The sequence below is a fragment of the Pseudomonas laurylsulfatiphila genome (assembly GCF_002934665.1).
GTDB classification, from domain to species: Bacteria; Pseudomonadota; Gammaproteobacteria; order Pseudomonadales; family Pseudomonadaceae; genus Aquipseudomonas; species Aquipseudomonas laurylsulfatiphila.
This window is the reverse complement of record NZ_NIRS01000005.1, coordinates 1-56,772: the sequence shown is the minus strand read 5'-3', so window position 1 is coordinate 56,772 and position 56,772 is coordinate 1. Positions and strand designations below refer to the sequence as shown.

The 56,772-nt window shown below is 59.7% G+C and carries 52 protein-coding genes (1 of these 52 only partly in view); 25 read left to right on the top strand and 27 right to left on the bottom strand.

Going from position 1 to position 56,772, the window contains the following annotated elements:
* The 3 genes from rpoD to rpsU form a co-directional block, all read right to left on the bottom strand.
* Positions 1–669 carry the start of an RNA polymerase sigma factor RpoD gene (rpoD, locus tag CD175_RS18715; RefSeq protein WP_104450007.1) on the bottom strand. It extends 1,179 nt beyond the left edge of the window, so the window shows 669 of its 1,848 coding nt (coding positions 1–669); its start codon is at positions 667–669; the stop codon falls past the left edge of the window.
* A 67-nt stretch (positions 670–736) separates the two neighbouring features.
* A complete protein-coding gene (dnaG, locus tag CD175_RS18710) occupies positions 737–2,704 on the bottom strand; it encodes a DNA primase (RefSeq protein WP_007980233.1) in 1,968 nt (655 codons plus the stop codon).
* 480 nt (positions 2,705–3,184) lie between these two features.
* A complete protein-coding gene (gene rpsU, locus CD175_RS18705) occupies positions 3,185–3,400 on the bottom strand; it encodes a 30S ribosomal protein S21 (RefSeq protein WP_002551877.1) in 216 nt (71 codons plus the stop codon).
* A gap of 199 nt (positions 3,401–3,599) precedes the next feature.
* Here rpsU and tsaD point away from each other — a divergent pair, with 199 nt between their 5' ends.
* The gene (gene tsaD / locus CD175_RS18700; protein WP_104450006.1) at positions 3,600–4,625 is read left to right on the top strand and encodes a tRNA (adenosine(37)-N6)-threonylcarbamoyltransferase complex transferase subunit TsaD; all 1,026 of its coding nucleotides are present in this window, start codon (positions 3,600–3,602) and stop codon (positions 4,623–4,625) included.
* A gap of 23 nt (positions 4,626–4,648) precedes the next feature.
* Here the strand turns inward: tsaD and plsY are convergent, their stop codons facing one another.
* The gene (plsY, locus tag CD175_RS18695) at positions 4,649–5,218 is read right to left on the bottom strand and encodes a glycerol-3-phosphate 1-O-acyltransferase PlsY (protein WP_007993197.1); all 570 of its coding nucleotides are present in this window, start codon (positions 5,216–5,218) and stop codon (positions 4,649–4,651) included.
* Positions 5,219–5,292: 74 nt separating this feature from the next.
* On the opposite strand from plsY, the gene folB reads away from it, so the two are divergent.
* A complete protein-coding gene (folB, locus tag CD175_RS18690; protein WP_007980224.1) occupies positions 5,293–5,649 on the top strand; it encodes a dihydroneopterin aldolase in 357 nt (118 codons plus the stop codon).
* The gene (gene folK / locus CD175_RS18685; RefSeq protein ID WP_104450005.1) at positions 5,640–6,158 is read left to right on the top strand and encodes a 2-amino-4-hydroxy-6-hydroxymethyldihydropteridine diphosphokinase; all 519 of its coding nucleotides are present in this window, start codon (positions 5,640–5,642) and stop codon (positions 6,156–6,158) included. Before folB ends, folK begins: the two co-directional genes overlap by 10 nt.
* Positions 6,159–6,244: 86 nt before the next feature.
* On the opposite strand, the gene CD175_RS18680 is transcribed toward folK, so the two are convergent.
* The 11 genes from CD175_RS18680 to CD175_RS18630 form a co-directional block, all read right to left on the bottom strand.
* The gene (locus CD175_RS18680; RefSeq protein ID WP_104450004.1) at positions 6,245–7,468 is read right to left on the bottom strand and encodes a multifunctional CCA addition/repair protein; all 1,224 of its coding nucleotides are present in this window, start codon (positions 7,466–7,468) and stop codon (positions 6,245–6,247) included.
* Between the two features lie 63 nt (positions 7,469–7,531).
* Positions 7,532–9,094 carry a SpoVR family protein gene (locus CD175_RS18675; protein ID WP_104450003.1) on the bottom strand — a complete coding sequence of 521 codons (1,563 nt, stop codon included), beginning with the start codon at positions 9,092–9,094 and terminating at the stop codon, positions 7,532–7,534.
* Positions 9,091–10,362, bottom strand: a complete 1,272-nt coding sequence (locus tag CD175_RS18670) for a YeaH/YhbH family protein (RefSeq protein WP_007980218.1) — start codon at positions 10,360–10,362, stop codon at positions 9,091–9,093. Before CD175_RS18670 ends, CD175_RS18675 begins: the two co-directional genes overlap by 4 nt.
* A 205-nt stretch (positions 10,363–10,567) precedes the next feature.
* Positions 10,568–12,490 carry a PrkA family serine protein kinase gene (locus tag CD175_RS18665; RefSeq protein WP_007980217.1) on the bottom strand — a complete coding sequence of 641 codons (1,923 nt, stop codon included), beginning with the start codon at positions 12,488–12,490 and terminating at the stop codon, positions 10,568–10,570.
* Between the two features lie 297 nt (positions 12,491–12,787).
* The gene (glpE, locus tag CD175_RS18660; RefSeq protein ID WP_104450002.1) at positions 12,788–13,117 is read right to left on the bottom strand and encodes a thiosulfate sulfurtransferase GlpE; all 330 of its coding nucleotides are present in this window, start codon (positions 13,115–13,117) and stop codon (positions 12,788–12,790) included.
* Between the two features lie 33 nt (positions 13,118–13,150).
* Positions 13,151–14,032 carry a symmetrical bis(5'-nucleosyl)-tetraphosphatase gene (locus CD175_RS18655; protein ID WP_015097067.1) on the bottom strand — a complete coding sequence of 294 codons (882 nt, stop codon included), beginning with the start codon at positions 14,030–14,032 and terminating at the stop codon, positions 13,151–13,153.
* Positions 14,032–14,412 carry a Co2+/Mg2+ efflux facilitator ApaG/CorD gene (apaG, locus tag CD175_RS18650; protein WP_095944860.1) on the bottom strand — a complete coding sequence of 127 codons (381 nt, stop codon included), beginning with the start codon at positions 14,410–14,412 and terminating at the stop codon, positions 14,032–14,034. The genes CD175_RS18655 and apaG overlap by 1 nt, the downstream gene beginning before the upstream one ends.
* Before the next feature lie 115 nt (positions 14,413–14,527).
* Positions 14,528–15,346 carry a 16S rRNA (adenine(1518)-N(6)/adenine(1519)-N(6))-dimethyltransferase RsmA gene (gene rsmA, locus CD175_RS18645; RefSeq protein WP_095964085.1) on the bottom strand — a complete coding sequence of 273 codons (819 nt, stop codon included), beginning with the start codon at positions 15,344–15,346 and terminating at the stop codon, positions 14,528–14,530.
* Entirely contained in the window at positions 15,343–16,332 is a 990-nt protein-coding gene (gene pdxA, locus CD175_RS18640) for a 4-hydroxythreonine-4-phosphate dehydrogenase PdxA (RefSeq protein ID WP_104450001.1), read from the bottom strand. Before pdxA ends, rsmA begins: the two co-directional genes overlap by 4 nt.
* A complete protein-coding gene (surA, locus tag CD175_RS18635) occupies positions 16,329–17,651 on the bottom strand; it encodes a peptidylprolyl isomerase SurA (RefSeq protein ID WP_205886346.1) in 1,323 nt (440 codons plus the stop codon). Before surA ends, pdxA begins: the two co-directional genes overlap by 4 nt.
* Positions 17,626–20,436 carry an LPS-assembly protein LptD gene (locus CD175_RS18630; RefSeq protein WP_104450000.1) on the bottom strand — a complete coding sequence of 937 codons (2,811 nt, stop codon included), beginning with the start codon at positions 20,434–20,436 and terminating at the stop codon, positions 17,626–17,628. The genes surA and CD175_RS18630 overlap by 26 nt, the downstream gene beginning before the upstream one ends.
* Positions 20,437–20,566: 130 nt before the next feature.
* On the opposite strand from CD175_RS18630, the gene CD175_RS18625 reads away from it, so the two are divergent.
* The 3 genes from CD175_RS18625 to CD175_RS18615 are packed head-to-tail and all read left to right on the top strand — an operon-like array spanning position 20,567 to position 23,023.
* Positions 20,567–21,586, top strand: coding sequence for an aminoglycoside phosphotransferase family protein (locus CD175_RS18625; protein WP_104449999.1), 1,020 nt, complete (start codon positions 20,567–20,569; stop codon positions 21,584–21,586).
* Entirely contained in the window at positions 21,583–22,254 is a 672-nt protein-coding gene (murU, locus tag CD175_RS18620; RefSeq protein WP_104449998.1) for an N-acetylmuramate alpha-1-phosphate uridylyltransferase MurU, read from the top strand. Before CD175_RS18625 ends, murU begins: the two co-directional genes overlap by 4 nt.
* 1 nt (position 22,255) lies before the next feature.
* Positions 22,256–23,023, top strand: coding sequence for a TerB family tellurite resistance protein (locus tag CD175_RS18615; protein WP_104449997.1), 768 nt, complete (start codon positions 22,256–22,258; stop codon positions 23,021–23,023).
* Between the two features lie 136 nt (positions 23,024–23,159).
* On the opposite strand, the gene CD175_RS18610 is transcribed toward CD175_RS18615, so the two are convergent.
* Positions 23,160–24,149 carry an alpha/beta hydrolase family protein gene (locus tag CD175_RS18610; RefSeq protein ID WP_104449996.1) on the bottom strand — a complete coding sequence of 330 codons (990 nt, stop codon included), beginning with the start codon at positions 24,147–24,149 and terminating at the stop codon, positions 23,160–23,162.
* 73 nt (positions 24,150–24,222) lie between these two features.
* Between CD175_RS18610 and CD175_RS18605 the strand changes: the two genes are divergently transcribed.
* The 10 genes from CD175_RS18605 (at position 24,223) to trpE (ending at position 36,705) form a co-directional block, all read left to right on the top strand.
* Positions 24,223–26,619 (top strand): PAS domain-containing sensor histidine kinase, encoded by a 2,397-nt coding sequence (locus tag CD175_RS18605; RefSeq protein WP_104449995.1) that lies wholly within the window; start codon positions 24,223–24,225, stop codon positions 26,617–26,619.
* Between the two features lie 92 nt (positions 26,620–26,711).
* Complete coding sequence (locus CD175_RS18600) at positions 26,712–27,365, top strand: response regulator (protein WP_205886345.1); 654 nt, start codon at positions 26,712–26,714, stop codon at positions 27,363–27,365.
* A 321-nt stretch (positions 27,366–27,686) separates the two neighbouring features.
* The gene (locus tag CD175_RS18595) at positions 27,687–28,811 is read left to right on the top strand and encodes an ABC transporter ATP-binding protein (protein ID WP_095964077.1); all 1,125 of its coding nucleotides are present in this window, start codon (positions 27,687–27,689) and stop codon (positions 28,809–28,811) included.
* Positions 28,812–28,859: 48 nt separating this feature from the next.
* Positions 28,860–29,903 carry an ABC transporter substrate-binding protein gene (locus tag CD175_RS18590; protein ID WP_056726652.1) on the top strand — a complete coding sequence of 348 codons (1,044 nt, stop codon included), beginning with the start codon at positions 28,860–28,862 and terminating at the stop codon, positions 29,901–29,903.
* A gap of 188 nt (positions 29,904–30,091) precedes the next feature.
* A complete protein-coding gene (locus CD175_RS18585; protein WP_007980201.1) occupies positions 30,092–31,339 on the top strand; it encodes an ABC transporter permease in 1,248 nt (415 codons plus the stop codon).
* A gap of 12 nt (positions 31,340–31,351) precedes the next feature.
* On the top strand, positions 31,352–32,176 hold the full coding sequence (locus CD175_RS18580) for an ABC transporter permease (protein ID WP_007980200.1): 825 nt from the start codon (positions 31,352–31,354) through the stop codon (positions 32,174–32,176).
* A 224-nt stretch (positions 32,177–32,400) separates the two neighbouring features.
* Entirely contained in the window at positions 32,401–33,549 is a 1,149-nt protein-coding gene (locus tag CD175_RS18570; protein WP_104449993.1) for an iron-containing alcohol dehydrogenase, read from the top strand.
* Between the two features lie 115 nt (positions 33,550–33,664).
* The gene (gene rpe / locus CD175_RS18565) at positions 33,665–34,339 is read left to right on the top strand and encodes a ribulose-phosphate 3-epimerase (RefSeq protein WP_007980198.1); all 675 of its coding nucleotides are present in this window, start codon (positions 33,665–33,667) and stop codon (positions 34,337–34,339) included.
* The gene (locus tag CD175_RS18560; protein ID WP_104449992.1) at positions 34,336–35,154 is read left to right on the top strand and encodes a phosphoglycolate phosphatase; all 819 of its coding nucleotides are present in this window, start codon (positions 34,336–34,338) and stop codon (positions 35,152–35,154) included. Before rpe ends, CD175_RS18560 begins: the two co-directional genes overlap by 4 nt.
* A gap of 69 nt (positions 35,155–35,223) precedes the next feature.
* Positions 35,224–36,705 carry an anthranilate synthase component I gene (gene trpE, locus CD175_RS18555; protein ID WP_104449991.1) on the top strand — a complete coding sequence of 494 codons (1,482 nt, stop codon included), beginning with the start codon at positions 35,224–35,226 and terminating at the stop codon, positions 36,703–36,705.
* 170 nt (positions 36,706–36,875) lie between these two features.
* Here trpE and estP read toward each other — a convergent pair whose 3' ends face one another.
* Positions 36,876–38,786 (bottom strand): esterase EstP, encoded by a 1,911-nt coding sequence (estP, locus tag CD175_RS18550; protein ID WP_104449990.1) that lies wholly within the window; start codon positions 38,784–38,786, stop codon positions 36,876–36,878.
* A 408-nt stretch (positions 38,787–39,194) separates the two neighbouring features.
* On the opposite strand from estP, the gene CD175_RS18545 reads away from it, so the two are divergent.
* The 4 genes from CD175_RS18545 to CD175_RS18530 all read left to right on the top strand — a co-directional run bounded on the left by CD175_RS18545 (position 39,195) and on the right by CD175_RS18530 (position 42,527).
* A complete protein-coding gene (locus CD175_RS18545) occupies positions 39,195–39,788 on the top strand; it encodes an aminodeoxychorismate/anthranilate synthase component II (RefSeq protein ID WP_007980194.1) in 594 nt (197 codons plus the stop codon).
* A 9-nt stretch (positions 39,789–39,797) separates the two neighbouring features.
* Positions 39,798–40,847, top strand: a complete 1,050-nt coding sequence (gene trpD / locus CD175_RS18540) for an anthranilate phosphoribosyltransferase (protein ID WP_104449989.1) — start codon at positions 39,798–39,800, stop codon at positions 40,845–40,847.
* On the top strand, positions 40,844–41,680 hold the full coding sequence (gene trpC / locus CD175_RS18535; RefSeq protein WP_104449988.1) for an indole-3-glycerol phosphate synthase TrpC: 837 nt from the start codon (positions 40,844–40,846) through the stop codon (positions 41,678–41,680). The genes trpD and trpC overlap by 4 nt, the downstream gene beginning before the upstream one ends.
* 145 nt (positions 41,681–41,825) lie before the next feature.
* Positions 41,826–42,527 (top strand): lipoate--protein ligase family protein, encoded by a 702-nt coding sequence (locus tag CD175_RS18530; RefSeq protein ID WP_104449987.1) that lies wholly within the window; start codon positions 41,826–41,828, stop codon positions 42,525–42,527.
* 10 nt (positions 42,528–42,537) lie between these two features.
* On the opposite strand, the gene crp is transcribed toward CD175_RS18530, so the two are convergent.
* Positions 42,538–43,182 carry a cAMP-activated global transcriptional regulator CRP gene (gene crp / locus CD175_RS18525; RefSeq protein WP_104449986.1) on the bottom strand — a complete coding sequence of 215 codons (645 nt, stop codon included), beginning with the start codon at positions 43,180–43,182 and terminating at the stop codon, positions 42,538–42,540.
* 224 nt (positions 43,183–43,406) lie between these two features.
* Here crp and CD175_RS18520 point away from each other — a divergent pair, with 224 nt between their 5' ends.
* Positions 43,407–43,829: an OsmC family protein gene (locus CD175_RS18520; protein ID WP_104449985.1), complete on the top strand. Its 423-nt coding sequence runs from the start codon at positions 43,407–43,409 to the stop codon at positions 43,827–43,829.
* Positions 43,830–44,068: 239 nt separating this feature from the next.
* Entirely contained in the window at positions 44,069–44,860 is a 792-nt protein-coding gene (gene speD, locus CD175_RS18515) for an adenosylmethionine decarboxylase (RefSeq protein WP_007980189.1), read from the top strand.
* 102 nt (positions 44,861–44,962) lie between these two features.
* Here the strand turns inward: speD and CD175_RS18510 are convergent, their stop codons facing one another.
* From CD175_RS18510 to hemJ, 7 genes are all read right to left on the bottom strand, one after another.
* The gene (locus CD175_RS18510; RefSeq protein ID WP_104449984.1) at positions 44,963–45,880 is read right to left on the bottom strand and encodes an IS110 family transposase; all 918 of its coding nucleotides are present in this window, start codon (positions 45,878–45,880) and stop codon (positions 44,963–44,965) included.
* Positions 45,881–46,131: 251 nt separating this feature from the next.
* Complete coding sequence (gene coq7, locus CD175_RS18505; protein ID WP_007980187.1) at positions 46,132–46,779, bottom strand: 2-polyprenyl-3-methyl-6-methoxy-1,4-benzoquinone monooxygenase; 648 nt, start codon at positions 46,777–46,779, stop codon at positions 46,132–46,134.
* Between the two features lie 206 nt (positions 46,780–46,985).
* Entirely contained in the window at positions 46,986–47,324 is a 339-nt protein-coding gene (locus CD175_RS18495) for a histidine triad nucleotide-binding protein (RefSeq protein ID WP_007980184.1), read from the bottom strand.
* 81 nt (positions 47,325–47,405) lie between these two features.
* The gene (locus CD175_RS18490) at positions 47,406–48,194 is read right to left on the bottom strand and encodes an SDR family NAD(P)-dependent oxidoreductase (RefSeq protein ID WP_104449982.1); all 789 of its coding nucleotides are present in this window, start codon (positions 48,192–48,194) and stop codon (positions 47,406–47,408) included.
* Between the two features lie 61 nt (positions 48,195–48,255).
* Entirely contained in the window at positions 48,256–49,221 is a 966-nt protein-coding gene (locus CD175_RS18485; RefSeq protein WP_104449981.1) for a DUF805 domain-containing protein, read from the bottom strand.
* Positions 49,222–49,314: 93 nt separating this feature from the next.
* A complete protein-coding gene (locus CD175_RS18480; protein ID WP_104449980.1) occupies positions 49,315–50,283 on the bottom strand; it encodes an NAD(P)H-dependent flavin oxidoreductase in 969 nt (322 codons plus the stop codon).
* 33 nt (positions 50,284–50,316) lie between these two features.
* Positions 50,317–50,745 carry a protoporphyrinogen oxidase HemJ gene (gene hemJ / locus CD175_RS18475; protein ID WP_007980176.1) on the bottom strand — a complete coding sequence of 143 codons (429 nt, stop codon included), beginning with the start codon at positions 50,743–50,745 and terminating at the stop codon, positions 50,317–50,319.
* A gap of 135 nt (positions 50,746–50,880) precedes the next feature.
* Between hemJ and argC the strand changes: the two genes are divergently transcribed.
* Both argC and erpA read left to right on the top strand, forming a co-directional pair.
* A complete protein-coding gene (gene argC / locus CD175_RS18470) occupies positions 50,881–51,915 on the top strand; it encodes an N-acetyl-gamma-glutamyl-phosphate reductase (RefSeq protein ID WP_007980174.1) in 1,035 nt (344 codons plus the stop codon).
* 166 nt (positions 51,916–52,081) lie between these two features.
* Complete coding sequence (erpA, locus tag CD175_RS18465) at positions 52,082–52,432, top strand: iron-sulfur cluster insertion protein ErpA (RefSeq protein ID WP_007906865.1); 351 nt, start codon at positions 52,082–52,084, stop codon at positions 52,430–52,432.
* A gap of 68 nt (positions 52,433–52,500) precedes the next feature.
* Here erpA and CD175_RS18460 read toward each other — a convergent pair whose 3' ends face one another.
* Both CD175_RS18460 and CD175_RS18455 read right to left on the bottom strand, forming a co-directional pair.
* Positions 52,501–53,592 (bottom strand): anhydro-N-acetylmuramic acid kinase, encoded by a 1,092-nt coding sequence (locus CD175_RS18460; protein WP_104449979.1) that lies wholly within the window; start codon positions 53,590–53,592, stop codon positions 52,501–52,503.
* Positions 53,593–53,595: 3 nt separating this feature from the next.
* Positions 53,596–55,020: a peptidoglycan DD-metalloendopeptidase family protein gene (locus CD175_RS18455; protein WP_104450440.1), complete on the bottom strand. Its 1,425-nt coding sequence runs from the start codon at positions 55,018–55,020 to the stop codon at positions 53,596–53,598.
* Between the two features lie 211 nt (positions 55,021–55,231).
* Between CD175_RS18455 and tyrS the strand changes: the two genes are divergently transcribed.
* Entirely contained in the window at positions 55,232–56,431 is a 1,200-nt protein-coding gene (tyrS, locus tag CD175_RS18450; RefSeq protein ID WP_104449978.1) for a tyrosine--tRNA ligase, read from the top strand.
* Positions 56,432–56,772: the final 341 nt, after the last annotated feature.

Below are 56,772 nucleotides of genomic sequence, written 5' to 3'. Positions count from 1 at the left end.
AAAACGCTGGGCGGCGATGATCGGATCCGGACCGCTTTCGGCTTCTTCCTCGTCATCCGAGGCTTCACCGTCTTCGTCGTCGGCGTCGTCATCCGCCTTGACGGCTTTCGCGTCAATCGGTGGCGGCACTTCTGCCGCAGGCGGCGCGATGCCGTCGTCCGGGTCGATATAACCGCTCAGGACGTCGGACAGGCGGCCACCTTCGGTGGTGACGCGGGTGTACTCGGAGAGAATATGATCAACCGTGCCAGGGAAGTGCGCGATGGCGCTCATCACCTCACGGATGCCCTCTTCAATACGCTTGGCGATTTCAATTTCGCCTTCACGTGTGAGGAGCTCCACCGTACCCATTTCGCGCATGTACATGCGCACCGGGTCGGTAGTGCGACCAATATCGGTCTCGACCGCAGCCAACGCGGCAGCGGCCTCTTCGGCTGCGGCTTCGTCGGTATCGGCGTCGGCCAGCATAAGGGAATCCTTATCTGGCGCAACCTCGAATACGTTGATCCCCATGTCATTGATCATGCGGATGATGTCTTCCACCTGTTCCGGATCTGAAATATCCTCCGGCAGGTGGTCGTTGACCTCCGCGTAAGTCAGGTAGCCCTGCTCACGACCAAGTGTGATCAACTCTTTGATACGAGACTGCTGTTGCGCTTTTCCGGACATAACACCCTATCCACTGAAGGTCTTGGCGGGCAAAAAACAAGCCGAGGATTATACCTGAGCTATGACCTCACGCGCCAGTTGAGGTCGGGTTTGATGCGGAAACATTGCGACTTAAAAGGTCGCGCAGTTGGTTTTTCTCTTCGGTGCTCAATTCACTTTGACGTGCTTTTCGAAGAAGTTGTTCCAGGTTTCGCTCGCGTTGACGGGCTGACAAGCTAGTAATGGTGTCGAAAAACTGTTGTTCAAGGTTGTCTCCATCAATCAGCCATTCCTTTTCCGCCAGGGCCTTGAGCAAGCGGCCCTGCTCTGTGCCGTGCCAGCGGGCAATCAGCTGAATTGAGTTTAGCTTGGGATTCTTCTGCACGGCCTCGAGCAGCGCCACCAGCAATTGTGTGTTGGTGTGATCCTCGGCGGCGAAGTGCCCGGCATCCTCGACTTTCTCGGCCAGTTGCGGGTGATGCAGCAGCGTGCGCAAGGCGGCGAGGGTCGGCGGTTCTACGGCGGCGGGCACTCGTGGCGCACGGGGTTGATCGCGATCACCGCCCCGTTTGCCATTCTTGTCCCACGGCTTCTTGTCCCATTTCTTGCCTCCTGCACCGGGCTTCTTTGGCGTCCATTCCTGCTGCGGCACATACATGTCCTGTGCCTGCGGCTGATGATAGTCGCTGTAATCGGGCATCGCGTCGTAATCGATGCCGGGGTCATAGGCCGGCGGTGCTTCCTGCGGGGCGCTTTGTGCCAGCTGGCTCACCGCTTCGCCGCTCAGGCCGGTGATTTCGCTCAGGCGCTGACGCATCAGGGTGCGCAGGTTGGCGCCCGGAACTTTGTCGATCAGCGGTGCGGCGAGGGTGGCCATGTGGGCCTTGCCCTCGAGCGAGCGCGGGTCGGCTTCCTCCGTCAATTGCTGGAAGAAGTAATCGGCCAGGGGCTGTGCATGTTGGTTGATCCGTGCGCGGAAGGCGTCCGTGCCTTCGGAGCGGACCAGGGTGTCCGGATCCTCACCCTCGGGCAGGAACAGAAAACGTGCACGACGACCGTCCTGCAGGCTCGAAAGTGTTGCCTCCAGTGCCCGCCAGGCCGCGTTGCGACCGGCCTGATCGCCGTCGAAGCAGAACAGCACGCTGGGCACGACGCGAAACAGTCGCTTGAGGTGCTCTTCGCTGGTGGCGGTACCCAGGGTCGCGACGGCATTGCGCAGGCCTTGCTGAGCCAGGGCAATGACGTCCATGTAACCTTCGACGACGATGATCTCGTCGAGGTTGCGGTTGGTCTTGCGCGCTTCGTACAGGCCGTAGAGTTCCTGGCCCTTGTGGAATACCGGGGTTTCCGGGGAGTTCAGGTACTTCGGCTTGTCGTCGCCCAATACCCGGCCGCCAAAGGCGATGACACGCCCGCGGCTGTCGCGGATTGGGAACATCACTCGGTCGCGGAAGCGGTCGTAACGTTTGCCGCTTTCGGCGTTTTCGATCAGCAGGCCGGCATCGATCATGGCTTTTTGTTGCAGGGTATCGCTGCTCAAGTGCTTGAACAGGTTGTCCCAGCCAGGCGGCGCAAAGCCCAGGCCGAAGTCCCGGGCGATTTCGCCGGTCAGCCCGCGACCTTTCAGGTAGTCCACGGCGGCTTTGCGCGATGGATGGCTTTTCAAGGCCTGGCGATAAAAGTCGGCGGCGGCGCTGAGCAGCGGATACAGCGGCGAATCGGTCGGCTGCCGCGGCTTGTGCGGCCGCCCGCTTTCTTCGCGGGGGATTTCCATGCCGGCGGCTTTGGCCAGTTCTTCGACCGCCTGGACGAAATCCAGGTTGTCGTGGTCCATGATGAAGCCGAGGGCGTTGCCGCCAGCGCCGCAGCCGAAGCAGTAATAGAACTGCTTGTCGGGACTGACGCTGAACGAGGGCGTCTTTTCCTTGTGGAACGGGCAGCAGGCGGTGTGGTTCTTGCCGGCCTTTTTCAATTGCAGGCGCGAGCTGACCACATCGACGATGTCGGTGCGGTTCAGAAGGTCGTCAATGAAGCTCTGGGGAATTAGCCCGGCCATGGCGTTCTCGTCATCTGCGCTGAAAGGAGCCCGAAACGTACGGCGACCGAACGCGGGCATTGATTGAGGCGCGCAAAGTGTGCGGCTCGACCAGTGTCGTCTGCGTAATCGCTGTCGGGAAGTGTATCTGCCGAAAATCCACTGACGTTAATGCCAATCAGTATTCGACTGTTTGAATGTGTTGCGCTGAATCCGCTGCGGCCAAACACAGGCCTCGGATAGCTCATCATTCGGCACGCAAGCAGGCGCCTTGGGCTGATCGTCGTGAGAGGAATCAGTGGGTGTGCTCGTCAGTAGCCTTGAAAGGCTCGTCAGAAAAGACGTGCACCGCTGGCAAAAGAGCCAGGTCTGACGCGGAAAAGCAGATTTGTCTCGGTCGCGTCTGCGGCTTCGACAGTGAAGCATCAAGCGTTTTACGCAAATGCCATAAGCCCGGCTGAGGGCCGGGCTTGGCAGAAGCTTGCTACGGTCGTCTGTGTATTAGTACAGACGAACGGCGCGGCGCTGTTCGCGCTGAACTTTCTTGGCGTGACGCTTAACAGCAGCAGCTGCTTTGCGCTTACGCTCAGAAGTTGGCTTCTCGTAAAATTCGCGGCTACGAACTTCAGCCAGTACACCGGCTTTTTCGCAGGAGCGCTTGAAACGACGCAGAGCTACGTCGAAGGGTTCGTTCTCTTTTACTTTGACGGCTGGCATCCAGAGCTACCTTCATTCATTACCGGGGTCAACATCCTCGCGGCAAAAGAGCACTTGAAGACGTCGGTTTTTAAGGGTTGCGGATGTTAACCCCTCATCGCTCGGAATGCAAAGCCTCTGATCGAAAACCGCTGGTCGGGGCATCCCGCGACGACTATTATGCGCGCCTTCGAATTCAGCCTAAACAAGGCGCAAACCCATGCTAGTACTGGGATTAGAAACCTCCTGCGACGAAACCGGCGTCGCATTATATGACAGTGAACGCGGGCTGTTGGCCGATGCGCTTTTCAGTCAGATCGACCTGCACCGCGCCTATGGTGGCGTGGTGCCGGAGCTGGCCTCGCGCGATCACGTCAAGCGCATGCTGCCCTTGATTCGTCAGGTGTTGGCCGAGGCCGACTGCGTGCCGACCGAGATCGACGCCATCGCCTATACCGCGGGTCCTGGCCTGGTCGGTGCCTTGCTGGTGGGGGCTTCCTGCGCCCAGGCGCTGGCCTTTGCCTGGGGCATTCCGGCCCTCGGCGTACACCACATGGAAGGCCACTTGCTGGCACCGATGCTGGAGTCGCAACCGCCGGAATTTCCGTTCGTCGCTTTGTTGGTCTCCGGAGGTCATACGCAGCTGGTTCAGGTCGACGGAATTGGTCAGTACACGCTCTTGGGCGAGACCCTGGATGATGCTGCCGGCGAAGCTTTCGACAAGACGGCCAAGATGATGGGCCTCAATTATCCGGGCGGGCCGGAAATCGCTCGCCTGGCAGAGCAGGGGGTTGCAGGGCGTTTCGTTTTCCCGCGTCCGATGTGCGACCGCCCGGGCCTGGATTTCAGCTTCAGTGGCCTGAAAACCTTTGCGTTGAATACCTGGCAACAGTGCGTCAGTGCCGGGGACGACGGCGAGCAAGCCCAATGCGACATCGCGCTGGCGTTCCAGCAGGCCGTGGTGGAGACTTTGACCATCAAGTGCAAGCGTGCCCTTAAGGCCGCCGGCATGAAGCGCCTGGTGATCGCGGGGGGCGTCAGTGCCAACAAGGCGTTGCGCGCTTCTCTGGAGAAAATGCTCGGCGATATGAAGGGCGATGTGTTTTATGCCCGTCCGCAGTTCTGTACCGATAACGGCGCGATGATCGCCTTTGCCGGCTGTCAGCGCTTGCAGGCCGGTCAGCAGGAAAGCCTGGCGATCAGCGTGCAGGCACGCTGGCCGATGGAGCAGTTGTCGGCGTTGTGATGAGCGGCGCTCATGTCCGGCCGCTAGAAATGCCGTTCGCGCCCGGCAAACAGGTCGCGTAGATTGCCGCGATGGCGCCAGACGATCAGCCCGGTGAGCGTGCTCATGGGCAGCAGGGCCGCTGGTTCTTGCCAGGCCAGCAAAGGCAGGGTCAGCGGCGTGGCGATCAGGGCGGCCAGGGAGCTGGTGCGGGTCAGGTAGAACGTCAAGAGCCAGGCGCAGACCGCCAGAAGGGCGGCGGGCGGGTACAGCCCCAGCAGCATGCCGGCAGCGGTGGCGACACCCTTGCCTCCGCGAAAGCGGAAGTACAGCGGAAACAGATGGCCGATGACGGCATAGACGCCGATCCAGGCTTGTTCCTGCTGCGAAAGGCCCGCGAGACGCGCTATCAGTACCGGCAGCAGGCCTTTGCAAAGGTCGCCGAGCAGGGTCAGGATGGCGAGTTTCTTGCCGGCCAGGCGCAGCATGTTGGTGGCGCCGGCATTGCCCGAGCCACTCATTCGCGGATCGGGGTTACCGGTCAGGCGGCTGAGCAAAATGGCAAAGGACAGAGAGCCGAGCAGGTAGGCGAGGATCGCCAATAACCAAAACATGCTAACTATTCCGGGCGAGGAAGCCCTGATTCTAACGGCGCATTGCGCCCTTGTCGTGTAGCGGAGAGAAGTGCTTGGACAGAGTGTTTATCGAGGGCCTGGAAGTCGACACGGTGATTGGTGCCTACGACTGGGAGCGAGGCATCCGACAGTGCTTGCGTCTTGACCTGAGCTTCGCCTGGGATAATCGCCCGGCCGCAGCCGGTGATGACCTGACCCTGGCGCTCGACTACGCCAGTGTTTCCTCGCGTATCCAGGCGTTTGCCGAGCAGGCGCAATACCAGTTGGTCGAGACCTTTGCCGAGCGTCTGGTTGAAGTGCTGATGAGCGAATTCAAGATCACCTGGGTGCGTCTGAAGCTGACCAAGCCCGGTGCGGTCCCGGCTGCCACCGGTGGTGTGGGCGTGGAGATCGAGCGCGGATGTCGCTGACTCAGGTGTACCTCGGGCTCGGTAGCAATATCGAGCGTGAAACCCATTTGCGGGCGGGGCTCGATGCTTTGGCGGCGTTCCTTGTCGATATCCGCTGTTCGGCAGTGTTCGAAAGCCAGCCGGTGGGCATCAAGAGCGGGCCGTTCTTCAATTTCGTGGTATCGGCGTATACCGATCTGCCGCTGATTGAGCTTGATCGTCGCCTGAAGTTCATTGAGGCGGATAACGGTCGTTACGCACCGGATCGCAGAGGTTTGCCGCTGGATATCGACGTGTTGTTGTTCGGCGACCTGGTGGGAAACTTCGATGGCTTGATCTTGCCGCGGGCAGAAATCCTGAAAAATGCGTTCGTTCTGTGGCCATTGTCGCTGATCGCGCCAGACAGAGTGCATCCAGGTGTAGGCAAAAGTTTTGCGACTTTGTGGGGCGAAGCTCAGATCGATCAGGTCTTGGCGCCGGTGGCATTCGAGTGGCGCGGCGAACAGCTGACCCCTTCGAATTTGTTGTAAGGCAAAAGATCGCAGCCTTCGGCAGCTCCTACAGAGGATTGATGTGCACCCTGTAGGAGCTGCCGAAGGCTGCGATCTTTTGCTCTTCAGGCATTGTCTTTATAAGCCTTCAACGCCTTGAGCCGCTCACGCTTGATCGCCTCGCCCAACTCTGGTCCCTTGAAACCCTTCTCCAGCAGTGGCTGCACCGCAATACTGCGCGCCGCAGTTGCCGCGCCGCGCAGATAATCCGCCTGTGGATAACTTCTCTGCTCCAACCCTTCGCGTCCCCGTGCATCCATCTCGCATGCCGCGATGAACTCCTCGAACCGTTGCGGCCGACGGTAAACGTCGAAGCTTTGCAGCAATTCCAGTAATGTCGATGGCTTCAGCTCCAGGGCACGATGCCCGTGGGTGTGGTACTCGCCCACCAGCATTGCCAGTTCCTGGCAGTCTCTCGGCGCCTTGAAGCGTTCGTTGACCGCTTTGATCAGCTTCAGGCCCTTGAACTCGTGGGCAATGTGCCGCGGCCATTCCTCTTCTGGCGTCAGGCCCTTGCCCAGGTCGTGCAGCAGGCAGGCCCAGCGCACGGTCAGCGGCTGTTTGTGCAGTGCTGCTTGCTGCAACACGCTCAGGGTATGTGCGCCAGTATCGATTTCCGGGTGATGGGCCGGGGGCTGCGGGACGCCGAACAGTGCGTCGACCTCCGGCATCAGCACCTTGAGTGCGCCACATGCGCGCAACACCTCGATAAACACCTGTGGCTGATCTTCCATCAGGGCGCGGGAGATTTCCTTCCAGCTGCGCTCGGGAGTCAGCGCCTCAAGCTCACCTGACTCGCTGAGTTGACGCATCAGTTCCAGGGTTTCCGGGGCGACGGTAAAGCCCAGCGCGGTATATCGTGCGGCAAAGCGGGCAACGCGCAGGACCCTGAGTGGATCCTCGGCAAACGCCGGGGAAACATGGCGCAGCAGGCGCGCTTCGAGATCGCGCTGGCCGTGGTAGGGGTCGGTCAGGTTCTGCTGATCGTCTTCGGCCATGGCGTTGATGGTCAGGTCGCGACGGATCAGGTCTTCTTCAAGGGTGACTTCAGGGCTGGCGTGAAAAGTGAACCCGCCGTAACCGCGCCCGCTTTTGCGCTCGGTGCGGGCGAGGGCGTATTCCTCACCGCTTTTGGGATGAAGGAACACCGGGAAATCCGCGCCCACCGGGCGAAAGCCCTTGGCGAGCATTTCTTCGGTGGTGGCGCCAACCACGACCCAGTCGATATCGGTGACCGGTTTGCCCAGCAGGCGATCACGTACCGCACCGCCGACTTTATAAATACGCATAAAAAACCTCCGTTAGCTCGACAGGATAACCGCTGCATCGAGCTTTCGGAGGCGCAAAGCGGATCAAAGATGGATGACAGCCAGGTCCAGTCGACCGTAATCACCTTCGCTGTGCTCGTTTCGGGGCGGCACATGGTGGGTTTTCATCACGGTGTCCCCTTGCAGGGTTTCCAGGTGAATGTCGAAACCCCAGAGGCGGTGCAGGTGTTTGAGCACTTCTTCGGTCGAGTCGCCCAGCGGTTTGCGGTCGTGTTGCTGGTGACGCAGGGTCAGGGAACGGTCACCACGGCGGTCGATGCTGTAGATCTGCACGTTGGGCTCGCGATTGCCCAGGTTGTACTGCGCGGCCAGGGTTTCGCGGATGATGCGGTAGCCACCTTCGTCGTGAATGGCGGGCACCAGCAAGTCGTCCTTCTGGTCGTCATCGAGAATGCTGAACAGCTTGAGGTCGCGGATCACCTTGGGTGAGAGGTACTGCAGGATGAAGCTCTCATCCTTGAAGCTGCTCATGGCGAACTTGATGGCTGCCAGCCAGTCGGTACCGGCAATGTCGGGGAACCAGTGGCGATCTTCTTCCGTGGGCTCTTCGCACATGCGACGGATGTCACGGTACATGGCAAACCCCAGGGCATATGGGTTGATGCCACTGTAGTAAGGGCTATCGAAGCCCGGCTGGAACACCACGCTGGTGTGGGACGTCAGGAACTCCATCATGAAGCCGTCGGTGACCAGGCCCTCGTCGTACAGATCGTTCATCAGGGTGTAGTGCCAGAACGTGGCCCAACCTTCGTTCATCACCTGGGTCTGGCGCTGTGGATAAAAATACTGGGCGATCTTGCGCACGATGCGCACGATTTCCCGCTGCCATGGCTCCAGCAGTGGCGCATGTTTTTCGATGAAGTACAGGATGTTTTCCTGAGGTTCGGCGGGGAAACGTGCGTTGTCCTTGTCGCTGTACTTGTCCGCGCCTTTGGGAATGGTGCGCCACAGATCGTTGATCTGTTTCTGCAAATGCTCTTCCCGGTCCTTTTGCCGGCGGCGCTCTTCTTCCGCGGAAATCGGATAGGGGCGTTTGTAGCGGTCGACGCCATAGTTCATCAGTGCATGGCAGGAGTCGAGCAGGTCCTCGACCGCGTCGATGCCGTGGCGCTCCTCGCATTGCATGATGTACTGCTTGGCAAACACCAGGTAATCGATGATCGAGCTGGCGTCGGTCCAGGTGCGGAACAGGTAATTACCTTTGAAAAAGCTGTTGTGCCCGTAGCAGGCATGGGCCACCACCAGCGCTTGCATGCAGATGGTGTTTTCTTCCATCAGGTAGGCAATGCACGGGTCGGAGTTGATCACGATCTCGTACGCCAGACCCATCTGGCCGCGGGTGTAGGATTTTTCAGTGCTGAGGAAGTGCTTGCCGTAGGACCAGTGGTGATAACCCAGAGGCATACCGACAGAGGCGTAGGCATCCATCATCTGTTCGGCGGTGATCACTTCGATCTGGTTCGGGTACGTATCGAGGGCGTAACCCGCCGCAATGCGACTGATTTCGCGGTCGTACGCCTGGATCAGCTCGAACGTCCATTCGGAGCCGGTGGAAATGGGTTGGCGCTTCTGCTCTTTGGCGGTCATGTCACTAACCTGCGCTGGAAGAGTTCACGGAAGACCGGATAGATATCCCCGGCCGAGACCAGTTGTTGCTGGGCAAACGTGTCGGAAAAGGCTTCGGCGATGCGCTCGTATTCGAACCAAAGGGCCTGGTGTTCGCGCGGGGTGATCTCAACGTAAGTGTAGTACTGCACGAATGGCATGATCTGGTTGATCAGGATGTCGCGGCAGATCGGAGAGTCGTCGTTCCAGTTGTCGCCATCGGAGGCTTGGGCGGCGTAAATGTTCCACTCGTTGCTCGGGTAGCGTTCGGCCATGATCTCTTGCATCAGTTTCAGGGCGCTGGAGACGATGGTGCCGCCGGTTTCACGGGAGTAGAAAAACTCTTCTTCATCCACTTCGCGGGCGCTGGTGTGATGGCGGATGAACACGACGTCGATCTTGTCGTAGTTCCGCTTCAGAAACAGGTACAGCAGGATAAAGAAGCGCTTGGCGATGTCCTTGGTCGCCTGGGTCATCGAGCCGGACACGTCCATCAGGCAGAACATCACGGCCTTGGAACTGGGGTTGGGCTGCTTGATGAGCAGGTTGTATTTGAGGTCGAACGTGTCGAGAAACGGCACGCGGTGAATGCGCGCGCTGAGTTTTTCGATTTCAGCTTCGATTTCCTGAATATCGCCGAAGTTGTCTGGTTCTTCCTGTTTGAGTCGCAGAAGCTCTTCCTTGGCCTCACGCAGTTTTGCCCGGCTGCTGCCGGACAGGGCGATGCGCCGGGCGTGGGCTGAGCGCAGGGTGCGGATGATGTTGATCCGCGACGGGTTGCCCTCGTTGCTGATCCCGGCCCGCACGGTCTTGAAGGTGTCGGTGCCGGTCAGGTTGCGTTTGACCAGGTTGGGCAGTTCCAGATCCTCGAACATGAATTCAAGGAACTCTTCCTGGGTGATCTGGAAGACGAATTCGTCCATCCCTTCGCCGGAATTGCCGGCCTTGCCGGGGCCTCGACCGCCACCGCCTCCCGGTGGTCGGGCGATATGTTCTCCACTGGTGAACTCCTTGTTACCCGGGTGCACGACCGTCTGCTTGCCGCCGCGCCCGTGATGAAGCACCGGCTCGTCGATGTCGCGGCCGGGAATGCTGATTTGTTCGCCGTGTTCCATATCGGTAATGGAGCGCCGGCTGACCGCCTCTTCGACAGCCTTTTTAATGTGATCACGGTAGCGCCGCAGAAACCGCTGGCGGTTCACCGTGCTCTTGTTCTTGCCATTGAGACGTCGGTCGATCACATAGCTCATGACTGCTCCTTAGAAGCTGTCCTGAAAGGGGCGAGCGGTGATACAGCATCGAACCGAGAGCCGAGGGATATTGAACGCTCCCCCCAAGCGCCTTGGATGCTGCCTGAACTCGCTACCGACTTTCGAACACCTTCCAGAGGCCTGTGTAACAGAAAAAGCGCACACAGGTCTCTGGCTGACGACAACCGGTCTGACCGGCAGCGGGTTATTGTGATTTTCTGACCCGCAGGTACCACTCGGACAGCAGTCGTACCTGTTTGTCGGTGTAACCCCGCTCGACCATCCGTGTGACGAAGTCGTTGTGTTTTTGCTGGTCCTCCTTGCTGGCCTTGGCGTTGAAGCTGATGACCGGTAGCAGGTCCTCGGTGTTGGAGAACATTTTCTTCTCGATGACCACCCGCAGTTTTTCGTAGCTGAGCCAGGTCGGGTTCTTGCCGTTGTTGTTGGCCCGGGCGCGCAGGACGAAGTTGACGATTTCGTTGCGGAAATCCTTCGGATTGCTGATGCCGGCCGGTTTTTCGATTTTCTCCAGTTCTTCGTTCAGGGCGACGCGGTTGAGGATTTCGCCGGTTTCCGGGTCGCGGTATTCCTGGTCCTGGATCCAGAAGTCGGCGTACAACACGTAGCGATCGAAGATGTTCTGGCCGTACTCGCTGTAGGACTCGAGGTAGGCAGTCTGGATCTCCTTGCCGATGAACTCGATGTAGCGCGGTGCCAGGTACTCCTTGAGGAAGCGCAGATAGCGTTCGCGGGTCTCGGCCTGGAACTGTTCCTGTTCGATCTGTTGTTCCAGCACATAAAGCAGATGTACCGGGTTGGCGGCAATTTCGTGCGGATCGAAGTTGAACACCTTCGACAGGATCTTGAACGCGAAGCGGGTCGAGAGACCGTTCATGCCTTCGTCGACACCGGCGTTGTCGCGGTATTCCTGGATCGATTTGGCTTTCGGATCGGTGTCCTTGAGGTTCTCGCCGTCGTAAACGCGCATCTTCGAATAGATGTTGGAGTTTTCCGGCTCTTTAAGGCGCGAGAGTACGGTGAACTGGGCCAGCATCTTCAGGGTGTCCGGCGCGCAATGCGCCTTGGCCAGCGAACTGTTGAACAGCAGCTTGTCGTAGATCTTCACTTCGTCACTGACCCGCAGGCAATACGGCACCTTGACGATGTAGATCCGGTCGATGAATGCTTCGTTGTTCTTGTTGTTGCGGAAGGTGTGCCACTCCGATTCGTTGGAGTGCGCCAGCAGGATCCCGGTGAACGGAATCGCGCCAAGGCCTTCGGTACTGTTGTAGTTGCCTTCCTGTGTGGCAGTCAGCAACGGGTGCAGCACCTTGATCGGTGCCTTGAACATTTCGACGAATTCCATCAGGCCCTGGTTGGCCCGGCAGAGAGCGCCCGAGTAGCTGTAGGCGTCGGCGTCGTTCTGCGGGAATTCCTCCAGCTTGCGGATATCGACCTTGCCCACCAGTGCCGAAATGTCCTGGTTGTTTTCGTCACCAGGTTCGGTCTTGGCCACGGCAATCTGGTTGAGGATCGATGGGTAGAGTTTCACTACGCGGAACTGGCTGATGTCGCCACCGAATTCGGCCAGGCGCTTGGTCGCCCATGGCGACATGATGGTGTTGAGGTAGCGCCGTGGAATGCCAAAGTCTTCCTCGAGGATCGCTCCATCTTCAGTGGAGTTGAACAGACCCAGGGGCGACTCGAAAACCGGCGAGCCCTTGATCGCGTAGAAGGGCACTTTTTCCATCAGCTGCTTGAGCTTCTCGGCCAGGGACGATTTGCCGCCACCGACAGGGCCGAGCAGGTACAGGATCTGTTTCTTCTCTTCCAGGCCCTGAGCGGCGTGGCGGAAATACGACACGATCTGGTCGATGCATTCTTCCATCCCGTGGAAGTCTTCAAAGGCCGGATAGCGGCGGATGACCTTGTTGGAGAAGATGCGCGAAAGCCTCGAGTTGGTCGAGGTGTCGAGCAGTTCCGGTTCACCGATGGCCAGCAGTAGACGCTCGGCGGCGGAAACGTAGGCGCTGCGGTCTTTTTTGCACAGCTCAAGATACTCTTGCAGTGAGAGTTCTTCCTGGCGTGTGGACTCGAAGCGTTGTTGGAAGTGGCTAAAGATACTCATGACGTCACCTCGCTCGATACTTGGAGCCGACGCCGGATCACTCAGTCGATGCTGGCAGCAACCGAACAGGCGATTGCTGTTTACCCCCCAGAACTCTCCCGGAGCTGACGACTCCGAAAGCTACTCCCGATGACCCGTGCGCCGGTGTACCGGCTCTCCCCTGTTTTGGATGGCCTGGGCTTAAGGATAGTTGGGAATTCGGGAGGTAAAGGCGAGATACGTAATTAGTTGTGGCAGACCGTTCGTCTGCCACCGCGCTAGCCCGCGGGAGCCGGGGCCTGCAACGTTACAAAAAAATTATTCGGCAGTGCCTTGCGCCGTTTCCGCCGGATAGGTCGTACGCCACAACTCGAATCCGCCATCCATGCTGTAGACGTCGGAGAAGCCCTGGCTGATCAGGTAGGCGGCCGCACCCTGGCTGGAATTGCCGTGATAGCAGACCACCACGGTCGGCGCATCGAGGTCGGCACCCTGGATGAAAGCGTGCAGGGAATGATTGTCCAGATGCTTCGAGCCTGCGATATGCAGGGCGGCAAAAGTGGCCGGATCGCGGACGTCGACCACCACTGCGCCTTGTTCGCGCAGGGCCTGGGCCTGTTCCGGGGGGATACGTTTGAATTCGCTCATGGCGGGCTCCTGTGGCTCGGCTGAATGGGCAGTCTAGCGCGGTGCGCTGGCTGGCGATGTTTGGGGAATTGATGAGGCGACTGGCGGCACGGCATGGCCGTGTTCGTCGCATTTGCAGGACAGGCGCTCAAAGCTGTCGACGTTCATCAGGGTCAGGGCACCGCCCCAGACGCAGCCAGTGTCGAGGGCCGAGATGCCAGGCTCATTGATATTGCCTTCCAGTGCTGCCCAGTGGCCGAAGATGATCTTCAGGCCCTTGGTCTTGCGTTCCTTGTGCTGGAACCAGGGTTTGTAGCCGGGTGGTGCGGTACCGAGGCCTTCCTTGCTCTTGAGGTCGAGTTTGCCTTCGGCGGTGCAAAAACGCATGCGGGTGAAATAGTTTGTGATCACTCGCAGGCGCGTCACGCCCTTGAGGTCATTGTCCCATTTCGCCGGATCGTTGCCGTACATGCCATCGAGGTAGGGCGGCAGCAGGTTGTCGTCACGCAAGGCAGTCTCGACTTCGGCAGCACACTTCAAGGCTTTGCGCAGCGACCACTGGGGTGGAATGCCGGCATGGACCAGTGCCACGTTGCGCTGTTCGTCGTAGTGCATGAGCTTTTGCTGGCGCAGCCATTCGAGCAGTTCGGCGCTATCCGGCGCTTCGATGATCTCGTGCAGGGTGTCGGCCTTCTTCAGGCGTTCGATGTTGCGTCCGGCCGCCAGCAGGTGCAGGTCGTGGTTGCCGAGCACGCACACCAGCGATTCGCGGATGCTATAGAGGAAGCGCAGGGTTTCCAGCGACTGCGGGCCGCGGTTGACCAGGTCGCCCACCAGCCACAGGCGATCCCGTTGAGGGTCGAACGCCACTTGTTTGAGCAGGCATTGCAGGGCCTGAAGGCAGCCTTGCAGGTCGCCAACAGCGTAGGTTGCCATCAGTGCAGGGCTCCGGGCACCGCCAGGCGGAAGGGCGCGATGATGGCATCGAAATGTTTGCCGTCGTCGGAAAGCATCTGATAGGTGCCTTGCATGGTGCCGACCTTGGTGGTCATCACCGTGCCGCTGCTGTAGGTGTGGCTCTTGCCCGGTTCGATCAGCGGTTGCTGGCCGACCACGCCTGCGCCGCGGACTTCTTCGACATGTCCGTCACCATCGGTGATGACCCAGTGCCGTGAAAGCAGTTTGGCGGGCATTTCGCCATTGTTTTGCACGGTAATGGTGTAGGCGAAGGCAAAGCGGTCGTGCTCGGGTTGCGATTGTTCTGCCAGATAGCGGGTGACGACGCTGACGTCGACCTGATAACGAGGATCGGACATGCAAGAGGCCTTAAAAACGAAGCGGGACGCGGGGCGTAGCTGATGGGGTTCAGTCTAGGCCAAGTATCGGGTAGTAGACCAGAGTGGCGTCCTACCCGATAGCGCTCATCGCCTGTCAGTCAGTGGCAGGCTTTTGTGGCGCTTGCTCGCTGAGCTTGTCAGCCAGGCGTACGAAGGCGGCCAGGTCGAGCTGCTCGGGGCGCAGGCTGCCATCGACGCCGGCGGCTTCGATCTCGGCATTGCTCAACAGCAGCTTGAGGGTGTTGCGCAGGGTTTTGCGGCGCTGGTTGAACGCTTCGCGCACGACGCGCTCCAGCAGGCGGTGATCCTTGGCCGGGTGAGGCAGTACCGCGTGGGGCACCAGGCGCACGATAGCCGAGTCGACTTTCGGCGGCGGGTTGAACGCGCCCGGGCCGACGTTGAACAGGTGTTCGACCCGGCAGTGGTACTGAACCATGATCGACAAACGGCCCCAGTCACCACCACCTGGGCCCGCCGCCAGGCGCTCGACCACTTCCTTTTGCAGCATGAAGTGCATGTCGCGGATCAGGTGCGAGTTGTGCAGCAGGTGAAAAATCAGCGGCGTGGAGATGTTGTATGGCAGGTTGCCGACCACTCGCAGGCTGCCTGGCGCGGCATTCAGACTGTTGAAGTCGAACTTCAGTGCATCGCCCTGATGCAGGTTGAAGTTGCTCTTGCCGGCAAACTGCTGGTTGAGGATCGGGATCAGGTCCTTGTCCAGTTCCACCACGTCGAGTTGCGCGCCGCTGCTGAGCAGGCCTTGGGTCAGTGCGCCCTGTCCCGGGCCGATTTCCAGCAGGCGGTCTTCTGCCTTGGCATGAATGGAGCGCAGGATGCGGTCGATAACGCCGGCATCGTGCAGGAAGTTCTGGCCAAAGCGTTTGCGCGCCTTGTGTTGGTAGTGCTCGGTCATAAACGGGTCTCGGCCATCTGGTAGGCGGTTTCCAGGGCGACTTGCAGGCTGCCGGTGTCGATCTTGCCGCTGCCGGCCAGATCCAGGGCGGTGCCGTGGTCGACCGACGTACGGATGATCGGCAAGCCGAGTGTCACGTTGACTGCCCCGCCGAAGCCTTTGTACTTCAGCACCGGCAGGCCCTGGTCGTGGTACATCGCCAGCACCGCATCGCAGTGCTCCAGATATTTGGGGGTAAACAGAGTGTCGGCGGGCAGGGGGCCGCGAAGGTCCATGCCCTCGCCGCGCAAGCGCTCTAATGTGGGTTCGATGATATCGATTTCTTCATGGCCCAGGTGCCCGCCTTCACCGGCATGCGGGTTAAGCCCGCAGACCAGGATGCGTGGCCGGGCGATGCCGAACTTGTTTTGCAGGTCGGCGTGCAGGATTCGCGTGACGCGCTCCAGGCGCTCCGGCGTGATGGCATCGGCAATCTCGCGAAGGGGCAGGTGAGTGGTCACCAGGGCCACGCGCAAGCCACGAGTGGCCAGCATCATCACCACTTGCGCGGTGTGGGTCAGGTCGGCAAGGAATTCCGTGTGCCCGGAAAAGGCGATGCCGGATTCGTTGATGACGCCTTTGTGCACAGGCGCGGTGATCATGCCGGCAAAATCCCCGCTCAGGCAGCCTTGGCCGGCCCGGGTCAGGGTTTCCAGGACGAACGCAGCGTTGGCCTTGTCCAGTTGTCCGGCGATGACCTTGGCGTTGAGCGGTGTGTCCCAGACATACAGGCTGTTGGCTGGCGCGGGTGAATCCGGCCAGTTGTCCGGGGTGACCGGCAGCAAGTCGACCGCCACGCCCAGTTGCGCGGCCCGCTCGATGAGCAGGTCGCGGCTGGTAATGGCTATCAGGGGGTGGGGCTGGGCTTGCGAGGCGAGCAGCAGGCACAGGTCAGGACCTATGCCGGCTGGTTCGCCGGGTGTCAGCGCGAAACGTTGGAGTTTCACTGTACTGCCTGGTCGGCGCCAGGGAGTTTGATTTCCACGTACGCTTCGTCACGGATCTGACGCAGCCAGGTTTGCAGCTCTTCGTCGTATTTGCGGTTACGCAAAACGGTCATGGCTTGCTGCTCGCGAGCCTGGCTGGTGCTGTCGGTGGCGCGACGGCCCAGCACTTCCAGTACATGCCAGCCGTATTGAGTCTGGAACGGCTTGGACAGCTGACCTTGCGGGGTCTTGGCCATCACTTCGCGGAACTCGGGCACCAGCGCGTTCGGGTCGATCCAGTTCAGGTCGCCGCCGTTGAGGGCGGAACCCGGGTCTTCCGAGTAGTTTTTCGCCAGCTCACCGAAGTCTTCGCCAGCCTCGATACGGCTGTAGAGCGATTCGGCCAGGGCCTTGGTTTTCGCTGCGTCGCGGATCGGGCTCGGCTTGACCAGGATGTGACGCACATGCACTTCGTCGCGCATCTGGGTCTCGCCGCCACGCTTGTCGAGGATCTTCAGGATGATGAAGCCGCCCGGGGTACGCATTGGCTGGGTGACATCACCCACCGGCATGGTGCTCAGCAGGCGATCGAACGGCGGAGGCAATTGAGCGGCTTTACGCCAGCCCATGTCACCACCTTCCAGAGCGGTTTCGCTGGCGGATTTGGCGATTGCCAACTGACTGAAGTCAGCGCCTTGCTTGAGCTGCTGGTAAATCGCATCGGCCTGTTTGGCGGCACTCTGAATCGCTTCGGAATTGGCACTTTCCGGCGTAGGAATCAGGATGTTGGCCAGGTGGAACTCTTCGGACAGCTGCATTTTGCCCAGGTCGGACGCCAGGAAGTTCTTCACTTCCTGCTCGGAGACCTGAATGCGTTCGGCGACCCGACGCTGGCGCACGCGGCTGATGACCATTTCGCGGCGAATCTGCTCACGTGCGTCGTCGTAGGACAGACCGTCGCGAGTCAGGGCGGCGCGGAACTGCTCGATCGACATGTTGTTGCGCTGGGCAATGGTGCCGACGGCCTGGTTCAACTCTTCATCGGTAATGCGAATGCCGGAACGCTCGCCAATCTGCAATTGCAGGTTTTCGACGATGAGGCGCTCTAGTACCTGCTGCTCCAGCACGCTGGCCGGCGGTACGGCAGAACCACGCTTGGCAATGGTTTGCTGAACTTCATGGACGCGTCGGTCCAGTTGGCTCTGCATGACCACGTCGTTGTCGACGATGGCCACCACTTTGTCGATGGACTGCACGGCGGCACTGGCCGCCGTACTCAGGAACAGCGCGCCCAGCATCAGCGGGCGCAGACAATCAGAAAGCTTGGTCTTCACGTTCACGATAACCTTGAATGCCTTTGTCGAGGAAGCTCTCTGCCTTGGCGCCGGTGAGGCCGCCGAGTCCCTTCAGAACAATTTGGAGGAAGACGCCATGGTCGCCTTTTTCGTTTTCCGGTGCTTGCTGGCTGAACTCGTCGTAATCAACGAAGTAACGGTTGATCAGGCGCAGTTTCCAGCAGCAGCTGTCGTACTCGAAGCCACCGAAGGCTTCCAGGGTACGGTTGCGGTTGTAGTCATACTGCCAGCGGCTGATAGCGCTCCATTGCGGCACGATCGGCCAGATCACCGAGAAGTCGTGCTGTTCGATCTTGTAGTAGTCCTTCACGAAGCCAGGCTGGCCTTCGGTGCCGTAGTTGCCGCCGAACTGCCATTGACCGGTGTTCTGGTTGTAGATCACCTGGTCGTTACGATAGCGATAGCCGAAGTTGACGATCTTGTTCGGGTTGTCCTCAGGCTGGTAGTGGAACATCGCGCTGCCCGAGCGAGGGCTGCGGCTGTCCGGGTCCCAGTTGTAGTCGGCCGTGGTACGCCAGTCGCGGTTCCAGCGATATTCGTATTCCAGCGCATAAGGCGAAACATTCGAATGTGCATCGGCGCGGGTTTTTGGGTCGATACCTGGCAACTGAACTTCGCGGTCCTTGAAGTACAAGGCCTGGCCGACGCTGATGCGTTGGCGCTCGAAACCGTTGTCTTCGATCCAGCGGCTGGTCAGGCCCAGGGACAGTTTGTTCTCGTCGCCGACACGGTCGGAGCCGGAGAAACGGTTGTCACGGAACAGCGACGCAAAGTTGAAGGTGTATTCGCTGGTGTCGAATACCGGGATGTCTTCCTGGTCGACCTCAGGCACGTACAGGTAGAACAGGCGCGGCTCCAGGGTCTGGCGGTAGTTCTTGCCGAAATACTGGGTATTGCGATCGAAGTACAGGCCGCTGTCGATGCTGGCAATCGGAACGCCGCGGTTCTGGTTGCTGTCGAACTGACCATTGAAATTTTTAGTCCCGTTGAGGGCTGCGTTTTGATTTTGCAGAGCGATTTGACTTTTGCCGGTACCGTCCAGATCCAGTTGATACTGGGTGTACTGGTACTTGAGCTTCGGTGTCAGGAAGCCGTACGTCGTGTTCATCGGCAGGCTCATGGCGGGCGCAAGATTCAGGCGGTCGCCAGTGGCGCGAGCCAGACCTTGAATGTTGGTATCAATACGGGGAGAGCCGACGCCATCTTCGTCAAAGTAGGTCCCGTTCTGCAGGTCCCGGTCAAACCGCACGAGTTCGGTGTTGTACGTGAAATCCAGGCCTTCCGGATGGTAAGGCAGCATACCGTCGAGGGTGAGCTGCGGCAGGCGGTCGTACGGGGTAATGTTCGATACGCTCGCCAGTTCGTATGCCTGGGCGTTCGCGCGAGCGGTATAGCCATCGCCGCGATAGGTCACGGAACCCTGCTGGTTCACGTAGTCGTTGCTTTTTATGCCAATCTGGTCGGTCTGCAGATCCTGGAAGTAATACGGATCGCTGATCTTGGTGTAGTCGACTTGCGTGAATACTCGCGAGTCGAGGCCACCCTTGTGCTGCCAGTTGTACATGTAGCGGGTTTTTTCGGCGTCGGACTGCTTGTCGCGCTCGTTGCTTTCGTCGTTGAGGTACGCCGCACCGAACTGGCCTTCGCTGGACTTGGTCAGGTAGCGGAACTCGCCTTCCATCAACAAGCCGTGTTTTTCCATGTAGCGCGGGTACAACGTGGCATCGTAGTTCGGCGCCAGGTTGAAGTAGTACGGGGTGACCAGCATGAAGCCGGTATCGCTGCCGGTGCCGATAGTCGGCGGCAGGAAGCCGGACTGGCGACGGTCGTCGATCGGGAAATAGATGTACGGCGTGTACAGGACCGGAATGTCCTTGACCCGCAGCGTCACGTTGGTCGCCGTACCGAAACCGGTGGCCGGGTTCAGGGTGATGTTGTTGCCCTTGAGCTGCCAGGCGTTGCTGTTCGGTTCGCACGTGGTGTACGTACCATCCTTGAGGCGGATGATCGCGTTCTCGGCACGTTTGGCGTACAGCGCATTACCGCGGATGCGAGATTTGTGCATCACGTATTCGGCGTTGTCGACCTTGGCTTCACCGGTGTCGAGCTGCACGTCGGCGTGGTCGCCGACGATCAGGGCGCCGTTGTCGCGAATGCGCACGTTGCCATTCAGGTCGCCACGGCTCTCGGCCTGGTACAGGTTGGCTTCGTCGGCTTCGACCTGCATGCTGCCCTGGCGCATGACGACGTCGCCGGCCAGGGTCGCGACCTGCTCATCCTGCTTATAGCGGGAGGCTTTTGCGCCGATAAAGGTAGGCGCGTCACTTTTATCCGTCTTGTCATTCATGCCAGGACGAATCGGTTCGATATAGGAACCAGAGCAATAAGGACCGGTTTCAGCCAATTGTGCGGCGGTGAGCTGCTCGCGGGGAACCCAGTCGAGGTGACTGTAGTCTTCGCTACGCGACTTCAGGCCACGGCCTTTGGATTCGGTGACCAGCACTGGCTTGGCGCCAGTGTCTTCACTGGAACCGTTCTCGGCCGGGGCTTCGCCGGTGGCGGAAACTGCGCTGCCGTCATGGACGGGACGCGGTGGCAATGCAGCCGCCGGCGTCTTTGGCGCGCAGTCCCAGGAACCCGAAGCAGAGACTGAGCAGTCAAACTGTTCCGCGGCGACCACGTAGGAAGTGGCAAGGGGTTGCAGCGCCAGCAAACTGCCGGTAACCAACAACGGAAATTTTTTACGAAACGCGGGGGATTTCAATGCCATCTTATTAGTCCGGGCTTCCTGCGTGCCATCTGCCCGCGGTGTGGGCCGCACGCCTCTCGATGGTCTGAAAAAGATGCTGGATAATAAAGCATGACCCGCTTGACGGCTAGCGCCGTCGGAGACCCTTGCAATGCCTGATCAAGATGTACGCTTGCAACACCTGAAGGTTTGGCTCGATGAACAATTGGCGACCCTTTTTGCCGAGCAGGGCTGGGGCGTCGTCCCCCCGGCCACGTTGACCGCGGCCAGCAGCGACGCGAGTTTCCGGCGGTATTTCCGCTGGGAAGGCGATGGCAAAAGTTTCATCGTGATGGACGCGCCACCGCCCCAGGAAAACTGCAAACCTTTCGTGGATATCGCCTTTTTGCTGGCGAAATCCGGAATAAATGTGCCGAAAATTTATGCTGAAGACCTCGAGCGCGGGTTTCTTTTGCTCAATGACCTGGGCAACAAGACCTATCTGGACGTCATCGACGGCGAAAACGCCGACGGTTTGTTCAGCGACGCCCTGCAGGCGCTGCTGGCTTTCCAGCAGTTGCCGATGGTTGCGCCGCTGCCGAGCTATGACGTGGCATTACTGCGTCGCGAACTGGAACTGTTCCCCGAGTGGTACGTAAAGCGCGAATTGGGCATCGAATTCGACGCGGCGCAGCAAGTGCTCTGGCAGCAAGTCAGCGATCTGTTGATAGACAGCGCCCTGGCACAGCCAAAAGTCCTGGTGCATCGCGACTACATGCCGCGCAATCTGATGCTCAGCGAGCCCAACCCCGGCGTGCTGGATTTCCAGGATGCGGTATATGGCCCGGTGACCTACGACGTGACCTGCCTGTTCAAGGACGCCTTCCTCAGTTGGCCCGAGGAGCGCGTACACGGCTGGCTGGAAAGCTACTGGCAGCAGGCGGGGGCCCTCGGCATTCCGGTTCAGCCCGAGTTCGAGGACTTTCTGCGTGCCAGCGACTTGATGGGCGTGCAACGTCACCTGAAAGTCATCGGTATTTTCGCGCGCATCTGCCATCGCGACGGCAAACCGCGTTATCTGGGTGATGTTCCGCGTTTCTTTGCCTATATAGATGCCGTGATCGCTCGCCGCCCCGAACTGGCCGAGTTGGATGTGCTGCTGGCCAGCCTGCGTGTCGGAGTGAAAGCATGAAGGCAATGATTCTGGCCGCGGGCAAAGGCGAGCGCATGCGCCCGCTGACCCTGACCACACCCAAACCGCTGGTGCGTGCCGGTGGCGTGCCGCTGATCGAGTATCACCTGCGGGCGCTTGCTGCTGCCGGCTTCACCGACATCGTGATCAACCACGCCTGGCTCGGTCAGCAGATCGAAGACTATCTGGGCGATGGTTCGCGTTATGGCTTGAGCATCCAGTACTCGGCGGAGGGTGAGCCCCTGGAAACTGGCGGCGGGATTTTCCGCGCCTTGCCGTTGTTGGGAGATGAAGCCTTTGTGGTGGTCAACGGCGATATCTGGACCGATTACGACTTCAGCGTGCTGCACCAACCCATCAACGGCCTGGCGCACCTGGTGCTGGCCAGCAACCCGCCGCATCATCCGGCCGGGGACTTCAGCCTGCTCGGAAACCAGGTGCACGACGGTCAGCCTCAGGTTCCCACCCTGACGTACAGCGGCATCGCCGTGTTGCATCCGCAGTTGTTCGACGGTTGCACCGCCGGGGCCTTCAAGCTCGCGCCGCTGTTGCGCAAAGCCATGGCTGACGGGCAGGTGACCGGCGAGCAGTTGAGGGGGCACTGGGTTGATGTCGGCACACACGAGCGTCTGGCCGAAGTTGAAACATTAATCGAAGCGAGCCGCTGACATGCTGTGGCCAGGGACTCTGATTGGAGCCGGAGCAGGCTTTGCCATAGCCAGCATTCCGGGGGCCATGCTCGGCGCGTTGTTGGGGCAGGCGCTGGATCGGCGCTTGCACCTGCAGAGCTGGGGGCACTTGCGGGAAAAGCTGGGCGGTCGCCCGGTGCTGCGCAACGATGAATTGCTGTTTGTCCTGCTGGGACGCCTGGCCAAGTGCGACGGTCAGGTGATGGCCGGGCACATCGAACAGGCCCGGGCGGAAATGCGCTCGCTGGACATGTCCGGGCCGGCTCAGCGCCGTGCAATTGCCGCGTTCAACCGTGGCAAGTCGGGCCGCGACCGGCTACGCGGTTATCTGCGTCGCCTGAGTGCCCAGCCTCATGCGGCGGAAGGCGTGTTACGCGCCTGCTGGCGAATGGTCTGGGCCGATGGTCGAGCCGGCAGCGGTGAGCGTGAGTTGATCCGCCAGTGGGGCCAGTGGCTGGGCTGGACGCCGCATCAGGTGCAGGCGTTGGCCCACGATTACGAGCCGCAGAAACGGCCATTGGGCGGCAGCGTGCCAAGCTATCAGGACGCCTTGAAGCTGTTGGGGGTGTCAGCCACCACCGAGCCTGCGCAGATCAAGCGTGCTTATCGGCGCCTGCTCAGTCGCCATCATCCGGACAAGATTGCCGGCAGTGGCGCGACGGCGATGCAGGTGCGTGAGGCCACTGAGCGAACGCGTGAACTGCATAGTGCCTATACGCTGATTCGGGAGCGGCGGGATTTTCGCTAGACCGGAAAACGTGCGTCGCCAGATACCGCTATCGCGAGCAAGCTCGCTCCCACAGGTTTTATGTCGTCCGCAATTTCGTGATCGGCATAAAACCTGTGGGAGCGTGGCTTGCCCGCGATGAAGGCGACACAGTCTGTCAGTCTGTCGCAGGCTGCGGATTCAACCAGCCCCGCACCCGCCGGAACAATTGCTCCTGTTCGGCCTTGCTATCGGGCAAGGCCTTGAGTGCGACCTGGCTGAATGTCGAGGACTTCAAGCGTTTGCTGGCCTGCAGGCGTTCCAGCGCGGCGTTGCGGTCCAGCGCTTTGTCTTTGTAGTAGATATCGGCGGTCGGCAGTTTCAGGGTCGGGGTCAGTTCCGCCAGCTCGGGCTTCTCTGCCACCGGTGTGCGAGTGGCGACCATGACCAGTTTCTCGACTTGCGATGGCTGCTTCTCGCTCAGGTAGCGCGCCGCCCAATAGGCACCAGTACCATGCCCCAGCACCACGATGCTGCGGGCGCTTTGTTGTTCGGCAAACGCGATCGCGGCGTCGATCCGGGCGAAGATGCGCTCGGCATCTGCCCTGGATTGTTCTGCGGTGGTGTCGGCGATGGCCTTATCGGCCACATCAGCCTCGCCACCGGCCACCTGTTCGATCGGGGCCGCGGTGGTCGAGTCCTTGCTGCCGGCTTCGGGGGCTTTGGGCGCCGGCGCTGCCTCCACGATTCGTGGCGCAATGGCATCGCTTTGCAGGTCCGGCAAGGTGATACTCAGGCTGCTCCACTCGGCGTCCGGCAATTTGCGCCGCAAAGGACCGACCGCTTGCGGCCAGTCAACAGTTTCGCCGGCGCCCGGGATGATAATCACCGCGCCTTTGGGTTCGGCGGTATTGGCCGGTTTCCACAAGGCCAGAAAAGTGTCGGTGCCCGCTTGCAGTTGTTGCTGTTCCTGAGCCGGGATTTTTCGCTCAAGTGCAGTCGCTTTTTCCTGACTGCGCTCAGGCAGCGGCTGACGTTCGAGTGGTTTTTCTTCGGCGGAATTTTCTGCTGCGGCAGGCGCCGGTTCGGCCGCCTCGACGGAAAAAACGCAAGGCAGGATCAGCGACAGGCACAATGCTGGCAGTGCCAGGCGGTAGACAGGGGGCATTGGATATTCCAGGCCAGAAGTTGTTCCGGCAGCCTAATGGGTTGGTCAGTATTTGTCAGTGTGTGAGAGTTCAATGATGCGTTTTCGCTGCCTGTGGGTTATCGGCTGTTTGTGGTTTCCCTTGATGGGTTGGGCGGCAGCCGCGCCCCCGGCGCACGTTGCCCAACTGACCCCGAAACAACAGCACTGGCTGACGCAGCAGAGTGAGTTGCGGGTCGGACTGGTGTTGCAGGCACCCTATGCGCAATACGATCGCCGCTTGCAGCGCCTGTCCGGGGTGAATGTCGACTTGATGAAGCGGCTGGCAAAGACCCTCGACGTCGAACTGAGCTGGCGCAACTTTTCCGACCTTGAACAACTGGAAGCTGCCGCACGCGAAGGCGAAATCGACATCGCCCCGGGACTGACCCAGACACCTGGCGGGCTGCGCCTCTGGCAATTCTCCGACCCCTACATGCGGGTGCCGCAACTGGTGGTCAGCGACCAGAAAAGCGCCGGGGCGATCGAACTGGAAAAGCTCGACAGCCAGACCCGCGTCGCCGTGCGCATGCCCAGCGCCATCGCCGATTACCTGCACAGCAACTATCCGCACCTGAATCTGCAAGGCGTCCCGATGGAGCGCCAGGCATTGCAGTTACTGACGGGCCAGCAGGCGGCTTATGCGGTGGTCGATGAAGCGCAATTGGGGCGCCTGTCCGTCGAACCGGAGTTTGCCGGGTTGGTGGTAGTCGGGGATGTCGGCCTGCCGCAACTGTTGCGGGTAGCCACGCGTCGCGACAAGCCGGAACTGGCGGGTATCGTCGAAAGCGCATTGCGGGCGATCCCGGCCAAGGATCTGGAGCAACTGCACAGTCAATGGCTGCAACCCAAGTATCCACGCCTCACCGAGTCGCCGGGGTTCTGGCAAAACCTCTGCCTGTTGCTGGCCGTGCTGGCGTTGAGTTGCGCGGCCATCGTGTTCTGGCAGCGTCGCCAGCAGCACAGCCTGGAACAACGACTGATGGCTGCGCAGGAAGACATTGCCTTGCGTGCCGCCAGTGAAGAGGCGCTGCGACTTACCCAGTTTTCCATCGATCAGAGCACCGTCGGCATCCTCTGGGTCAACTGGGACAGCCACGTGCGCTACGCCAATCGTGCGGCGGAAAGCATGCTCGGCTATCCAGCCGGCGCGATCATCGATCGGCCATTGATCGATTTTGAACCCGGCCTGCACATGGATCGTTGGCTCAATCTGTGGAAGCGCGCTCGGGCCAGTGAAGAGGGCCCGCAAAGCTTCGAAACCAACTGCGTGCGCGCCGACGGCAGCATACTGCCGGCCGATGTTTCGTTGAGTTTTCTGCGTTTTCGCGATGGCGAATACCTGGTGGTTTACCTCAACGACGTCACCGAACGGCGCCGCGCCCTGGCGGCCTTGCAGGAAAGCGAGGCGCGGCTGCAAGGCATTGCCGCCAACGTTCCGGGGCTGGTTTTCCGCCTGGAGCGGGCACCGGTGACCGGCCAGATCGACTTTGCCTACATCAGCGAAGGCAGCGAAAGTCTGGTGGGTTATTCACCGGCCACGCTGGCGCATCGTGACAAAGGCCTGCGCAGTCTGGTGCATCCGGATGACAAGGCGAGTTATCACCAGACCCAGGATCATGCGCTGGATACCGACAGCGATTGGTCGTGGCAAGGGCGAATCCTCACGCGTCAGGGCGAGCAGCGCTGGGCGGAAATCAAGGCCATCACCCGCCGGCTGGAAGACGGCGCCTATGTCTGGGACGGCATCGTCTGGGACATCAGCGAGAGCAAGCGCATCGAGCTTGAGCTGGCCAGTTCCCGGGAACAACTGCGCGAGCTGTCCGCGCACCTCGAGAGCGTGCGCGAAGAAGAAAAAGCGCGTATCGCCCGGGAAGTTCACGATGAACTGGGGCAGATGCTGACCGTGCTCAAGCTGGAAACCTCCATGTGTGAACTGGCTTACGCGCAACTTGATCCGGGCCTGAACGAGCGCCTGGGCAGCATGAAACGCCTGATCGCTCAGCTCTTCCAGTTGGTTCGCGACGTGGCGACTGCCTTGCGCCCGCCGATTCTCGATGCCGGCATTGCCTCGGCCATCGAATGGCAGGCCCGTCGATTCGAGGCGCGCACGCAGATTCCGTGTCTGGTGCAGGTGCCGGACAATCTGCCGGTGCTCAGCGATGCCAAGGCCATCGGCCTGTTCCGGATCCTTCAGGAAGCACTGACCAATGTCATGCGCCATGCCCAGGCGCATACTGTTGAACTGACACTGGCGCTGGAAGGCGACGTGTTGTGTCTGACGGTCGCCGATGATGGCGTAGGATTTGTTGCTGCGCCTGGCAGGCCAACGTCCTTTGGGATCGTCGGAATGCGTGAGCGGGTGTTGATCATGGGGGGGGAGTTATCCCTTGAGAGTGAGCCGGGTGAGGGTACGACGCTGAGTGTGCGAGTGCCGCTGAACGAAGCCTGAAGAATTTTTGGTATCTGTGCTGACGCTTTCGCGAGCAGGCTCGCTCCCACAGGGGAAACGCATTCCAAATGTGGGAGCGAGCCTGCTCGCGAATGTTCCTGAATCTGGAGAAGAACGTGATCCGTGTACTGGTAGCCGAAGACCACACCATTGTCCGCGAAGGCATCAAGCAGCTGATTGGCCTGGCCAAGGACTTGCTGGTGGTGGGGGAGGCGAGCAATGGCGAGCAGTTGCTCGACACCTTGCGTCATGTGCCCTGCGAAGTGGTGTTGCTGGACATTTCCATGCCGGGCGTCAATGGCCTGGAGGCCATTCCACGGATTCGCGCCCTGAACAATCCGCCGGCGATCCTGGTGTTGTCGATGCACGACGAAGCGCAAATGGCCGCCCGGGCGCTGAAGGTCGGGGCGGCCGGTTATGCAACCAAGGACAGCGATCCGGCACTGTTGCTGACGGCCATTCGCAAAGTGGCGTCAGGCGGGCGTTATATCGACCCGGAATTGGCCGACCGCATGGTCTTCGAGGTCGGCCTGACCGACTCGAGGCCATTGCATTCGTTGCTCTCCGAGCGCGAATTTTCCGTGTTCGAGCGCCTGGCTCAGGGCGCCAACGTCAACGACATTGCCCAGCAACTGGCACTGAGCAGCAAGACCATCAGCACCCATAAGGCGCGGCTGATGCAGAAGCTCAACATCACCTCGCTGGCGGAGCTGGTGAAGTACGCGATGGAGCACAAGCTCCTCTGACTTCACCGACTCCCCCTGTAGGAGCCGGCTTGCCGGCGATGGCGCCCTTGATATCGCTATCGCCAGCAAGCTGGCTCCTACAGGGATAGCGCGACGCCATGTCCATTTACGACATCCTTCAAATCCACTTTTACCTTTGCTGGCGGCCTGCAGCTGACCGCTGGTCACTGCGTTTGCCAAAACGCGCCATCCTTGTAGGGCAATCCCTACCCCCAACCTTCCATCCGGCTGAGGCGAATCTCTCTTGCCCCCCGATTTGCGTGGTCTCCAGCGTCCACTAGGCTTAACCCCACAGCAGTCATCAATAACAAAGGTGTGGGTATGAGCCAGGTCGATTCAAGCGCAGGGGCCAATGATGTTCTGGTCAGCTTTCGTGGAGTGCAGAAGAGCTACGATGGCGAGAACCTGATCGTCAAAGACCTCAACCTGGACATTCGCAAAGGCGAATTCCTCACGTTGCTCGGGCCGTCCGGCTCCGGCAAGACCACCAGCCTGATGATGCTCGCCGGCTTCGAAACGCCGACCGCAGGCGAAATCCTGTTGGCCGGGCGCGCCATCAACAACGTGCCACCGCACAAGCGCGACATCGGCATGGTGTTTCAGAACTACGCCTTGTTCCCGCACATGACGGTGGCCGAGAACCTGGCGTTCCCGCTGACCGTGCGCGGCATGAACAAGAGCGACGTCAGTGCCAGGGTCAAGCGCGTGCTGAGCATGGTCCAGCTCGACAGCTTCGCCCAGCGTTACCCGGCGCAGCTCTCCGGTGGTCAGCAACAGCGTGTGGCCTTGGCCCGGGCGCTGGTGTTCGAGCCGCAACTGGTGCTGATGGACGAACCCCTCGGCGCACTCGACAAACAACTGCGTGAACACATGCAGATGGAAATCAAGCACCTGCACCAGCGCCTGGGCGTCACCGTGGTCTACGTGACCCACGATCAGGGCGAAGCCCTGACCATGTCCGACCGTGTGGCGGTGTTCCATCAGGGCGAAATCCAGCAGATCGCGCCGCCGCGCACCCTCTACGAAGAGCCGAAAAACACCTTCGTCGCCAACTTCATCGGCGAGAACAACCGCCTCAATGGCCGCCTGCACAGCCAAACCGGCGACCGTTGCATTGTGGAGCTCGGGCGCGGTGAGAAGGTGGAAGCCCTGGCAGTCAACGTTGGTCAGACCGGTGAGCCGGTGACCCTGTCCATTCGTCCGGAGCGAGTGAGCCTCAACGGCTCCAGCGACCAATGCGTCAACCGCTTCTCCGGGCGGGTCGAGGAATTCATCTATCTGGGCGACCACGTCCGGGTGCGCATGGAAGTCTGCGGCAAGACCGACTTCTTCGTGAAACAACCGATTGCCGAGCTTGATCCCTCGCTCGCCGTCGGCGACGTGGTACCGCTTGGCTGGCAGGTCGAGCACGTGCGCGCGCTTGATCCCCTTCTAGAGGCGAACTGATCGCCCCGGCAATACCAACACCAACCCTGCACGTGGAGAGAACAATAAATGTTGAGATCCCTGAAATTCACCGCTTTGGCACTGGGCATGATGGGCGCGGCACACGCAATGGCGGCCGGCCCTGACCTGACCGTGGTGTCCTTTGGCGGGGCGAACAAGGCGGCTCAGGTCAAAGCCTTCTACGCACCGTGGGAAGCGGCAGGCAACGGCAAGATCGTGGCCGGCGAGTACAACGGCGAAATGGCCAAGGTCAAGGCCATGGTCGACACCAAGAGCGTGTCCTGGGATCTGGTAGAGGTTGAGTCTCCGGAACTGTCCCGTGGTTGCGACGAAGACATGTTCGAACAGCTTGATCCGAAGTTGTTCGGCAAGACCGAAGACTACGTCAAGGGCGCCATCCAGCCGTGCGGCGTGGGTTTCTTCGTGTGGTCGACCGTGCTGGCCTACAACGCCGACAAGCTGAAAACCGCACCGACCAGTTGGGTGGATTTCTGGGACACCAAGCAGTTCCCGGGCAAGCGTGGCCTGCGTAAAGGCGCCAAGTACACCCTGGAATTCGCTCTGATGGCCGACGGCGTTGCGCCGAAGGACGTCTACAAAGTGCTGGCCGGCAAAGACGGTCAAGACCGCGCGTTCAAGAAGCTCGATGAACTCAAGCCGAACATCCAGTGGTGGGAAGCCGGTGCACAACCGCCGCAATACCTTGCTTCCGGTGACGTGGTCATGAGTTCGGCCTACAACGGCCGGATCGCTGCCGTGCAGAAAGAAAGCAACCTGAAAGTCGTGTGGAACGGTGGCATCTACGACTTCGACGCATGGGCCATTCCGAAAGGTCTGGATGCCAAACGTGCTGAAGCGGCGAAGAAGTTCATCGCCTTCTCGGTGATGCCACAGCAGCAGAAGACCTACTCGGAAAACATCGCCTACGGCCCGGCCAACACCCAAGCCGTACCGTTGCTGGCCAAGGATGTCCTGAAAGACATGCCGACCACCCCGGAAAACATCGCCAACCAGGTGCAGATCGACGTCAGCTTCTGGGCTGACAACGGCGAGCAACTGGAACAGCGCTTCAACGCCTGGGCTGCGAAATAAGCAGCGATTGAATTTGTAGGAGCTGGCTTGCCAGCGATTCGGGCGACACGGTGTATCAGCCAGACCCCGTTATCGTTCATCGCTGGCAAGCCAGGCTCCTACAGGTGATGAGTTGTTATCAAGAACAGAGATGGCCTTGCCTTCAGGTGGGCCATCTCTGTAACGATCAAAGATTCCCGGAGTACGTCATGGCTATCGCCGTTCCCCTGAACGAGGGCACCAGCCCCACCTTGAAGCAGCGGCTCAAGCACGCCGAGCGGGTCAACCGCTGGAAGGCCCAGGCGTTGATCGCGCCGCTGGTGCTGTTTCTGTTGCTGGTGTTCCTGGTGCCGATCGTGGCGCTGCTCTACAAAAGCGTTGGCAACCCGGAAGTGGTCGGCGGCATGCCGCGTACCGTGACCGCCATCGCCAGTTGGGACGGCCGCGGCCTGCCCGCTGAACCGGTTTACAAAGCGGCGGCCGAAGACCTCGCCGAAGCCCGCAAGAACCAGACCCTGGGCGATTTGTCCAAGCGCCTGAACATGGAGCTGGCCGGCTACCGCAGCCTGCTGACCAAAACCGCCCGCGCCTTGCCGCTCGCCACCGAGCCGGCCTCTTATAAGGAAGCGCTGGAAGGTCTCGATGAGCGCTGGGGCGACCCGGCCTACTGGCAGGCGGTGCGCCGCAACACCAGCAGCATCACCCCTTATTACCTGCTGGCGGCTGTCGATCATCGCATCGACGACCTCGGCGAAATCGCCCCGGCCACCCCGGACCAGGCGATCTACCTCGACATTTTCGCCCGCACCTTCTGGATGGGCCTGATCATCACCGTGATCTGCCTGGTGCTGGCGTATCCACTGGCTTACCTGCTGGCCAATCTGCCGTCGCGCCAGAGCAACCTGCTGATGATTCTGGTGCTGTTGCCGTTCTGGACCTCGATCCTGGTGCGGGTCGCGGCGTGGATCGTGTTGCTGCAGTCGGGCGGCCTGATCAACAGCGGCCTGATGGCCATGGGCATCATCGACAAGCCGATCGAACTGGTGTTCAACCGCGTCGGTGTCTACATCTCCATGGTGCACATCCTGCTGCCGTTCATGATCCTGCCGATCTACAGCGTGATGAAAGGCATCTCGCCGACTTACATGCGCGCCGCGATTTCCCTCGGCTGCCATCCGTTCGCCAGTTTCTGGCGGGTGTACTTCCCGCAGACCTATGCCGGTGTCGGCGCCGGTTGCCTGTTGGTGTTCATCCTCGCCATCGGCTACTACATCACCCCGGCATTGCTGGGCAGCCCGAACGATCAGATGGTCAGCTACTTCGTCGCCTTCTACACCAACACCAGCATCAACTGGGGCATGGCGACCGCACTCGGTGGGCTGCTGTTGCTCGCAACGGTCGTGCTTTATCTGATTTACAGCTGGCTGGTGGGCGCGAGCCGCCTGCGCCTGAGCTAAGGGGAGAACGAAATGCTGAGTCCTTACATGTCGCCCATCGAACGGGTGTGGTTCTACAGCTTGCGGATTCTCTGCGGCTTGATTCTGTTGTTCCTGATCCTGCCGGTGCTGGTGATCATTCCGCTGTCGTTCAACTCCGGCAGTTTCCTGGTGTACCCGCTGCAAGGTTTCTCGCTGCAGTGGTACCACGATTTCTTCGCCTCGGCGGAGTGGATGCGCGCCCTGAAGAACAGCATCATCGTCGCTCCGGCGGCCACGGTGCTGGCCATGGTCTTCGGTACGCTGGCGGCCATAGGCCTGACCCGTGGCGACTTCCCCGGCAAGGCGCTGGTGATGGCGCTGGTGATTTCGCCGATGGTGGTGCCGGTAGTGATCATCGGTGTGGCCAGTTACCTGTTCTTCGCTCCGCTGGGGCTGGGTAACAGCTTCTTCTCGCTGATCGTGGTGCATGCGGTGTTGGGTGTGCCGTTTGTGATCATTACCGTGTCGGCGACGTTGCAGGGGTTCAACCACAATCTGGTGCGGGCTGCTGCGAGCCTGGGCGCTTCGCCGTTGACCACCTTCCGCCGGGTGACCTTGCCGCTGATCGCGCCGGGCGTGATCTCCGGGGCGCTGTTCGCCTTCGCGACGTCGTTCGATGAGGTGGTGGTGACGCTGTTCCTCGCCGGCCCTGAACAAGCGACCCTGCCACGGCAGATGTTCAGCGGTATCCGCGAAAACCTCAGCCCGACCATCGCCGCCGCCGCGACGCTGCTGATTGCCTTCTCGGTGATCCTGTTGCTGACCCTGGAATGGCTGCGTGGGCGTAGCGAGAAACTGCGAACCGCGCAGGTCTGAAGCCACGCCCCGATCACCTGTAGGAGCGAGCCTGCTCGCAATGGTCGTCAACGATAACGCTGGAAGCCTGACGCCCAGCGGCGTTTTCAAGTCCATCGCGAGCAAGCTCGCTCCTACATGGGTTCTCCAGAGACCGTTCGGTCATTCACGACCCGAATGGCAGACAAACCCCAATCCCCAGCTACTATTGTGCCCAGCTCCCCTACCTATAAGAGGCTGCGCACATGAGTCTTTCCTCTTTCAAGATCGCTCACAAACTGATCACCGGCGCAGGTGCCATCGAGCAGCTGTCCGCCGAGCTGGCGCGTCTGGACATTGATAATCCGCTGATCGTCACCGATGCCGCCCTGGTCAAGTCCGGCACGGTAGAGCTGGCACTGGCGCAGTTGGGCGAACGCAGCTACGAGATTTTCGACCGGGTACTGCCGGACCCGGAAATCGCCATCGTCGAAGATTGCATGCAGGTGTATCGCGAGGGCGGGCATGACGGCCTGATCGGCCTGGGCGGCGGCAGTGCCATCGACATTGCCAAGAGCGTGGCGGCCTATGCCGGATACCACGGTGCGCTGGAGGATCTGTTCGGTATCGATCAGGTCCCGCGCAAAGGCCCGCCGCTGATCGCCATTCCGACCACGGCCGGCACCGGTTCGGAAGTGACCAACGTCGCCATCCTTTCCGACAAGGTCGCGCAACTGAAAAAGGGCATCGTCAGCGACTACCTGTTGCCGGACGTGGCGCTGGTCAGCCCGCAAATGACCCTGACCTGTCCGCGCAGCGTCACGGCGGCCAGCGGCGTCGATGCGCTGGTGCATGCCATCGAATCCTATCTGTCGGTCAATGCCTCGCCGATTACCGATGCCCTGGCCATTGGCGCCATCAAGTTGATCGCCAAGGCCTTGCCCAAGGCCTACGCCAACCCGGCGAACCTGCAAGCCCGGGAAGACATGGCCACCGCCAGCCTGATGGCCGGCATGGCGTTCGGCAATGCCGGGGTTGGCGCAGTGCATGCGCTGGCGTATCCGTTGGGCGGACGTTTCAACATTGCCCATGGTGTGAGTAATGCCTTGCTACTGCCCTATGTCATGACCTGGAACAAGATGGCCTGCATCGAACGGATGCAGGATATCGCCGAGGCCATGGGCGTGAAGACCGCTCATCTGAGTGTCAACGAAGCGGCAGACAAAGCCGTGCAAGCCATGACCGAGCTGTGTGCCGCCGTGGAAATTCCCCAGGGCCTGCGCAGTTTCGGTGTACCCGAGGAGGCCATCGCGTCCATGGCCGTGGAAGCGGCGGGGATCGAGCGCCTGATGCGCAATAACCCGCGCAAGTTGAGTGCCGTCGATATCGAGAAGATCTATCGAGCGGCGTACTAGAGACTCTGCCGTTGATGGATGATGGCAGGGTCCAATCATCGCGCTCACGGTGCGCGCGTCAAAGCATGAGGTATACAATGCGCGCCATCGTGATTCTGCTCAGAAAAGGTGCGTCATGCAGCCCTTCGTAATTGCTCCGTCGATTCTCTCCGCCGACTTCGCCCGCCTGGGTGAAGAAGTGGACAACGTCCTGGCCGCCGGCGCCGACTTCGTGCACTTCGATGTCATGGACAACCACTACGTACCGAACCTGACCATCGGCCCGATGGTCTGCTCGGCACTGCGCAAGTACGGTGTGACCGCGCCGATCGACGCGCACCTGATGGTCAGCCCGGTGGACCGCATCGTCGGCGATTTCATCGAAGCCGGTGCGACCTACATCACCTTCCACCCGGAAGCCACCCAGCACGTCGACCGCTCCCTGCAACTGATCCGCGAAGGCGGCTGCAAGTCGGGCCTGGTGTTCAACCCGGCTACCCCGCTGGACGTGCTCAAGTACGTGATGGACAAGGTCGACATGATCCTGCTGATGAGCGTCAACCCGGGCTTCGGCGGGCAGAAGTTCATCCCCGGCACCCTCGACAAACTGCGTGAAGCGCGGGCCTTGATCGATGCTTCGGGCCGTGACATTCGCCTGGAAATCGACGGCGGCGTGAACGTCAACAACATTCGCGAAATCGCTGCGGCCGGTGCTGACACCTTCGTCGCCGGCTCGGCCATCTTCAATGCGCCGAACTATCAGGAAGTCATCGACAAGATGCGCTCCGAACTGGCGCTGGCTCGTCCATGAGTGGCTTTGAGCAGCTGTTCCCGGGGCAATTGCCACGGCTGGTGATGTTCGATCTGGACGGCACGTTGATCGATTCGGTCCCGGACCTGGCAGTGGCTGTGGACAAGATGCTGCTCAATCTCGGTCGCCAACCTGCCGGCCTGGAAGCAGTGCGCGAATGGGTCGGCAATGGCGCGCCGATACTGGTGCGTCGTGCGCTGGCCGGTGGTATCGATCATTCGGCGGTCGATAACGCCGAGGCCGAACGGGCGCTGGAGTATTTCATGCAGGCCTATAGCGAGAGCCATGAGCTGACGGTGGTTTACCCCGGCGTGCGCGATACCCTCAAATGGCTGCAAAAGCAGGGTATCGAGATGGCGCTGATCACCAACAAGCCGGAGCGTTTCGTCGCGCCGCTGCTGGATCAGATGAAGATCGGCCGTTATTTCCGCTGGATCATCGGCGGCGACACCCTGCCACAGAAAAAACCCGATCCGGCCGCGCTGTTTTTCGTGATGAAAATGGCCAACATTCCGGCTTCGCAGTCGTTGTTCGTCGGCGATTCACGCAGCGATGTGCTGGCGGCGAAAGCGGCGGGGGTCAAGTGTGTGGCCCTGAGCTACGGCTATAACCACGGGCGGCCGATCGCCGAAGAATCGCCGGCGCTGGTGATCGACGACCTGCGCAAACTAATTCCCGGTTGCCTGGATCCGGCCGCTGAGATAACGTTGGCCGACGCTGTCAAACCCCCTTCTGGAAACGCCATCGTGGTGGTCACTCGCAAACTCTGGATGAAAGTCATCAAGGCCCTGGCCCGCTGGCGTTGGCGCGCCTGACTTGATCCTGGCCGGTTTCCGGCGCGTTTGCATACCTGACCGTTCGACCCTCAAGCCACGAGGCACCTCATGATCCGCGAAGAATTCCTGCGTTTGGCCGCTGCCGGCTACAACCGCATTCCGCTTGCCTGCGAAACCCTGGCCGACTTCGACACGCCGCTGTCGATCTACCTGAAGCTGGCCGACGAGCCCAATTCCTACTTGCTGGAGTCCGTACAGGGCGGCGAGAAGTGGGGCCGTTACTCGATCATCGGCCTGCCGTGCCGCACCGTGTTGCGGGTTCACGACCATCACGTCAGCGTGACCGTCGACGGCGTCGAGATCGAAAGTCACGATGTGGAAGACCCACTGGCCTTCGTTGAAACCTTCAAGGCCCGCTACAACGTGCCGACCATCGCCGGCCTGCCGCGTTTCAACGGCGGCCTGGTGGGCTACTTCGGTTATGACTGCGTGCGTTACGTGGAGAAGCGTCTGGGCAAATGCCCGAACCCGGATCCGCTGGGCGTGCCGGACATTCTGCTGATGGTCTCCGACGCCGTCGTGGTGTTCGACAACCTGGCCGGCAAGATGCACGCCATCGTGTTGGCCGACCCGGCGCAGGAAGATGCCTTCGAGCAAGGCCGCGCGCGCCTGGAAGAGCTGCTGGAAAAACTGCGCCAGCCGATCACCCCGCGCCGTGGCCTGGACTTCAGCCAGCAACAATCGGCTGACCCGGTGTTCCGCTCTAGCTTCACCCAGGACGATTACGAAAAAGCGGTCGATACCATCAAGGAATACATCCTGGCCGGTGACTGCATGCAGGTCGTGCCGTCCCAGCGCATGTCGATCGACTTCAAGGCCGCGCCGATCGATCTGTACCGCGCGCTGCGCTGCTTCAACCCGACGCCTTACATGTACTTCTTCAACTTTGGCGACTTCCACGTCGTCGGCAGTTCGCCGGAAGTGCTGGTGCGGGTCGAAGACAACCTGATTACCGTACGCCCGATTGCCGGCACCCGCCCACGCGGAGCCAATGAAGAAGCTGACCTGGCGCTGGAAAAAGACCTGCTGTCGGACGACAAGGAAATCGCCGAACACTTGATGCTGATCGACCTCGGTCGCAACGACACTGGTCGCGTATCGGAAATCGGCTCGGTGAAGCTCACCGAGAAAATGGTCATCGAGCGTTATTCCAACGTGATGCACATCGTGTCCAACGTTACCGGGCAACTAAAGGCCGGGCTGACGGCAATGGATGCGCTGCGGGCGATTCTGCCGGCGGGCACCTTGTCTGGCGCACCGAAGATTCGCGCGATGGAAATCATCGACGAACTGGAGCCGGTCAAGCGTGGCGTCTACGGCGGTGCGGTCGGTTACTTCGCCTGGAACGGCAACATGGACACCGCGATTGCGATCCGCACGGCGGTGATCAAGAACGGCGAACTGCACGTGCAGGCCGGTGGCGGCATCGTCGCCGACTCGGTGCCGGCATTGGAATGGGAAGAAACCCTGAACAAGCGCCGCGCAATGTTCCGCGCCGTTGCCTTGGCCGAACAAACCCCGAACACCTGAATTCACGCAAAAACCTGTAGGAGCGAGCTTGCTCGCGATGGGGTCAGCACTGCCACATTGATGTTGTCTGACCCACCGCAATCGCGAGCAAGCTCGCTCCTACAGGGGGTACACCAGCAATAAAAAAACGCGGCGCCTGTGAGGGCGCCGCGTTTTTTATTGCCTGTACATCAGAAGTCCAGAGCAACACCTACGTTGATGCCCTGTTGGGTGAAGTCGTCGTCCCTGCGAATGTTATAGCTGGCGCGCAATGCCAGGTCGCGGGTGAGGTTGTGACTCACCCCCAGGTTCACTCGCTGCAAGTGGCTTTGCGGGGTGTAGCCTTCCAGCGTGAACTGGTTGTTCGGCAAGCTGTTGAGGTTGATGCCCACGTCCTGGGTATCGTCGTTGTACTCACGCTCGATTGCCGCCTCACCGAACACCTGGGTTTGCGGGGTGATCTGGTATTTGCCCTGCAGGCCAGCACCCAGGCGTCGGGAAATCACTTCCTGATCGGCAAAGGTCAGCGCCGTGGAGTCGTTGCCGTCTTCCGAGTAGCCATCGACTTTCGCCTTGGAGAAATCAGCGCTGATAAACGGCGACACGTGCCAGGGGCTACTGGCTTGTTGTGCAATGTCGTAACCCAGGCGAGCACTGAAGGCTTCGATGTAGCCGCTGGTGTCGCCTTTTTCACTGCGTTCGTTAACACCCAACTGGAACTTGCGCTTGAGGCTGTCGTAATCCAGATGGCCGGCCGTCAGCGCCACGTCAGCCCAGACACGGTTTTGCTGGTATTGGGCGAATGCCGTGCCCAGGTAAGCGTTCAGCTTGTAGTCGGAGTCGTTGCTGCCGGCTTCGAGTTTCTGGTTGTAGAAACCAGCCGCCAGGCCGACGCGCCAGGCATCATCGATGCGGTAGCTGCCACCGATGTTCAGGTTGGCTCCGTTGCCGTCGGCACTGACCGCGCTGTCCTGACTGTCAAAGTCCTGATGCTGTCCGCCGCCAGAAACAATGGCTCGCCATTGGCCGACGCCCTGCCAGTTTTGCCAATCTGCCAGCCACTGGTTGCGCAATTCATCCTGATGCGCGCGCAGGGTGCCTTGGGCCATTTCCGGCAGTAACGTCAGCTCCCACGGTGCTGCCAGCAGGGAGTACGCGTAGTCGGAAATCAGACGCTGCCCGGTCTCTGTGGGGTGCACGGAGTCGTTGAAGATCAGCTTGGTCGGGTCAGGCGTGGCGCTGTTGATGCCGAAACGGGCATTCTCGGTACACCCGTTGCCGCTGAAGCAGGTGGCGATGAGGTTCTGATCGGTGGCCAGGCCAAACTGCGCCGGGTTGGCGAACGTCTCTTTGAGCAGTACTGGAATGTTGAGCGGGATGACTTCGGCATTGATGTTCTGCAGTCGGCTTACCAGTTCGTTATTGAACTGGGCGCTGAGTTGGGACGTGAACGCTTGCAGCGGGGTGCCGTTGAACGCCGGGGTGAAGCCGATATCGGGCAGCAACCAGACCATGACGTATTTGGCGCCGGCGGTTTGCAGTGTCTGCACGCTGTCGGCCAGTCGATCGGCTGCAGCACTGGCCTGGGGCAGACTGGTGACGCGACCTTGCAGGAAGTCGTTACCACCACCCGACAGGTAATACAGTGCGTTCGGGTCGGCACGGAAGTTGTTCGACGGCAGGTAGCCGGCGCGGGTACGTTCGCCGGTGGCGGAAACGCTGGTGATCGAATCCAGGATCTGATCCGTGCGGTAACCGCCGACGGCCCAGTTGTTGCCATCGGGCTGGCCGTTGCTGGCGCGCACGGCCGAATTGGATGATGCGGTCTGGTCCGCCGAGAAACCCAGTTTCCCACCCAGTATCTGCGTGGAGTTGAGCGAGCGGACTTCGCCGCTGCCATCCAGATATACCGGTCCGGTCCGGTTGGTAAAGCGCTGCGTCGCCCCGGCAGGCCCGCCGGTGTCGGCAAAGGTCCCGGCGTCGTTGAGGCTGTCCCCGAAGACCACGAAATTTGTATAAGGATTGGGTGCGGCGTTCGCCTGGGCGCATGCCATCGCGAGCAAGCATCCTGCGAGCGGTACAAACAACGACTGTTTGATCATGAGCAAGTCCGTTTATTTATTGTTGTAGTGAACGAAACGACAGTACCAAAAACTTTCGGCCTTTTGCCATCTGTCGCGAAGCCTTTGATAGTTTCGCGGGCAGTACCCCCGGCGATATTGCACGCTCTGCCCAGCTACGATACTGTGCCGGGACGTACGAACGAGACCTTCCCCGTGTTGATCATCAGTAAACTCCTGGATCAAGTCATCAAGGCACACGCCCGCTGGCGTTGGCGCGCCTGAATTCTTTTGCCGGCTTCGCCGGACCTGTACCGCTTCGCCTTCTTTACCTGTTTGAAATGCCGCTTTGCTGGCGCTACTCCAGCACCTGACAAAGCGCAGCGCTCTGCGGGACAATCATTCGAAGGCCATCTTTAAAGTCAGTGAATTCAAGAGGTTCTTAACGCCATGTTGCTGATGATCGATAACTACGACTCCTTTACCTACAACGTTGTGCAGTACCTGGGCGAGCTCGGCTCCCAGGTCAAAGTCGTGCGCAACGATGAACTGACCATCGCTGAAATCGAAGCCCTCAATCCTGAGCGCATCGTTGTGTCCCCCGGTCCTTGCACCCCGACCGAAGCCGGCATCTCGATTGAAGCGATCAAGCATTTCGCCGGCAAACTGCCGATTCTTGGCGTCTGCCTGGGTCACCAATCCATCGGCCAGGCCTTTGGCGGCGATGTGGTGCGCGCCCGTCAAGTGATGCACGGTAAGACTAGCCCGGTATTTCACGAGGACAAGGGTGTATTCGCAGGCCTGAATCGTCCACTGACGGTGACCCGCTATCATTCATTGATCGTCAAGCGCGAAACCCTGCCCGATTGCCTGGAGCTGACGGCCTGGACCCAGCTTGAAGACGGCTCGGTCGACGAGATCATGGGCCTGCGCCACAAGACCCTGAACATCGAGGGCGTGCAGTTCCACCCTGAGTCGATCCTCACCGAGCAGGGCCACGAACTGTTCGCCAACTTCCTCAAACAAACCGGCGGCACACGCTAAGGACTCATCATGAATATCAAGACAGCCCTGAGCCGTGTCGTCGATCACCTCGACCTCAGCACCGATGAAATGCGCGATGTGATGCGCGAAATCATGACCGGTCAATGCACGGACGCACAGATTGGTGCGTTCATGATGGCCATGCGCATGAAGAGCGAAAGCATCGACGAAATCGTCGGCGCGGTGTCGGTGATGCGCGAACTGGCGGACAAGGTCGAACTCAAGACCCTCGACGGTGTAGTCGATGTGGTGGGTACTGGCGGCGACGGCGCCAATATCTTCAACGTGTCGACCGCTTCCGCTTTCGTGGTTGCCGCTGCTGGCTGCACCGTGGCCAAGCATGGCAACCGTGCAGTCTCGGGCAAGAGCGGTAGCGCCGATCTGCTGGAGGCGGCCGGCATCTACCTGAACCTGACGCCGGTGCAAGTGGCGCGCTGCATTGACAACGTTGGTATTGGTTTCATGTTTGCCCAGACTCATCACTCTGCGATGAAATACGCCGCCAGCCCGCGTCGAGAACTGGGCTTGCGCACTTTGTTCAACATGCTCGGCCCGCTTACGAATCCGGCCGGTGTGAAGCATCAGGTGGTAGGCGTATTCACCCAGGCCTTGTGCCGGCCGTTGGCGGAAGTGTTGCAGCGTCTGGGCAGCAAGCATGTGCTGGTGGTGCATTCGAAGGATGGCCTGGATGAATTCAGCCTGGCCGCACCGACGTTTGTCGCTGAGCTGAAGGATGGCCAGATCACCGAGTATTGGGTCGAACCGGAAGACCTGGGCATGAAGAGCCAGAGCCTGCATGGTCTGGCCGTGGAAAGCCCGGCGGCGTCCCTGGAGCTGATTCGCGATGCCTTGGGCAAGCGCAAGACCGAAAACGGTCAGAAAGCGGCCGAAATGATCATGCTCAATGCCGGTGCCGCCCTGTATGCGGCCGACCATGCCAGCAGTTTGAAGGAGGGAGTTGCACTTGCGCACGATGCGCTGCACACCGGCCTCGCTCGAGAAAAGCTAGAGGAATTGGGTGCATTTACCGCGGTATTCAAAGTGGAGAATGAAGGATGAGTGTACCGACGGTTCTGGAAAAGATTCTGGCGCGCAAAGTCGAGGAAGTGGCCGAGCGCAGCGCTCGTGTCAGCCTCGCCGAGCTGGAAAACCTGGCCAGGATGGCCGATGCACCTCGTGGTTTTGCCAAGGCATTGCTGGCTCAGGCCAAGCTGAAGCAACCGGCAGTCATTGCTGAAATCAAGAAGGCTTCGCCGAGCAAAGGCGTGATCCGCGAGAACTTCGTTCCCGCCGATATCGCCAGAAGCTACGAGAAGGGCGGTGCGACCTGCCTGTCGGTACTGACCGACATCGACTACTTCCAGGGCGCCGATGCGTACCTGCAGCAGGCCCGCGCAGCGTGTCAGCTGCCGGTGATCCGCAAGGACTTCATGATCGACCCCTACCAGATCGTCGAAGCCAGGGCCCTGGGTGCCGATTGCGTGCTGTTGATCGTTTCCGCGCTGGATGACGTGAAAATGGCCGAACTGGCGGCCGTGGCCAAAAGCGTCAACCTCGACGTGCTGGTGGAAGTCCACGACGGCGACGAGCTGGAGCGGGCCTTGAAAACCCTCGACACTCCGCTGGTTGGCGTGAACAACCGCAACCTGCACACCTTCGATGTCAGCCTGGAAACCACCCTCGACCTATTGCCGCGTATTCCGCGCGATCGTCTGGTCATCACCGAGAGCGGCATTCTCAACCGCGCCGATGTCGAACTGATGGAAATCAGCGACGTCTACGCGTTCCTGGTCGGCGAAGCGTTCATGCGCGCCGAAAGCCCGGGTACCGAATTGCAGCGACTGTTCTTCCCCGAGCGTGGCGTTCCAGTCAGCGGCTCGACCCTCGACTGATTACTCACAGACCGAGTCGACCCCATCGCGAGCAGGCTCGCTCCCACAAGGAGCCTGATACCACTTGAGATCCAATGTGGGAGCGAGCCTGCTCGCGATGGCGGCATAAGACGCACCACAGACTGACCGTCCTATGGAAGACCTTATGACCTCACCTGTTTCCCTGACCATCGAAGCCGGCCTGCAAGCCGAACAGGATCTGCTGGCCTCGGTGTGTGCCGGCGACGCGGAGTTCGGCCTGTTGTTCTGGCAGCCGAGTGATCAGGCATTGGTTATGCCGCGCCGCTTGAATCGCTTGCCGGGTTTCGAGGCTGCCTGTGAAGTGTCGGCGGCGGCAAGTTGGCCGGTGCTGCTGCGCGATACCGGCGGCGAACCGGTTCCACAATCCGCCACCACGATCAATATCGCCCTGGTTTACGCGCCACCACGCAGCGAAGGTGATTTGAACCGCATCGAAACCGGTTACCGGCGCCTCTGCGACCCTATCTGCCAGTTGCTGGATGAATTGGGTGGCTCGTCGTCCCTTGGCGAAATCGACGGTGCGTTCTGCGATGGCCGCTTCAACGTCAACCTCGACGGGCGCAAAATGGTTGGCACCGCCCAGCGCTGGCGCCAGAGCCAGGGTGGTCAGCGTCCGGTGGGCCTGGTGCACGGTGCGATGTTGATGGATAACGACCGGGTGTCAATGGTCGCCGCGGTCAATCGCTTCAACGAGGCCTGTGGTCTGGAACAACGAGTACGCGCCGAAAGCCACATCGCATTGCATGAGAAGTTCACGGCACCCGATGCACTCGCGCGCCTCGACGAACTCTATCGGTTGATGTTGGCACAGATGTTCAGCGGCTAGGTTTTCGCGCTTAGCGCGTGCCGAAGACCACCATGGTCTTGCCTTTGACGTCCACCAGGTTGCGTTCTTCCAGATCCTTGAGCACGCGACCGACCATCTCCCGGGAACAACCGACAATCCGCCCGATTTCCTGACGGGTCACCTTGATTTGCATGCCGTCGGGGTGGGTCATGGCGTCTGGCTGTTTGCACAGCTCCAGCAGGCAGCGGGCAACGCGGCCGGTCACGTCAAAGAATGCCAGGTCACCGACCTTGCGCGTGGTGTTGCGCAGGCGCTGTGCGATTTGTCCGCTGAGGACGTAAAGAATGTCCGGGTCTTGCTGGGACAACTCGCGGAATTTTGCGTAGCTGATTTCCGCGACTTCGCATTCGACCTTGGCCCGCACCCAGGCACTGCGCTCCTGCTCCAGGCCGGCTTGCTCAAACAGGCCCAACTCACCGAAAAAGTCCCCGGCGTTCAGGTAGGAAATGATCATTTCCCGCCCGTCGTCATCCTCGATCAGGATGGTGACTGAGCCTTTGATGATGAAGAACAGTGTTTCCGAGCGGTCACCGGCACAAATGATGTTGCTCTTGGCCTGATAGCGGCGGCGCTGGCAATGCATCAACAGCTTGTCGAGGTTCTTGAGCTTGGGGTTGGGGGCAATAGCAACCATGGTTGTATCCCGAAAAGACTGCACGGTGTGGTTTTTATAAATAGCGAACGCTGGAGCAAAGCTGGCCATGCGCCATTGAATTGGCGTCAGCTTACCAGACACTTCCTGAAATATTCGAGCATTTACCTACAAGGCAGTGGGATATGTCCTAGGACGGCGGGCGCTGTCAATCTCGGGGGCTGTGCTAAGCTGGCGACCCTTTTTTATACAGTGGAGTCTTGGCGATGAAGGCACGCATCCAATGGGCTGGCGAAGCCATGTTCCTCGGCGAATCCGGTAGCGGTCATGTCGTGGTCATGGACGGTCCGCCCGATGCCGGCGGACGTAACCTGGGTGTCCGGCCGATGGAAATGCTGCTGCTGGGTGTCGGCGGTTGCAGCAATTTCGATGTGGTCAGCATCCTCAAGAAATCCCGCCAGGCGGTCGAAAGCTGCGAAGCCTTCCTCGAAGCCGAGCGTGCGACCGAAGATCCAAAGGTGTTCACCAAAGTCCACATGCACTTCGTGGTCAAGGGCCGCGGGCTGAAAGAAGCCCAGGTCAAGCGCGCCATCGAATTGTCTGCCGAGAAGTATTGCTCGGCCTCGATCATGCTTGGCGCGGCAGGCGTGGCAATTACCCACGACTACGAGATCATCGAGCTCGGTTGAATCGACATTCAACTATCATAAAAGCAGTGCAGACTCTGGCGAACACAAGCTGACGTCTGCATAATGCGCCACTTTTTTCAGGGTAGTGGCCCGTCAGCCGACAGGCCTCGCACCCGAACAGACAACCAAAATCGCCATCGCGAAGAGGTGTTAACCGTCCTACGCAGGTGCGTTGTTCGCATCTGACGGGCATGCTTGATCACGCGGCCGCGCCGCAAACACATAGAGAGTTTTTAACGGTGAAAAGCAAACTCAAGCTCCACGGGTTCAATAACCTGACAAAGACCTTGAGCTTCAACATCTATGACATCTGCTACGCGGAAACCCCGCAAGACCAGCAGGCATACGTCGAGTACATCAATAAAGAGTACAACGCGAAACGCCTGACGCAGATCCTCACGGAAGTTGTCGATATCATTGGTGCCAACATCCTGAACATTGCCAGTCAGGACTATGAGCCGCAGGGCGCCAGCGTCACGATCCTGATCTCCGAAGAGCCGGTAACCCCGACCGACAGTCAGATCGAAGAGTCTCCGGGCCCGCTGCCCGAAATCATTCTGGCCCACCTCGACAAGAGCCACATCACGGTGCACACCTACCCGGAAATCCATCCGGTCAGCGGTATTGCAACCTTCCGTGTAGACATCGACGTGTCGACTTGCGGGGTCATTTCACCGCTTAAAGCGCTCAACTTCCTGATTCACCAGTTCGATTCGGACATCGTGACCGTGGACTACCGTGTGCGCGGCTTCACCCGTGACGTTGAAGGCAAAAAGCACTTCATCGACCACGAGATAAACTCGATCCAGAACTATCTCTCCGATGACACTCGCGACGCGTACCAGATGACCGACGTGAACGTGTACCAGGAAAACCTGTTCCACACCAAAATGCTGCTGAAGAACTTCGAACTGGATAACTACCTGTTCGGTGATGCCACCAGCAACCTGTCCTCTGAGCAACGTGCCCAGGTGACCGAGCGGGTGAAACACGAAATGCTCGAAATCTTCTACGCGCGCAATATGGCGTAAGGCTCTCGAACACAAAAAAAAGGCGACTCCCTCACGGCAGTCGCCTTTTTTATTGCCGAAACGCGGCCCCTGTGGGAGCAACTGTCTTCCCCCTGCCACTCGTCACCGCCACTCGGTGCCGTCCCGCAACATGGCATTCAGCCTGATCAGTAGGATCCGCATGCAGGCGATGAGCGCGACTTTCGCGCTCTTGCCTCGCTCCCGAAGAGCGTCATAACGTGCCTTGAAGTCTGGCTGATGACGGATCACGACCCAGCAAGACATGTAAAGCGCACGTCTGACGCGGGCTCTGCCTCCGTAGATTTGACGTTTTCCGCTGTGATTGCCGCTGTCGTCGTTGTACGGCGCAATTCCCGCCAAGGCCGCCACTTCACGACGATCAAGCGCTCCCAATTCGGGCAGATAAACCAGCAAGCTGGCTGTGGCCACCGTACCGATGCCTTTAACGGAAATGAGTCGCTCGGCTTTTTCGGCATCCAGCTCATGCATGCTCTGATGGATGGTTTTATCGAGCTGCTTGATCTGCACTTGCAGGTAGTGAACAAGACCTTTGATCGCCACGGTAACAGCGGGTAGTTGAACTTGCTGAAGCCGGCGCTTGTTGTCGTCTCGTTGCTGAACAAACTGCTCGTGCAACTGGATCAACTCGCGCAGTGCTTCACGTTCCGGCGAAATGATTTTGTCGCGGGATGCATGCAGCACTTCAGCGAAGTCCGCCAGCACGGCCGCGTCGATGGGATCGGTCTTGGCATTCTTGCCCATGGCCACGGCGAAGGCCCTGGCCCGGCGGGGATTGATTCTAAGCACTTTGAAGTTGGCGCCTTGCAGCGCCGCCATGACCTTGCATTCGTACCCACCGGTGGCCTCCAGCAGAACCCGGTCAACCTCGTACTGGCTCAGGCGCTCAATCAGCTCAACAAAGCCTTCTGACGTATTGGGAAGGTCAAAACCTTCACCTTGAGGTTGAACCCATACAACCAGGTTTGATTTGGAGATATCGATGCCGACCCAGGAAATCATGGCAAAACCCTCTTACACTCAGGAGTGAGAGTGCTCTGGCTTTGCCCACGCTTGTGATTCGAGTGGCGCTCGTCCAACTGTTCGGGCTTATGGGCCAGAGTGGAAAGGTGGATGGCAGCTTGGCTCCCACACGTGCTTTTAGCACCGCGGACTCACAGCTTGCCATCCACCTCTCTCACCCCAGAGCTTATCCCTAGATCTAGACACAAGCGGGCTTGCCCGCGAAGAGGCCCTCACAGGCGACCGGGAAATCAGATCCGATAAGTACTCTTGGTCATCACCTTGGCCATCAGGCTCATCCCGAACTTCACCGGCGCCGGAAAGCGGAACCCGCCAGCCTCCAGCGCGCTTTCGGCATGCTGCTCTTCATCGATACGCATCTGCTCAAGAATCGCCCGGGATTTTTCATCCTCGGCCGGCAATTGCTCCAGATGTTCGTTCAGGTGTTTGCACACCTGGTCTTCCGTTGCCGCCACGAAGCCCAGGCTGACTTTGTCGCTGATCAGGCCGGCCACAGCGCCAATTCCGAACGACATGCCATAAAACAGCGGATTGAGGATGCTGGTGTGGCTGCCCAGTTGATGGATGCGTTGTTCGCACCAGACCAGATGATCGATTTCTTCTTCGGCGGCATGTTCCATGGCGGCACGCACCTGCGGCAGTCTGGCGGTCAGCGCCTGCCCCTGATAAAGCGCCTGGGCGCAGACTTCGCCGGTATGGTTGATGCGCATCAGGCCGGCAACGTGGCGCGTGTCTTCGTCGCTCATTTTTGCATCGGGCTGCACGATTGCTGGCGACGGACGGTACGGCTGGCCGCTGAAGGGCAGCAAGGTGCGCATCGCGGCATCGGCTTGCAGCAGAAGGCGGTCAATGGGCGAGTAGTGACGTTGGGTAGTCATGCTGACCTCCGGGGGAATTTCGGCGGCCAGTTTAACCCAATCGGCCGGGGATGGTTTGCGCTGGGTCATTGTGATGCAGAGGCTGTGACAGTGTTGTGATGCCTTTTGTGGGAGCGGCGGTGCGGCGATCCGACTTGCTCGCGAAGAGGGTCTGACATTCAGCATTTATGCTGGCTGATACTCCGTCTTCGCGAGCAAGCCCGCTATCAGCCCGGCGGCCAGTGCATCTGGCGCTGACCCAGCACATGCATATGAATGTGGTAGACGGTTTGCCCGCCTTCTTCATTGCAGTTCATGACGACGCGGAAGCCTTTTTCGCAGCCCAGTTCCAGGGCCAGGCGCTGGGCGGTGAACAGAATGTGTCCGGCCAGTGCCTTGTCGTCCTCTGTCAGATCGTTCAGGGTGCGAACCGGCTTCTTCGGGATCACCAGGAAATGTACCGGTGCCTGTGGGGAAATGTCGTGGAAGGCCAGTACCTGGTCGTCCTCGTAAATGATCTTCGCCGGGATTTCCCGGTTGATGATCTTGGTGAACAGAGTATCCACAGCTGTTTTCTCCGTTGTTTGGGCTGGCCTGAGTGTACTCATGGCGTATGCCAGCGCCCAGCCTTTTACCTTGAATGGGGATCAGCGCGGGCAGTAAGCCTTGTTGACCATGCCGGCGATTGTGCGAGTCAGCCAGCGCGAGCCGAGCCTTGGCAGGAAGGCGAACCAGCGGTTGCGCCGTCCCGGAATAATGATCGCTTGATTCTTTTCCAGAGCGCGCACAGTGTAGAGCGCCACTTCCTCGGGGCTCATCAACAGTTTGCTGTTGGTCAGTTTGTCGCTGTTGAGCTGTGCGGTACGGAAGAACGCTGTGCGGGTCGGCCCGGGGCAGAGCACCGAAACCTTGATCGCGCACTTTTTCAGCTCGACGCGCAATCCCTCGGAAAAGTGCAGCACATAGGCCTTGCTGGCGTAATAGGTGCTCATCCACGGTCCCGGTTGAAACGCTGCCACCGAGGCCACATTCAGAATCTGCCCGCCACCTTGCAGCGCCATGCTGTTGCCGATGGCATGGCACAGGCGGGTGAGGGCGAGGATGTTCACTTCGATCAAGTCTTGCTCGGTCATCCAGTCCTGCGCCAGAAACGGGCCGCATGTACCGATACCGGCGCAATTGACCAACAGATCGATCTGCCGGTCGCCTTCTTCCAGCTCCAGCAGGAATCCGGACAGGCGCAACGGTTCGCCCAGGTCACAGGCACGGAACAGCACTTCCACGCCGAACCTTTGGGTCAATTCAATCGCAATGCTTTCCAGCTGATCACGTTGTCGGGCCACCAGAATCAGGCTGCGGCCGCGCCGGGCCAGCGCTTCGGCCATTGCCAGGCCGATGCCGCTGGAGGCGCCAGTGATCAGAGCGTAACGGGTCATGCAGTTCTCCATCGCAACAGCTCCGCGCCGCGACGCAGGTGTCACGGGCCAGGAGCGCTGTTCATTCTTTCGCAGAGTCTACAGGGGGCTGGGCCTCTTCGGCTGCATCGTCGGAGGAATTTGGCACCGGTTCGACCTCGACGTCGATTTCATCGGTGGTGACCGAACTGCTGTCGTAGCTGCTCTGGGCGGCGTTTTCGTATTCTTCCTGTATCGCCGAGAGACCACCGGCCAGGGAGCCGACCAGGATCAGAGCGATGACGACCAGCCACAGCGAAGACAATACTTTGACCGCGGTGCTGTTCGGCGGAGGCGGTGGACCGTAGCGGTTGGCCAGCTCGTTGCCCGGTACAACCATGGTCACGAACGGAAAGAAAGTACCCACAAACGGCACCAGGTTCAGCAACCACAGCCAGCCGGACCAGCCGACATCATGCAATCGTTGAACGGTGATCTGGATACTGACGAAGGCAAATCCGACAAACAGGATCAGGGCCAGCAAGCCGCCCAGGATCAGGCCGGCGGTTGAATCCGCACCGATGAGGGCCAGAGCGACCAATGCAAACACCCCGCAAACAGCCGAGAGCACCAGTGTCAGCACCAGCGTCCAGGCGAGGTAACGCAATCGACCGATACGGCCATCGAAACTGAATGGCTTGAGCGTGGCGAATTCCGCCACGGCTTCGCCAACAGGCGCGCGAGGCGGAGCGTAAGGAGACTGCGGTTCTGCCAATGCCGCCTGGCTGCTGGCCGGGGTATGGTCATGCACGTCGGCGAGGTTCAACTCGATCGGTGTTTCGGCTTCGATGCGCGCGTCGATACCGGTCTTGCTCAGCGCCTGGAGATAGGTCTGGGCGTCGGCCTGCGACAGGTTGCGTTTGAGCGCTACCGGGCGCCCGGTGAACAAGCGCTCGATGGCCGTGACATCGCTTTTGAACAAATCGGCGAGATTAAGTTTTGCCGTGGTGATGTCGACACCGGGCAGCAAGGCACCTTCAAAGATGATCTTGAAACGATTTTCGCCCATGTGCGAGGCATCCTTGTCGCGAGAGGTTGAAAGAAGAAGGTTGTGCCCGGGTGAGTGTAAGGCCAGCCGGGCGGGGCTGGCCAAGATTTACTGTCAGCGCGGCCAGCGTTTTGGCAGCTGGGCGGCATGCTCCAGGGCCTGGCGGTACTCGGCGTCGAGACGTGCAATCAACTGCTCGACACTCGGCAAGTCCTCGATTTCTCCCACGCCCTGGCCTGCAGACCAAACGGTTTTCCAGGCTTTGGCCTCATCGCTCACGGGTTTGAGCTTGGAACCGAAGTTGATCTCGCCCTTGCCCTGCAACGCGGCCATGTCGAAACCGGCGGCTTCCAGGCTCTGGCGCATGAAACTCGCGGGGACACCTGACACGGCTGGCGTATGGATGATGTCTGCGGCTTTGGATGTCAGCAGCATTTCTTTGTAGGCGTCGGGCGCGTGACTTTCGGTCGTGCCGATAAACCGAGTGCCAAAGTAGGCCAGATCCGCGCCGAGTAATTGCGCGGCAAGAACTTCATGCCCGTGGTTCAAACAGCCGGCCAGCAACAGGATCTTGTCGAAGAACTGGCGGATTTCGGCAATCAGCGAGAACGGGCTCCAGGTCCCGGCGTGTCCGCCGGCCCCGGCCGCCACGGCAATCAATCCATCCACGCCGGCTTCGGCCGCTTTCTCGGCATGACGACGTGTTGTCACATCATGGAACACCAGACCGCCGTAGCTGTGCACCGCATCGACCAGTTCTTTCACGGCGCCGAGGCTGGTGATCACGATCGGCACTTTGTGCTCTACACAGATCTCCAGGTCTGCCTGTAAGCGTGGATTGCTGTTATGCACGATCAGGTTCACGGCATAAGGCGCGGGGTTTTCCATTGTCGCCAGCCCGGCTTCGATCTCTTCCAGCCAGGCCTTGAAGCCGCTGCTTTCGCGCTGGTTCAGCGCCGGGAAGCTGCCGACCACGCCCTGACGACAACAGGCGAGTACCAATTGCGGATTGGAAATCAGGAACATCGGCGCAGCCACCACAGGCAGACGCAAACATTGTTCGAGCAGAGCGGGCAGCGACATTGGAAGTACCCCGGTGAGTGGTGTCTATTGGATTTAGAACGGCCGAACGACGACCAGAATTACGATTGCCAGCAATATCAGAACCGGAACCTCATTGAACCAGCGATAAAAGACATGGCTGCGGGTGTTTTCGCCACGGGCAAAACGTTTTACCTGGGCGCCGCACATGTGGTGATAGCCGATCAGCAACACGACCAGGGTCAGTTTGGCGTGTATCCAGCCACCCTGGCTGAAGATGCCTGGATTGAGGTAGATGAGCCAGCCGCCGAAGATCAACGTGGCGATCATCGCCGGGCCCATGATGCCCCGGTACAGCTTGCGCTCCATGACGCTGAAGCGTTCCTTGCTGATCGTGTCTTCACTTTGTGCGTGATAAACGAACAGTCGTGGCAGGTAGAACAGGCCGGCAAACCAGCACACGACGCTGACGATATGTAACGCTTTGAGCCACAGATAAAGCATTTTTGGTTATTCCCCAATTCACGGTAATGGGAATAGTAGAGGCTTGAGCGTCCGCACGTCACCTTGACGGTTGTCGCAGGGGCGCGCGGCCCCTATTATCGTCGGCTTTCCAGTGGGTTCGTTGAGGGCAGGTTTATGGTCAAGGTCGGTATCGTCGGCGGCACGGGTTACACCGGTGTCGAACTGCTGCGTCTGTTGGCGCAACATCCGCAAGCTGAGGTGGTTGTCATCACTTCCCGATCCGAGGCTGGCCTGGCCGTAGCCGACATGTACCCGAACCTGCGAGGCCATTACGACGGCCTGGCGTTCAGCGTTCCGGACATCAAGACCCTGGGTGCCTGTGATGTGGTGTTCTTCGCCACGCCGCACGGTGTTGCCCATGCCCTGGCGGGCGAACTGCTGGCGGCCGGGACCAAGGTTATCGACCTGTCGGCCGACTTCCGTCTGCAAGACGCCGATGAATGGGCCAAGTGGTACGGCCAGCCGCACGGTGCACCGGAGTTGTTGGACGAAGCGGTCTACGGCTTGCCGGAAGTCAATCGCGAGCAGATCAAGAAAGCGCGTCTGATTGCCGTGCCGGGCTGCTACCCAACTGCAACGCAATTGGGTTTCCTGCCATTGCTCGAAGCCGGCCTGGCCGATGCTGCGCATCTGATTGCTGACTGCAAATCCGGTGTCAGCGGTGCCGGTCGTGGTGCTTCCGTAGGTTCGCTGTACTCCGAGACGTCGGAAAGCATGAAGGCCTATGCCGTCAAAGGTCACCGTCATTTGCCGGAAATCCGCCAGGGGTTGCGTCGTGCAGCGGGCAAGGACGTCGGACTGACCTTCGTTCCGCACCTGACACCGATGATTCGCGGCATTCACTCGACGCTCTACGCCACTGTTGTTGATCGCTCGGTGGACCTGCAGGCGTTGTTTGAAAAGCGTTATGCCAACGAACCGTTCGTCGATGTCATGCCGGCCGGCAGCCATCCGGAGACGCGTAGCGTGCGGGGTGCCAACGTCTGTCGTATTGCCGTGCATCGCCCTCAGGACGGTGATCTGGTGGTGGTGCTGTCGGTGATCGACAACCTGGTCAAAGGGGCGTCGGGTCAGGCCGTGCAGAACATGAACATTCTGTTCGGGCTGGATGAGCGCCTGGGCCTCTCCCACGCCGGCATGCTGCCGTAAGGTTTTTCGCGTACAGCAAAAGGCCCGTCTGACGGGCCTTTTTGCATTTCGGGCCGGCGATCGGATTGGTTGATATACCATAACAATAGTTGACCGCTTTTCTAGGAGAAGCGGATAATGCGCGTCATCACGCAATATGACGGCGTAACGCCGGGAGATAGTCAGCATGAGCGTCGAATCCTTCACCCCCACGGCTTTGCAATTCACCCACGGTGCCGCGCACAAGGTGAAGAGCCTGGTCGATGAAGAGGGGAATGATCGCTTGAAGCTGCGCGTATTCGTTACGGGCGGCGGTTGTTCAGGTTTTCAGTACGGTTTCACTTTCGATGAGGAAGTGGCCGATGACGACACCATCGTCGAACGCGAAGGCGTGAGCCTGGTGGTCGATCCGATGAGCTTCCAGTACCTGGCCGGTGCCGAGGTGGACTACCAGGAAGGTCTGGAAGGTTCGCGCTTCGTCATCAAGAACCCGAATGCGACCACCACCTGTGGCTGCGGGTCTTCGTTCTCGATCTGATCAGCGCGCCTGTTTCACAGAACGCCGCACGGCCTCAGGGTCTTGCGGCGTTTTGCTGTGTGGAGGATTTATGCGGGGTAGATGGCGCCGAGTACGCGCAATCCACGGGCACCGGTAACGCTCGGACGGTTGGCCGCGATGCTTTCGAGGCAACAATGAGCCAGCCACGCGAAGGCCATGGCTTCGACCCAGTCGGGGTCTACACCGTAAGTCGCGGTGCTGCTGACACTGGCGTTTGGCAGGAGGCTGGCCAGGCGGTTCATCAAGGCCGTGTTGTGGGCGCCGCCGCCGCAAACCAGCAGTTCCTGCGTGTCTGCCTGGGCGCTTTGCAGTGATTCGATGATGGTCAGTGCGGTCAGTTCAAGCAGCGTCGCCTGAACATCTTCGGCGCAGAAGGCTGGCAGCTGCGCCAGGTGCTGCGTCAGCCATGGCAGGTTGAACACTTCCCGCCCGGTACTCTTCGGGCCTTTGGTCACGAAGAACGGGTCACTCAGCAGCGCATTCAACAGCACCGGTTGAATGTTGCCGCTGGCAGCCCATTGGCCGTCACGGTCAAAGTGGTCGCCGCGTTGCTGGTGAATCCAGGCGTCCAGCAGCACATTGCCCGGCCCGCAGTCGAAACCGGCGACAGGTTTGCCGGGCTCGATAAGGCTGAGATTGCTGAAGCCGCCTACGTTCAGTACTGCACGATTCCCGATCCGTTCTTCAAACAGAGCCTCGTGAAAGGCGGGAACCAGCGGTGCACCTTGTCCGCCGGCAGCGACATCGCGGCTGCGGAAATCGCTGACCACGGTGATGCCAGTCAGCTCCGTCAGCAATGCCGGATTGCCGATCTGCACGGTGAACCCGCGCGCCGGTTCGTGGCGGATGGTCTGGCCATGACTGCCAATCGCACGAATGTCGTCAGGCTTCAGTTGCTGCTGCGCGAGAAGGGCATGAATCCCTTGGGCTGCCAGTTTCACCCAGTTCTGCTGGGCGATGGCGGAGCGGGCGATCTCGTCCGGGCCGCTGGCGCACAAGCCAAGCAGCTCGGCGCGCAGGGAATCGGGCATCGGGATGTAGTGGGAGGCGATCAGCCTGATCGCCGGGGTTTGCTCGATCAGCGCGATATCCAGGCCATCAAGGCTGGTCCCGGACATCACCCCTATATAGAGCGCCATGACTTAACGCTTGCTCGAAGCCAGCATCGTGGCTTTTTCCTGATCCATGCGCGCCATCAGGGGCTGGCTTTGGGCGAGGAAGCGTGCGCGTTCGGCCTTGGCAATCGGATCGGCCATCGGCAGTTTCTGGCCCAACGGGTCGACGTGCACACCATTGACCTGGAACTCGTAGTGCAGGTGCGGGCCGGTGGAGAGGCCTGTGGTGCCGATATAGCCAATCACTTGGCCCTGCTTCACCGTGCCGCCAGTCTTCACGCCTTTGGCGAAGCCTTGCATGTGGCCGTAGAGCGTGGTGTAGGTATTGCCGTGCTGGAGGACGACGGTATTGCCGTAGCCACCACGGCGACCGGCCAGCAAGACCTTGCCATCACCGGCTGCCTTGATCGGCGTACCACGCGGTGCGGCATAGTCGACGCCTTTATGGGCGCGGATCTTGTTCAGGATCGGGTGTTTGCGGCCCATGGAAAATTTCGAGCTGATGCGGGCGAAGTCCACCGGTGTGCGGATGAACGCCTTGCGCATGCTGTTGCCGTCAGCGGTGTAGTAGCTGCTGTTGCCTTGTTTGTTGGTGTAGCGAACGGCGGTGTAGGTCTTGCCACGGTTGGTAAAGCGCGCCGACAGGATCGGGCCATTACCGACGGCCTTGCCGTTGACCACTTTCTGCTCGTAGATCACGTCGAATTCGTCGCCCTGGCGAATGTCCTGAGCGAAGTCCACGTCGTAGCCGAACACACTGGCCATGTCCATGGTCAGGCTGTGGGACAGGCCCGCTCGGGCCGCGGACTGCGACAGCGAGCTGTTGATCACGCCATGAACATAGGCGGAGCGTACGGTCGGTTTCGCAGTGATGCGATTGAACGTGTAGCCCTTGTCGTTCCTGGTCAGGCTGATGCTTTCGACGTCGTTGAGCTTGCTGTGCAAGTTGGTCAACTGGCCGTCAGGGCTCAGTTCGAATTCAAGTTTTTGACCACGCTTGAGCTGGCTGAACTGCTTGGCCTGCTTGTCGCTGGCCAGTATTTCATGCACTGAAGTAGCTGGAAGCCCGACTTTCTCGAACAGCGTGGAGAGGGTATCGCCCTTGGCGACGATCACTTCCCTGTGGCTTGCCGGCTTCTTTTCTTCAACTTCAACGACCGGCGCCGGTTCGGCTTGAGCGGCTTCCTGAGTGTCCTCGGCGCTGTTGTCGATCTGCGCGAAAGGGGATGTTGCGGGTTCATTTGTGGCTTGAACGACGTCTGCAGCGTCTTGATCTTGTGTCAGTTGTTCAGCAGGACTTTCCAGTTCAAGACTCAGGGTCGTTTTTTTGGCTTCAACATCGCTGGAAGGGAATACCAGGAGCGCCAGGCTGAGAAGGGCGGCGATTCCACTTGCGGCGAGCAGGTGGGTCTTCGGGTAAAGCGGCGGCGCTTTAGACGATTCTTTGGTCATAAGTGGTTTTGACTTTGAAAAAGATGAATTGGAAAAGATGAATGACATGATGAAGATGAAATAACTGTATAAAATATAACCAAATCATCTCTGAAGCAAGTCCGTAGGTGTCCTGCCTTCGGATTGGCGTCCGTGCGCCGGGCAAACCTTGTATTTGACGCGCGATCTTGTATGGTTGGTTCCCTTTGAATCTGAGCCTTGCGGGTCTGTTATGAAGTCGGTTGAAGAGCAGCTAGCGCTGATCAAACGTGGTGCGGAAGAACTGTTGGTCGAGTCCGAGCTGATTGAAAAGCTCAAGCGTGGCCAGCCGCTGCGTATTAAGGCGGGCTTCGATCCAACGGCTCCGGACCTGCACTTGGGTCACACCGTGCTTATTAATAAGCTGCGCCAGTTCCAGGAGCTGGGGCATCAGGTGATCTTCCTGATTGGTGACTTCACCGGGATGATCGGCGATCCGAGCGGCAAGAGTGCTACGCGTCCGCCGCTCACTCGCGAACAGGTCCTCGAGAATGCCGAGACCTACAAGACTCAGGTCTTCAAGATTCTGGATCCGGCAAAAACCGAAGTGGCCTTCAACTCCACCTGGATGGATCAGATGGGGCCGGCCGACTTCATTCGCCTGACTTCGCAGTACACCGTGGCTCGCATGCTCGAGCGCGATGACTTCGACAAGCGCTACACGACCAATCAGCCAATTGCCATTCACGAGTTCCTCTATCCGCTGGTTCAGGGTTACGACTCGGTAGCTCTGCGCGCAGACGTCGAGCTCGGCGGTACCGATCAGAAGTTCAACCTGCTGATGGGGCGTGAGCTGCAGCGTGGTTATGGCCAGGAAGCTCAGTGCATCTTGACCATGCCGCTGCTTGAAGGTCTGGATGGCGTGAAGAAGATGTCCAAGTCCTTGGGCAACTACGTCGGCATCCAGGAAGCGCCGGGTGTGATGTACAGCAAGCTGGTTTCCATTCCGGATGCGCTGATGTGGCGCTACTTCGAATTGCTCAGCTTCCGCTCCATGGATGAGATCAATGCGTTCCGCGCTGATGTGGAGGCGGGTGCCAATCCGCGCGACATCAAGATCAAGCTGGCTGAAGAGATCGTTGCGCGCTTCCATGGTGAAGAGGCTGCTGCCAATGCTCATCGTGCTGCCGGTAACCGAATGAAGGATGGCGAGCTGCCGGACGATCTGCCAGAGATCGAGTTGACTGCTGCCGAGGATATGCCGATTGCTGCCGTCCTTAATAAGGCAGGCCTGGTGAAGAACTCGGCAATGGCGCGCGATCTTCTCGGTTCGGGTGGCGTGCGTATAGATGGTGACGTGGTTGATCGCACCTTTATATACGCAGTGGGTGCAACCCATGTTTGCCAGGCCGGCAAGAAGGCATTTGCGCGTATTACGCTCAAAGCTGAATAAAGTTGAAATTAAGTGTTGACGGCGAATTTTAGAAGCCTATAATTCGCCCCACTTCCGGCGCAGTCGAAACGGAAAACTCCTTGGTAAACAAAGAGTTACGCAGTTTTCGGCAGCAGGTTGCTTCAGGTCATCGAAGCGCCAAGGAAGTTGAAAAAGAGGTGTTGACAGCAGCGAGTAACGCTGTAGAATTCGCCTCCCGCTGATGAGAGATTTGAAGCGCAAGTGGTTGAAGTTGTTAAGGATTCCTTGAAAACTTCTTAAAAAAATCACTTGACAGCAAATGAGGCTGCTGTAGAATGCGCGCCTCGGTTGAGACGAAAGATCTTAACCAACCGCTCTTT

Bases quoted from the DNA above. Each gene is read 5' to 3' on its own strand.
- dnaG (WP_007980233.1), bottom strand. From the start codon at position 2,704: ATGGCCGGGCTAATTCCCCAGAGCTTCATTGACGACCTTCTGAACCGC.
- rpsU (WP_002551877.1), bottom strand. From the start codon at position 3,400: ATGCCAGCCGTCAAAGTAAAAGAGAACGAACCCTTCGACGTAGCTCTG.
- tsaD (WP_104450006.1), top strand. From the start codon at position 3,600: ATGCTAGTACTGGGATTAGAAACCTCCTGCGACGAAACCGGCGTCGCA.
- plsY (WP_007993197.1), bottom strand. From the start codon at position 5,218: ATGTTTTGGTTATTGGCGATCCTCGCCTACCTGCTCGGCTCTCTGTCC.
- folK (WP_104450005.1), top strand. From the start codon at position 5,640: ATGTCGCTGACTCAGGTGTACCTCGGGCTCGGTAGCAATATCGAGCGT.
- CD175_RS18680 (WP_104450004.1), bottom strand. From the start codon at position 7,468: ATGCGTATTTATAAAGTCGGCGGTGCGGTACGTGATCGCCTGCTGGGC.
- CD175_RS18675 (WP_104450003.1), bottom strand. From the start codon at position 9,094: ATGACCGCCAAAGAGCAGAAGCGCCAACCCATTTCCACCGGCTCCGAA.
- CD175_RS18670 (WP_007980218.1), bottom strand. From the start codon at position 10,362: ATGAGCTATGTGATCGACCGACGTCTCAATGGCAAGAACAAGAGCACG.
- CD175_RS18665 (WP_007980217.1), bottom strand. From the start codon at position 12,490: ATGAGTATCTTTAGCCACTTCCAACAACGCTTCGAGTCCACACGCCAG.
- glpE (WP_104450002.1), bottom strand. From the start codon at position 13,117: ATGAGCGAATTCAAACGTATCCCCCCGGAACAGGCCCAGGCCCTGCGC.
- CD175_RS18655 (WP_015097067.1), bottom strand. From the start codon at position 14,032: ATGGCAACCTACGCTGTTGGCGACCTGCAAGGCTGCCTTCAGGCCCTG.
- apaG (WP_095944860.1), bottom strand. From the start codon at position 14,412: ATGTCCGATCCTCGTTATCAGGTCGACGTCAGCGTCGTCACCCGCTAT.
- rsmA (WP_095964085.1), bottom strand. From the start codon at position 15,346: ATGACCGAGCACTACCAACACAAGGCGCGCAAACGCTTTGGCCAGAAC.
- CD175_RS18630 (WP_104450000.1), bottom strand. From the start codon at position 20,436: ATGGCATTGAAATCCCCCGCGTTTCGTAAAAAATTTCCGTTGTTGGTT.
- CD175_RS18625 (WP_104449999.1), top strand. From the start codon at position 20,567: ATGCCTGATCAAGATGTACGCTTGCAACACCTGAAGGTTTGGCTCGAT.
- murU (WP_104449998.1), top strand. From the start codon at position 21,583: ATGAAGGCAATGATTCTGGCCGCGGGCAAAGGCGAGCGCATGCGCCCG.
- CD175_RS18615 (WP_104449997.1), top strand. From the start codon at position 22,256: ATGCTGTGGCCAGGGACTCTGATTGGAGCCGGAGCAGGCTTTGCCATA.
- CD175_RS18610 (WP_104449996.1), bottom strand. From the start codon at position 24,149: ATGCCCCCTGTCTACCGCCTGGCACTGCCAGCATTGTGCCTGTCGCTG.
- CD175_RS18605 (WP_104449995.1), top strand. From the start codon at position 24,223: ATGATGCGTTTTCGCTGCCTGTGGGTTATCGGCTGTTTGTGGTTTCCC.
- CD175_RS18600 (WP_205886345.1), top strand. From the start codon at position 26,712: ATGTTCCTGAATCTGGAGAAGAACGTGATCCGTGTACTGGTAGCCGAA.
- CD175_RS18595 (WP_095964077.1), top strand. From the start codon at position 27,687: ATGAGCCAGGTCGATTCAAGCGCAGGGGCCAATGATGTTCTGGTCAGC.
- CD175_RS18590 (WP_056726652.1), top strand. From the start codon at position 28,860: ATGTTGAGATCCCTGAAATTCACCGCTTTGGCACTGGGCATGATGGGC.
- CD175_RS18585 (WP_007980201.1), top strand. From the start codon at position 30,092: ATGGCTATCGCCGTTCCCCTGAACGAGGGCACCAGCCCCACCTTGAAG.
- CD175_RS18580 (WP_007980200.1), top strand. From the start codon at position 31,352: ATGCTGAGTCCTTACATGTCGCCCATCGAACGGGTGTGGTTCTACAGC.
- CD175_RS18570 (WP_104449993.1), top strand. From the start codon at position 32,401: ATGAGTCTTTCCTCTTTCAAGATCGCTCACAAACTGATCACCGGCGCA.
- rpe (WP_007980198.1), top strand. From the start codon at position 33,665: ATGCAGCCCTTCGTAATTGCTCCGTCGATTCTCTCCGCCGACTTCGCC.
- CD175_RS18560 (WP_104449992.1), top strand. From the start codon at position 34,336: ATGAGTGGCTTTGAGCAGCTGTTCCCGGGGCAATTGCCACGGCTGGTG.
- trpE (WP_104449991.1), top strand. From the start codon at position 35,224: ATGATCCGCGAAGAATTCCTGCGTTTGGCCGCTGCCGGCTACAACCGC.
- estP (WP_104449990.1), bottom strand. From the start codon at position 38,786: ATGATCAAACAGTCGTTGTTTGTACCGCTCGCAGGATGCTTGCTCGCG.
- CD175_RS18545 (WP_007980194.1), top strand. From the start codon at position 39,195: ATGTTGCTGATGATCGATAACTACGACTCCTTTACCTACAACGTTGTG.
- trpD (WP_104449989.1), top strand. From the start codon at position 39,798: ATGAATATCAAGACAGCCCTGAGCCGTGTCGTCGATCACCTCGACCTC.
- trpC (WP_104449988.1), top strand. From the start codon at position 40,844: ATGAGTGTACCGACGGTTCTGGAAAAGATTCTGGCGCGCAAAGTCGAG.
- CD175_RS18530 (WP_104449987.1), top strand. From the start codon at position 41,826: ATGACCTCACCTGTTTCCCTGACCATCGAAGCCGGCCTGCAAGCCGAA.
- crp (WP_104449986.1), bottom strand. From the start codon at position 43,182: ATGGTTGCTATTGCCCCCAACCCCAAGCTCAAGAACCTCGACAAGCTG.
- CD175_RS18520 (WP_104449985.1), top strand. From the start codon at position 43,407: ATGAAGGCACGCATCCAATGGGCTGGCGAAGCCATGTTCCTCGGCGAA.
- CD175_RS18510 (WP_104449984.1), bottom strand. From the start codon at position 45,880: ATGATTTCCTGGGTCGGCATCGATATCTCCAAATCAAACCTGGTTGTA.
- coq7 (WP_007980187.1), bottom strand. From the start codon at position 46,779: ATGACTACCCAACGTCACTACTCGCCCATTGACCGCCTTCTGCTGCAA.
- CD175_RS18490 (WP_104449982.1), bottom strand. From the start codon at position 48,194: ATGACCCGTTACGCTCTGATCACTGGCGCCTCCAGCGGCATCGGCCTG.
- CD175_RS18485 (WP_104449981.1), bottom strand. From the start codon at position 49,221: ATGGGCGAAAATCGTTTCAAGATCATCTTTGAAGGTGCCTTGCTGCCC.
- CD175_RS18480 (WP_104449980.1), bottom strand. From the start codon at position 50,283: ATGTCGCTGCCCGCTCTGCTCGAACAATGTTTGCGTCTGCCTGTGGTG.
- hemJ (WP_007980176.1), bottom strand. From the start codon at position 50,745: ATGCTTTATCTGTGGCTCAAAGCGTTACATATCGTCAGCGTCGTGTGC.
- argC (WP_007980174.1), top strand. From the start codon at position 50,881: ATGGTCAAGGTCGGTATCGTCGGCGGCACGGGTTACACCGGTGTCGAA.
- erpA (WP_007906865.1), top strand. From the start codon at position 52,082: ATGAGCGTCGAATCCTTCACCCCCACGGCTTTGCAATTCACCCACGGT.
- CD175_RS18460 (WP_104449979.1), bottom strand. From the start codon at position 53,592: ATGGCGCTCTATATAGGGGTGATGTCCGGGACCAGCCTTGATGGCCTG.
- CD175_RS18455 (WP_104450440.1), bottom strand. From the start codon at position 55,020: ATGACCAAAGAATCGTCTAAAGCGCCGCCGCTTTACCCGAAGACCCAC.
- tyrS (WP_104449978.1), top strand. From the start codon at position 55,232: ATGAAGTCGGTTGAAGAGCAGCTAGCGCTGATCAAACGTGGTGCGGAA.